This is a genomic window from Marinobacter sp. CP1 (assembly GCF_001266795.1).
In the GTDB taxonomy this organism is placed as follows: domain Bacteria; phylum Pseudomonadota; class Gammaproteobacteria; order Pseudomonadales; family Oleiphilaceae; genus Marinobacter; species Marinobacter flavimaris.
Genome location: NZ_CP011929.1, coordinates 229,394 through 287,064, shown reverse-complemented (window position 1 = coordinate 287,064; position 57,671 = coordinate 229,394). Strand labels below are relative to the sequence as shown.

Below are 57,671 nucleotides of genomic sequence, written 5' to 3'. Positions count from 1 at the left end.
TTCTTGCCGCTGGCGAAGACCTCTGCCCCGGTGCCATGGAAGGCGCCGTTGGAAAATTCGCCTTCGTAATGGCGACCGTCGGGGTAGGTTAGTGTGCCGGTGCCATGAAATTCGTCGTTCCGGAAGCCGCCGACGTAGAGCATGCCATCCGCGGTGGTCAGGGAACCGTGGCCATTAAGCTGTCCGTCCTTCCAGTGGCCGGTCAGTATGTCGCCGTTTGCCAGTGTAAGCGTGCCTTTGCCGTTAAACTGGTTGTCCCGGAATTCGCCGGAATAGCGCGAGCCGTCGGCACTGCGCCATTCACCGTCGCCCTCGCGGTTGCCTGCAGACCAGCCTCCCTCGTAACGGCCACCATCGGGATACCACGCGGTGCCCTGGCCGTGGAATTCACCATCCACGAAATGCCCCTCGTAGCGCAGTCCATCGTTGTCCTGGTAGGTGCCATCACCGGTCTTCACGCCACCGATCCAGATCCCGTCACGGAAATTCACCGTGGTCAGAGCCTCCAGTTCGCCCACCAGAGTCACCTCATTGCCGGCTTTCAGGGCAATGGAGCGGTTCCAGGGTTTGAAACCTGGCTTGGTGATGGTGACCTCGTAGCGGCCCGGGTCCAGCTCAAGATCCAGGCGGGTCGCGCCATATTTCTTGCCGTTGATGGTGACCTGATCGCCGACAACGTTTGAGCGTAGTACCAGCAGCGCCTGCGTCGGTGGCTGGGGTTCCTGCTGTTTTTCCGGTTGTTGCGGATTTGCCGGGGCGGTGTCTGTTTTCGTTGCCATTACCGATGGCGGTTCAGCTACCGCCAGAACCTCCGGGTTCTCCGGCATGGATGGCACGGTAAACGGAGTGGCTTCTACCACGGGTGGGCGCGACTCCCGGGCAGCCTGTTCGGTTCTGGCGGATGCCTCCGGAACAGGCTCGGGGGCCGGCTCGGGCTCGGTAGTGATAGAGGCAACAGCTTGATCCGTCGAGGGTGGTTCGAAGGCTTCTGTTATCTGAAGGTCATCCCGAACCGAGGCGAACCCGGCGGTTACCAGCAGCATGAGCGCCAGGGCATTGACGAACAGAAGCGGTCTGAAATCGACCATGACGGAACCTCTTGATCCTGCATTCTTGGAATTCTGTCTACCGGTTCATCTTACCCAGTGAGTGCAACGCTATGTAACAGAAAGTGACGTGGAGTTACCGAGAATGCAGGCCAAATCACACTTTATCCGGAAGCTGATCATGGTTGAGCTGCTCCCATGATCTCATGTACACGTCGGCTTCGTATTGATAAGGCGATTTGAAAGGGGTTAGCACGAAATCGAAGACGAGAAAGAAAAACCCGATGGAGGCCCACGCGATGGCCAGGGTGCTAATGGTCGTTGCCTGTACCTCCGGGTTCGAGTCGACGAAATTCTGTAACACCGGAATCAGATCCGATGCCATCGCTACCGGGTTGAAGCTGGCCATCACCAGTGGCACCCAGAAGGCGATGAAGATCGGGAAGAATCCGAATGACCAGAGCAATCGGCGGAGCAGATACAGGGCAACTTCCCGCCAGAAGCGCTGTCTGACTTCCGGTACTTTCCGGATCCGCTCGAGGTACCGCCGACGTTCTGCCCAATAGGCGGCTACTTCCGGGGCCTCAACGGCCTTTGATTGAGGTGCAGGTGTTGTCATGTACGGCGCGGTACCCTATAGCTTCTGGAGTGATGCATGATAAGCGATACTACGTGTTACCCTACAATTCTCCAATTGTTTAAAGACAGGATAGTTTGAATGGCTGCAGTGATCGACAACGCAACTCATCCGGCCTTTGAGAAACTTCGCAGTCACCGGATCGATACACTCAATCTCGAGGTCGAGGAGTATCGTCACAAGAAGACTGGCGCCCGCCATCTGCATCTGGCAGCCGACAACGACGAAAACGTGTTTTTCGTTGCCCTGCGTACCTTCCCGATGGATTCCACCGGGGTGGCGCATATTCTGGAACACACGGCATTGTGTGGCAGCGAGCGTTTCCCGGTTCGTGATCCGTTCTTCATGATGATTCGGCGGTCACTGAACACGTTCATGAACGCTTTCACCAGCAGCGACTGGACGGCCTATCCCTTCGCCAGCATGAACCGAAAGGATTTCGACAACCTTCTGTCGGTTTACCTGGATTGTGTATTTTTCTCCAAGCTCGATCCGCTGGATTTTGCGCAGGAAGGTCATCGCCTTGAGTTCGATAAGCCGGAAGATCCGTCCACCGACCTGGTTTATCGGGGTGTTGTCTACAACGAGATGAAAGGCGCCATGAGTTCGCCCACGTCCCAGCTGTGGCAGAACCTCAGCAGCCACCTGTTCCCGACCACGACCTATCACTACAACAGCGGTGGCGAGCCCGACCACATCGTGGATCTGAGCTACGACGACCTGCTGCAGTTCTACCGCCACCACTATCACCCCAGCAACGCGATATTTGCCACCTACGGCGATATCCCGGCTCATGAGCATCATGAGAAGTTTGAAGAGCTGGCGCTGAAACGGTTCGACCGGCTGGACATCGATCTTCCGGTTCGCGACGAGAAGCGCATGTTCGCCCCGGTCAGGGTAGAGCAGGGCTATGCGGTCAACGAAGGCGAGGGGACCGACAACAAGACTCACATCGTTGTGGGCTGGTTGCTGGGCCACAGTTTTGATTTGCAGGAGAACCTGGAGGGTCAACTGCTCTCTGCGGTACTGCTGGAAAACAGTGCCTCACCACTGATGCGAGCCCTGGAAACCACGGATCTTGGTCATGCACCTTCGCCCATGTGTGGTCTGGAAGACTCCAACCGTGAAATGACCTTTGTTTGCGGCATCGAAGGCAGCGAGCCGGACAAGCACAAGGATCTGGAAGCCCTGCTCGAGTCCACGCTGCTCAAGGTCGTGGAGGAGGGCGTAAGCCAGGAACGTCTGGAAGCCATCCTGCATCAGCTCGAACTGCACCAGCGGGAAATTGCTGGTGACCAGTTCCCGTACGGCCTGCAGCTGATCATGAGTGCCATTGCACCCATGGTGCACGGCGGTGATCCGGTTGAATTGCTGGATCTGGAGCCGGTCCTGGCAACGCTCCGGGAGAAAATTCGGGACCCGCAGTACGTGCCAGACCTGATCCGCCGCAAGCTTCTTGAGAACCCGCACCGGGTCACCCTGACCCTGCGGCCGGATGAAAAGCTCGAGTCCCGCCGGCAGGAAGCCATCCGTGAAGCGCTGGCCCGTCGCAAGGCCGAGCTTACCGATGACGAGGTCCGGATGATTGTCGACCGGGCCAGGGCGCTGGAAGAACGCCAGATGCAGAAGGACGATGACTCCATTCTGCCAAAGGTGGATCTGTCAGACGTGCCTCTGCAGATGCCAGAGCCGGAAGGGCGTTATGACGGCGACATTTCGGCAACCGTTTATGCCCGTGGTACCAACGGTCTGGTTTACGAGCAGATTGTTGTCCCGGTGCCGGCGCTGACCGAAGAGGAGCTGCTTCTGGTGCCTTACTACACCACGCTGATTTCCGAAGTGGGTTGTGGTGATCTGGACTACCTGCAAATGCAGGATCGTATCTCTGCGGAGTCTGGTGGTATCGGTGCAGCGTTCAGCGCCAAGGGCCGGATTGATGACGTTCAGGCGCTGTCCGGTTACATCATCTTCAACGGCAAGGCGCTGGCCCGTAATCGCAGTGAATTGACCCGTCTTCTGCGGGATGTCTACACCAGTGCCCGCTTCGATGAGAAAGAGCGAATCCGGGAGATCATTGCGCAGATCCGGGCCCGTCGCGAGCAGGCCGTAACCGGCAGTGGCCATGCACTGGCCATGGGCGCGGCTTCACAGGGAATGAGTCCGGGTGCCTGGCTATCTTTCCGGCTGGGTGGTCTTGCCGGTATTCGCGGCACTAAGCAGCTCGATCAGGCCCTGAAGGATCCAGAGGAATTGACGGCGCTCTGTGACAAGCTTTCTGCATTGCACGAGAAGATCGGCAAGCAGGGTCGGGAGTTCCTGGTGATTGGTGAAGAGGATCAGCTCCCGGCGATGGTTGATGATCTGAAATCCTGCTGGCGTGATGCCTCCGGGGCGGGCATTGCAGGCTGGAAAATGGAACCGGTCAATTACACCACCCGTGAGGCGTGGCTGACCTCTACCCAGGTTAACTTCTGTTCCAAGGCCTACAGCACTGTCGCTGTGGATCATCCCGATGCGGCGGCACTGACAGTGCTGGGTGGTTTCTTGCGTAACGGTTATCTGCACCGAGCCATTCGGGAGAAGGGTGGCGCTTACGGTGGCGGCGCCGGGCAGGACAGCGTGAATGGCACGTTCCGGTTCTTCTCCTACCGTGATCCGCGCCTGGAGGAAACGCTGGACGATTTCGACGCGGCCCTTGCGTGGCTTCAGGACAATGACCACGACTATCAGGAGCTTGAAGAGTCGATTCTTGGTGTAATTGGTCAACTCGACAGGCCCAGATCGCCCGCGGGCGCTGCTCGCCATGCTTTTCACAACAAGCTGTTTGGGCGAAGCCCGGAGCAGCGTGCCAGGTTCCGGGAGCGGGTGCTGTCCGTCACCCTGGATGACCTGAAGCGTGTGGCCAGAACCTGGCTGGTGCCGGAGAAAGCCAGTACGGCCGTGGTAACCAGTCCGGAAAACCGTGCTAGGGCCGAGAAGCTTGGCCTGAACATTCAGGAACTGTAAAGCCAAAACAAAAGAGGCCAGATGAAGTGTTCATCTGGCCTCTTCTTGGTCTGGCCCCTTTCTTATTCTGCCCCGATGAAGCCCTCCAGCCGTCCGTACCCCTAGCGTTGGCGCTTCAGACCGGTTGTCACCATGATTCGGGTGGAGATCTCCTCAACTGAATAGGCGGTGGTATTCAGGTACGGAATCCGCTCACGCCGATACATCAATTCAATTTCCTCGATCTCGTGCATGCACTGCTTGATGGATGAGTAGCGAGAGTTTGGCTTGCGTTCGTTGCGGATGGTTGCCAGCCGCTCCGGCTCGATAGTCAGCCCGAAAATTTTCTCTTTATAAGGTTTCAGGGCTTTCGGGATCTGCTGGTCTGCCAGGTCTTCTTCGGTAATCGGATAGTTCGCCGCTTTCACGCCATACTGCAGCGCCAGATAGAGGCAGGTGGGGGTTTTCCCGCTTCGGGAGGCGCCAACGAGGATCAGGTCTGCTTCGTCGTAATGCCGGGTGCGTGCGCCATCGTCATTATCCAGCGCGAAATTGACGGCATTGATCCGGCGTTCATAGCTGCCTTCATTGTTGATGGCATGGGATTTACCGACGGTATAGGAAGAGGAAGACTGGAGTTCCTGTTCCAGGGGGCTGAGAAACGTACCGAAGATGTCCACCATGAAACCCTCGGCGGTGGCGATGATTTCCCGGATATCGCTGTTTACAATGGTGTCGAACACCAGCGGCCGTGCGCCGTCTGTCTCGGCCGCCTTGTTGATCCGTTTGACCATTTCCCGGGCTTTTTCTTCGTCCGCAATGTAGGGAACAGTAACCCGTTCAAACTCGATCTTTTCGAACTGGGCCAGAAGGCTGTGCCCGAGAGCCTCGGCTGTCAGGCCGGTGCCATCAGAAATGAAAAAAGCAGTGCGTTTCATGCTGTATTGTCCGGTTCCTTGGTTCTTGATTCCTGGCTCGGTGGCCTAGGTAATTTCCGCAGGTTACAGTATCATACACGCCAAGTTCGAGACTCCGCAGTGGATATTGTCTGCTTTTACCGCTTGATACCGCTGGCCCGATTTTGCTCTTAGCTTCACAGACTCAAGGGAGACATGCTTTGGAAGATTACATTATCTGGTTTGATCACCTGGGAATGTCCGATGTCGATCGGGTAGGCGGCAAGAACGCCTCACTCGGCGAAATGATCAGTAATCTCGCCAACGCAGGTGTTACCGTTCCAGGTGGCTTTGCCACAACAGCGCACGCCTATCGCGAATTCCTCGCTACTGACGGACTGAAAGAGCGTATCGACAACGCTCTCGATGCCCTGGACATCAACGACGTTAACGAACTGGCCCGGGTTGGTGCCCAGATTCGTCAATGGATCATTGAAACGCCATTTCCGGATGTTCTGGAGAACGCCCTGAAGGAATCGTTCGCCACCCTGCAGGATGGCAACGAACACATGGCGGTTGCGGTACGTTCCTCTGCAACGGCGGAAGATCTCCCGGACGCCTCCTTCGCAGGCCAGCAGGAAACCTTCCTGAACGTGGTGGGGCTGCAACAGGTGCGCACCTCGGTCAAGGAAGTGTTTGCGTCGCTGTTCAATGACCGCGCTATTTCCTACCGCGTCCACCACGGCTTTGACCACAAGATGGTGGCGCTCTCGGCTGGTATCCAGAAAATGGTGCGCAGTGAGACGGCGGCCAGTGGCGTTATGTTCACCCTCGACACAGAATCCGGCTTCCGTGACGTGGTATTTGTAACTGCCTCTTACGGTCTGGGTGAGACCGTCGTTCAGGGTGCTGTAAACCCTGATGAATTCTACGTACACAAGCCTACTCTCGAAGCCAGTCGGCCGGCCGTCCTGCGTCGCAATCTGGGCAGCAAGGCCATCAAGATGGTCTACCACACCAAGCCCGGTGAAGGTGAATTCGTTGAAACAGTGAAGGTGGAGCAGGAAGACCGCAACCGCTTCTGCATCACTGACGCCGAGGTGGAAGACCTGGCACGTCAGGCGATGATTATCGAGAAGCACTACCAGCGACCGATGGACATCGAGTGGGCGAAGGACGGCGACGACGGCAAGATCTACATCGTTCAGGCGCGCCCTGAGACGGTGAAAAGCCGTGCGTCTGCCAATGTGATGGAGCGCTACCTGCTTAAAGAAACCGGCAAGGTGCTGGTGGAAGGCCGGAGCATCGGCCACAAGATCGGCAGTGGCCCGGTGAAGATCATCACCAGCATCAAGGAAATGGACCGGGTGCAGGCCGGCGATGTGTTGGTTACCGACATGACCGACCCGGATTGGGAGCCGGTGATGAAAAGGGCTTCCGCCATTGTTACCGACCGCGGTGGTCGTACCTGCCACGCGGCCATTATTGCCCGCGAGCTGGGCATTCCGGCCGTGGTCGGATGCGGCGATGCCACGGAGTTGCTGACCGACGCACAGGAAGTGACCGTCTCCTGCGCTGAGGGCGATACCGGCATGATCTACGAGGGCTCCCTGGATTTCGAGCTGCGGGAAAATACCGTGGACTCCATGCCGAACATCCCGTTCAAGATCATGATGAACGTCGGCAACCCAGACCGGGCTTTTGATTTCCAGGCGTTGCCGAATGAAGGTGTTGGTTTGGCACGGCTTGAGTTCATTATTAACCGGATGATCGGTGTTCATCCCAAGGCACTGCTGAACTTTGATGGACTGCCCCGGGATATCAAGCAGACCGTTGAGAAACGCATCTCCGGTTACAGCTCGCCGGTGGATTTCTATGTCGACAAGCTGGTTGAGGGCATCTCTACCCTGGCAGCGGCGTTCGCGCCCAAGAAAGTGATCGTGCGGTTGTCGGACTTCAAATCCAACGAATACGCCAACCTGATCGGCGGCACTCTGTACGAGCCGGATGAAGAAAACCCGATGCTCGGTTTCCGGGGTGCATCGCGCTATATCTCCGATACCTTCCGGGACTGCTTCGAGCTGGAATGCCGTGCCCTGAAAAAGGTGCGTAACGAGATGGGGCTGACCAATGTGGAAGTGATGGTTCCGTTCGTGCGTACCGTGGGTGAAGCGGAACAGGTAGTGAACCTGCTGGCGGAGAACGGACTCAAGCGTGGTGACAACGGTCTTCGGGTCATCATGATGTGTGAGCTGCCGGCCAATGCGCTGCTGGCGGATCAGTTCCTGGAGCACTTTGACGGCTTCTCCATCGGCTCCAACGATCTGACTCAGCTGACCCTGGGTCTGGACCGGGATTCGGGCATCATCGCGCACCTCTTCGATGAGCGGAACGATGCGGTCAAGGCGCTGCTTTCCAACGCCATTCAGGCGTGCAAGAAGGCCGGCAAATACATCGGTATCTGCGGGCAGGGGCCATCGGATCATCCGGATCTCGCCAAGTGGCTGATGGATCAGGGCATTGATACGGTGTCACTGAACCCCGATTCGGTACTGGACACCTGGTTCTTCCTGGCCGACGAAAAAATCGACTGAGTTTATTTCCAGGATAAGGAGAGCGACAACGTGACGACGATAATTACCCCGGACCTGTGTGACGAATTTCCGGAAGTGCTGGTTGTAGAGCCCGGCTTCAATAACTACGGTGGCAACAAGGCATTTGGCGGTGAGATTGTGACCGTGAAGTGTTTTGAAGATAACTCCGTGGTGAAAGAGCAGGTTGGCCAGCCAGGGAACGGTCGTGTGATGGTCGTGGATGGTGGCGCTTCAAAGCGCCATGCGCTATTGGGCGACATGCTCGCGGAGAAGGCTGCTAGCAACGGCTGGGCGGGCCTGATCATCTATGGTTGCGTGCGCGACGTGGATGAGATTGGCAACACCGCCCTGGGTGTGCAGGCCCTTGGCACCCATCCGAGAAAGAGTGAAAAGCGTGGCCTGGGCGACCTGAATGTGCCGGTCACCTTCCACGGCGTTACATTCCATCCCGGACACTACGTCTACGCCGACAACAACGGCATCATTGTTTCTGAGAAGCCTCTGGTTTGAGGCTTTTCGAGGCAGAGACAAAAACGGCGGCCAATGGCCGCCGTTTTTCGTTCAGCGAGTGACTTCGCTGATGTTCGTTCCAAGGAGGAACCCGTCTCCTTCCGGTTCGCAGCGAATGACTTCGCAGACAGTCTCCAGCGGCGGAAACTGATCACTGCTGGAGTGAAGCACCGTGTGAAGTTCCTCGCCAACGTTCACGGCCTGCTCAACGTAGAGTTGCATGCCGGTCGCGCTCAGATCACGGCAGATCCCTTTGAAGCGGTTGCCCTGGCTGTCGCTGATCTCAATCTCCGAGTTCACCTGCATACGGTGGAAATCGCGTTTCTCCGAATAATCCTTCATGGCATCAGGCCCAGTTGTCGGTTTTTCTTGTTGGTTTGAGCATTGGAATGATCAGTGCCAGCAAAACGCCACCGAGAACGAGGCCCGCGCCCAGCAACATGAAATCGTATTCCTTGCTGGCTTCGAGACGTTCGTTTTCAGCCGTGAGCACTTCAAGGTCGTTGCGAATCTTCTGGTTCTCTTCCCGCAGCTCGCGATTTCGACGTTCCAGATTGATGGAATCGGCGGCGATACTCTTGATCCGCTGAAGCTCTTCCTGGAGCTCCTGTGAACGGTCAGAAAGCGAGGCTTCGGAGCTTTCCAGCGCGTTGCGCTCAGTGACGACGTTAGACAGCTGCTCTTTTACCTGGGCGAGTTCAGCGCGCGTTTCTTCCAGCTGACGGTTGGCCGTACGCAGGCGATCTGCAGCAATGGGTGTCTCGCTCAGGTATTGACTGGAAACCCAGCCCTCGGTGCCCTTGGGAGTGCGAACGAGGGTGTATCCGGAATCGGAGGCCTCGATGACTTCCAGCGGCGTGCCACTGGGAACCGCGTTTTCAATGATGCGGAACTGGGAACCTGCGCCTGACCTCACTGGCAGGTACAACTGGTCGTCAACCCAGACAGTCTTTGCCTGGGCAACAGCAATGGAGGACACTGCGAACAACACACTGATTGCTAGACGAAAAAGCGTCACTGGTTACGTTCCCTGAAATTCTGCGGTTGAAATCTGAGTCTGATTAAAAGCGCAATTTTGTCACAGATGCCCCGCCGTGCAAGCGTGCCATCATTACAATAAACTCATGGGCCCCCAAGGCCCGCTCACGGGAGGACGGCTTTGAAAGGCTTTACCACAACCTTGTCATAAACGCCTGCCTCCACATAAGGGTCGGCATCCGCCCAGGCCTGGGCCGCTTCCAGAGAGTCAAATTCCGCGATTACCAGACTACCGGTAAAGCCGGCATCGCCGGGCTCTGGAGTATCCAGCGCCGGATGAGGGCCAGCGACAAGTAATCGGCCCTCGGCTTTCAGGGCCTGAAGCCGGTCGATGTGAGCCGGACGCGCAGACTGGCGCAACGGCAGGCTGTTCTCGACATCTTCACTGATAATGGCGTAGTACATTCAGCTCTCCGAACAGGTTTTCAAAGACAGGATAGTTGATCAGACAATCAGCGGTCGTGTCGTGCAAGGGTTGGCTGGTACACTGTTAAACCCTGGCAAGCCGCCAGTTATCTGAAGATTCAGGATATTTTGTGACTATACCGCAAGACCCGCATTTGTGCATTGATCTGCATTGCCACAGCACGGCTTCCGATGGCGCGCTATCACCGGCGGCACTGGTCGAGCGCGCTGCCGGTCGGGGGGTTACCCACCTGGCCCTTACTGACCACGACACGATCGCTGGCCTTGCCGAAGCCGAGGCGGCTGCGCAGGCGCAGGGTATCATCCTGATTCCCGGGGTTGAGCTTTCCTGCCTCTGGAAAAGCCGGACCATCCACATCGTCGGTCTGGATTTTGATCCCGGGCAGGCCGGTTTCAGGCAGGCGCTGGAGCAGCAGAACGAGAATCGCTGGGCTCGTGCCCGCATGATCGCGGACCGCCTGGGTAAGCTTGGTGTTGATGGCCTTCTCGATAAGGCCTCCGAGGCTGCCAGTGGCGACGTGCCTGGACGGCCACATTTTGCACAGGTTCTGACAGAGGCTGGCGTTGTTCGCAATGCTGCCCAGGCATTCAAGCGATATCTGGGTAACGGTAAGCCCGGTGATGTAAAAGCTTTCTGGCCGGAGCTTCCAGAAGTCGTGCGCTGGATCACCGAGGCAGGTGGCGTTGCGGTTCTTGCCCATCCCCGAAAATACCAGCTTACGGCAACCAAACTCAGGGAGCTGACCGCGAATTTCCGAAGGGCAGGGGGGCAGGCAATTGAAGTGTCTACTTCAGGCCAATCCAGTGGTGATCTGGGGTTTCTTGCAGAGCTTTGTCGGAAAGAGAAATTGCTGGCATCCCAGGGCAGTGATTTTCACTTTCCCGGCGCTCCCTGGTGTGAGCTTGGCCGCATCATGAAAATGCCAGACGGGCTTGAGCCGGTCTGGCATTCGTTCAGACAACCTGTTCCGGGTGCGGCGCCGGTTTAATCCGGTGCGTGGAACAGCAGGTACAGATCCGTCAGTGAGTCCGGGATGGCGTCGGCCATCTGCCGGGATAGCTTTTCACTGTTGCGAACCTTCTGGAAGTCCTCGTCATCGAACAGTCCTGAGAGTGTCAGCATAGGCACCATCAGGTCCGCCGCTTCTTCTTCGCTGGCTGCTTCGAGCCACTCTTCTTCGTGTTCCAGAAAGGTGTCCACGAACCCGGCGCACCAGTTTTCCAGTGCGTTCATGGGGTCGCCATCCTCCGGCTCCGGCAATTCCAGAGACTGCCCCATGTCCAGGGAATGGGCCATGTCATTGGCCAGCTGGGTCGAGCAGCGCCTGAACACCTCGGGAATCCCGGTGTCGGGCACCTGATCGGTGCCCGTGGCGAGGCGGAAGATTTCTTCCGCGCTCAGTTCAGCCGGGCCGACGACGCTGGCGCAGACCACCCCATGGAAACCGAAGAAATCCAGGGCTTCATCGCCCCAGGGCTCGGCAAAGAGGATGTCTTCCAGCGCTTCTATGTCGGAGTTCGATAGCATCAGTTAGTTACTCCCGGCCTTTTTGGCCTCTTCCGCGGCCTTCTGGCGCTTGCGGACTTCTCTTGGATCATTGTAAGCGCGGCCCGGTGTTACAGGAACGTCGACTGCCGGGGCATCGGCAGGCGTGTCCTTGGCTGTTGCCTCCGGAGCGGAAGGCGTCTCTTCCTTCACTGGCTCTGCGGTTTTGGCCTCAACTTTTTCGGGCTCGGCTTTCTTGGGCTCGGCCTTTTCGGGGCTGGCCTGGGCTGGTTCCGGCTGCTTTGGCTCCGGTTGAGCCTCGGGAGCCTTACGCTCTGGTGCTACCTTCTCCTCCGCTGGCTTTTCAGCCTTCTCGGGTTGTGGTGCCTCCTCCGGTTCTGCCTTGGCGGCTGGCGCTTCCTTGGGCTTCGCCGGCTGCTTCTTCGCCCGCGGCGCTTGTTCACCGTCGGCCGTGGCCCTGGACTCCGGCTTTGACCTCGGAGCTGCCTCTTTTTTCTCGGTAGCCTGGTCAGTCACCGGCTTTGGCTCATCAGTGGCCGCGGTGCTCTTGGCAGGCTCTTTGTCTGTGGCTGCGCCTTGCGCCTGCTCGGTAACGTTTTCGCTCTTTTCCTCAGGCTTCTCAAGGGGTTCGGAGCTTTGTTCAGCCTTGGCGGGCTCGGCTTTTTCAGGTTTCGCTTGAACAGCTTCCTGCTTTTCAACCGGGCTCTCTGCAACGGGTTTTGTTTCCGCTGCCGGTTTCGCTTCCGGCTTGCTCTCCGACGGCGCTTTGTCTGCGGATGCCTTCTCGGGCTTCTGCTCTTTCACTGGCTCTTTCTGAGCAGCTTCCGGTTTCGGTGTTTCGCTGGCCGCCGGCGCAGTCTCGGCCCTTGTTTCAGGCTTGTCAGACGCTTTGTTGACGGTTTCCTTTACCTGCTCGGTTTTCACCTCGGGCTTGGCATCGTCACGACCGTTTTCGGGCTGCGTGTCCTTCTGATGCTTCTCGCTACGAGCGGCTTTTCGATCAGCCGGAGCGGACGCCGGTGCTTCAGACGGAGAGCCGTCGCGGTTGCGCTGGCGACGTGGCTTTCTGCGTTTCTCTTCTGAACCGGTCTTGTCCGCTGGACCGGACTTGGCTGCATTATCCTGCTGGCCCTGATCCTTCTGGTCCTTCTGCTCGCGATTATCCTTCGGGTCGCGCTGGGGCCTGTTGCGGCCGCGGCCCTGGTTGTCGCGACGGTTGTCACGACGATTTTCAGAGCCTTTGTTGTCGGCGCTCTTGTTGTCGCCTCCGCGATTATCCTGGCCTTTGTTTTCGGATGCCTGGCGATTCTGGTTGCCACGGTTCTGGTCGTCGTTGCGGTTGCGGCCGCGGCCACGGTTGTCGTCACCACGGCCCTGCTGGCCGCCCTGGCGCCGTTCGTTGCCACTGCGGTTGCCACCTGCACGCTGGTCATCACCGCGGGCTACCCGGGATTTGCGACGGTCCTGACGGCCCTGGTTGCGACGATCTTCGCGCTGGCTCTGGCTCTGCTCGCGATTCTCGACTTTCTGTTCTTCCTCGCCACTAAAGAAGCCAGCGATCTTGCGTCCCAGCCGGCGGAAGAGGCCTTCTTCCTGCTCAGTGGTTTCATCAGCCTTCGGTGCGGCCGGGGCAGGCGCGGGTGCGGGTGCGCTCGGCCGGATTGCTTTTACCGCAGCCTGTTCGCGTACCGGCTTCTCAGGGGTGGGCGCCTCGAAGATTTCTTCTTCACGCTCGCTGTACTCCTGGGCCACCTGATGGCTGGAAATGTGCTCGGGCGTTGTTTCATCCTGGCGCATCCGGATGATTTCGAAATGCGGTGTCTCCATATGCGGAACCGGCACCACGACAACGCTCACTTCCTGGCGGGCTTCAATGTCGGCCAGCTGCTTGCGCTTCTCGTTGAGCAGGAAAGTGGCGACGGAAACCGGCACAACGGCTCGTACTTCGCCGGTCTTATCCTTTGACGATTCCTCGTAGATCAGGCGCATGATGCTCAGGGCGAGGGACTCGATGCCACGAATAGTGCCCTGACCTTCACATCGGGGGCACACTTCGCTGCGTGTCTCTCCCAGGGAAGGGCGCAGGCGCTGACGGGACATTTCCAGCAGGCCGAAGCGGGAGATTTTGCCCACCTGAACCCGGGCCCGGTCGATTTCCAGGGCCTCACGCATCTTCTGTTCAACTTCCCGCTGATGCTTCGCAGGCGTCATGTCGATAAAGTCGATGACAATCAGGCCGCCCATGTCACGCAGGCGCAGCTGGCGGGCGATTTCCTCTGCCGCTTCCAGGTTGGTCTGGAGCGCGGTTTCCTCGATATCCTGGCCTTTCGTGGCGCGGGAAGAGTTGATGTCGATGGAAACCAGGGCCTCGGTCGGGTCAATCACGATGGAGCCGCCGGAGGGCAGTTTCACTTCCCGCTGGAAGGCGGTCTCGATCTGGCCTTCGATCTGGTACCGGCTGAACAGCGGGATTTCATCCTTGTACAGCTTGATCTTGTTTTCGAAGGTGGGCATGACCGCACGAACGAAATTCAGGACGTCCTCATAGACGCCATTAGCGTCAATCAGAACCTCGCCGATGTCCTGGCGAAGGTAGTCACGGACCGCACGGATGATAACGTTGCTTTCCTGGTGAATCAGGAAGGGGGCCTTGCGCTCGCCGGCGGCCTGAGTGATGGCCTCCCAGAATTGCACCAGGTAGTCCAGATCCCACTGGAGTTCTTCAGTGGTACGGCCGATGCCGGCGGTACGAACGATGATGCCCATGGATTTCGGCACCTGAACATCGTTCATCGCTTCTTTGAGCTGCGCCCGCTCATCGCCCTCAATGCGACGGGAGATGCCGCCAGCACGGGGGTTGTTGGGCATGAGTACCAGATAGCGACCTGCCAGGGAGATAAACGTGGTCAGGGCTGCGCCCTTATTGCCACGCTCTTCCTTATCGACCTGCACGATGACTTCCTGGCCTTCGGAAACAACGTCCTTGATGTTGATTTTGCCTTCGATCTGGCCGGGCGACTTCTTGAAGTATTCCTTGGAAATTTCCTTCAACGGCAGAAAGCCGTGTCGCTCGGCGCCGAAATCCACAAATGCGGCCTCGAGACTGGGCTCGACCCGGGTAATGCGGCCCTTGTAGATATTGGCTTTCTTCTGCTCGCGGGAGCTGGATTCGATATCAAGGTCGAATAGACGCTGGCCGTCAACCAGGGCGACGCGCAACTCTTCGGGATGAGTTGCATTGATAAGCATTCTTTTCATGGAAAGAAAGAGTTCCTGTCGTTTAATTTGACAGAAAACCGGAGGGGATCGCATCAGCGAAGCAGGATGTGCGTGCCGCGGGCCCTGTTACATCAAGGGCGGACCGGCGGCCAGACGAATCAGACCCTTCTGGGGTTTGATCCTTTCGGTCTGAGACCAACGCCGACGATCCGGCTGCCTGTGGGCAGGGAGAGGTCGTGTAAGGTTCGTGTCTGTTGACGCATGTTATCCGTTTTCAGGTTCACTCAGGTGCCTGGGTCTCACGTCGTATTCGTATGCTGGACGGCCCGGCCCTGGGTGGCAGTGATTCTTCGCGATGTCGCCCGCGGTTTTCCGCGCGGTTTTTCTCTCTCCCGGGTACAGGATGCAGCCTTTCGAAGATCTGTCCTGGTCCTCCGGGAGCATTTCTCTCGCCGTTCCCGGTAGTGATTGGGTGCACGGCGTTCAAACTCTCGAATAGTGTCGGTATACTTCTGCCGCTCCGGCTTCTGACTTGAGTTGGTCAGGCCGTAGACAAACGGCAAAGCACGCCGGAATATAACAGTATTCATGCAGCCGTTCAATCCTGCAGTCACTCCAGTAGCCAAGGAACTTCATGTCTCGAAAGTCTGCGAGCAGAAAGCCAGCCCAACCGCGGCCCGAGAGGGCAAAAAAAGCCAGCAGTGCCGGCAGTGAGAGTCAGGCTGTTCGTGGAGAAGTCCGTCAGGGCGTCCAGTGGGTTACCGTGGACGAAGACAACGATGGTCAGAGGGTGGACAACTTCCTTCTTGCCCAGCTTCGCGGTGTGCCCAAGAGCATTATTTATCGTGTTATCCGCAAGGGCGAGGTTCGGGTCAATAAAGGGCGGGTCAAGCCGGATTCCCGTGTGAGAACCGGTGATCAGGTGCGTATCCCACCGATCACCCGAAAGGAGAAGCCTGATCAGGTGGCGCCCGGCTCCCGGGTGCAGGGCGTGATGGAATCCGCGGTTGTTTTCGAGAACGAGCAGATGCTGGTGGTCAACAAACCGTCCGGTATCGCCGTACACGGCGGCAGCGGCCTGAGTTTCGGGTTGATCGAGGTGCTTCGTTCCGCACGCCCGGCGGCAAAGTTTCTGGAGCTCGTTCACCGTCTGGATCGGGATACGTCCGGACTGATCATGGTGGCCAAGAAGCGGTCGGCGCTTCGGTACCTGCAGGATGAGCTGCGCCAGAAACGAATCCGCAAGCATTACCATGCGCTGGTCGCCGGCGACTGGCCGGCCAGCGTTGACCGGGTGGATGTGCCTCTGCTGCGCTACGAGATGCCCAATGGCGAGCGTCGGGTGAAGGTTGACGCTGCCGGCAAGGCCTCGCTGACGACATTCCGCTGCCTCGAGCATTACGCGGGCTACAGCCTTGTCGAGGCGTCGCCAATTACCGGTCGTACACACCAGATCCGCGTGCACAGCGCCTGGGCCGGTCATCCGATTGCGGGTGACGACAAGTATATGGATGATGTCAGCCTCAAGGCGTTCCGGTCCATTGGCGGGCAAAGGCTGATGCTGCATGCGCGGACCCTGGAGTTTACCTTGCCGGTCTCGGGTGAGGCTGTGCGCCTTGAGGCGCCTTACGACGATGCATTCAATGACGTGCTCAGGAAACTTTCCGGGCGTCTTAAAGGAAACGATCAATGAACGTCAGAGTAGTAATTTTTGACTGGGACGGGACCCTGGTGGACTCGGTTGAGCATATTGCTGACAGCCTGCATCAGGCGGCAACCGAGCTGGGCTTTCCGGCCCTGGAGCGTGAGGCGTACCGGGATATTATCGGGCTTGGCATGGTCGAGGCGTTGGAGAAGCTTTATCCCGGTATCAGTCGGGAAGAAATGAACAGGATTCGCGACGGATACGGACGCTATTTCTTCAGCAAGGTGACAACGCCGCAAAACGTGTTTGACGGTATGGCCGATGTGGTCGCAGATCTGCGAGGATCCGGTCGCAGTTGTTCTGTGGCAACCGGCAAGAGCCGGCGCGGCCTGGACTTTGCGCTGGCCTCCAGCGGTCTTGGCGACCACTTCGAGATCACCCGTTGTGCCGATGAGACACGCTCCAAGCCCGATCCCGCCATGCTTGAAGAGATTCTTCGTTTCTATCGCATTGAGCCCGAGGAAGCAGTGATGATTGGCGATACCCGATACGATCTTGATATGGCCCGGCGTATCGGCATGCCCTCCATCGGCGTTGAGTGGGGTGTGCACAAGCGGGATGTGTTGGGTGAATATTCGCCCCATGCCATTGTTGAATCCGTGCCAGACCTCCGGCGGGTGCTGGGGCTGTAAACAGACCGAATTCATTGACGTTGCTGACAGGATGCGCACATGAGTGACTGGGAATCTGACAAGTCTGCCGATTGGGGTGACAAACCGGTGGAGCCTGAAAAAGAAAGTAAGCCGTTTTTCGGGCGAAAGTCGCCGAAGCTTCCGCCCGAGTCCGGACGTGACTGGAAGCTCATCGAAAAACTCGTCATGTCACTTCAGTCTGAGCAGCGCAAGAGCCGGCGCTGGGGTATCTTTTTCAAGTTCCTGACGTTTGGTTACCTGATTGCCTTGCTGTTTTTGATCAAGTTTCCCCTGGGCGATTCACTGGAGGGTGTAACCGGCAAGCACACGGCTCTGGTAGAAATAAACGGTCCGATCGCTGCCGACGAACTGGCCAGTGCAGACAATATTGTAGGTTCTCTGCGAACAGCCTTCGAAGAGCCAAACTCGGTAGCAGTGATTCTGCGCATCAACAGCCCGGGGGGCAGCCCGGTGCAGTCCGGGTATGTCTACGATGAGATCAAGCGCCTGCGGGAGGAATATCCCGAGAAAAAGGTCTACGCCGTTATCTCGGACATCGGCGCTTCCGGAGCCTATTACATTGCTGCGGCAGCGGATGAGATCTATGCCAACCGGGCCAGCCTTGTGGGCTCGATTGGGGTGGTGGCTGGCGGTTTCGGCTTTACCGAGGTTATGGAGAAGATCGGCGTGGATCGCCGTCTCTACACGGCCGGTGAGAACAAGGCGTTCCTTGATCCGTTTTCGCCGGAGCAGGAAGAGGAAGTCACTTTCTGGCAGAGTGTCCTGGAAAACACCCACCAACAGTTTATCGAAGCGGTCAAGCAAGGGCGTGGTGATCGCCTGGCGGATGATGAGCGCCTGTTCAGCGGGCTGGTCTGGAGTGGCGAGCAGGCCGTTGAGCTTGGCCTGGCTGATGGGCTCGGCAGCGCATCACACGTTGCCCGGCAGATCATAGGTCAGGAGGAACTGGTGGACTACAGCCGTCGCAAATCGCCGTTCCAGGATATTGTTGATCAGCTTGGCGTCGCCTTTGGCGAGGGTTTTGCCAGTCAACTGGTCGAGTCCCGGCTCGAGCTTCGGTAATGCCTTATGAGGCAGGCCGGTTTTCCAGCAGGGGATTCCGGCCCCATTGCCTCAGCAGATCGTTCAGGGCAATAAGAGGGAGGCCCACCAGGCTGTTCGGGTCCCGGCCCTCAAGGGCCTCGAACAGAGTAATACCGAGGCCTTCCATCTTGAAGCTGCCGGCGCAGTCATAAGGTTTCTCCCGCAGTAGGTAGGCTTCTATCTCCTCATCAGCCAATTCCCGGAACTTGACGTTAAACGGCTCGCAAAGGCTGTCGATCTTGCCGGAATCGGAGTCGAGCAGCGACAGGCCTGTAAGAAACAGTACCCTGTGACCACTGCTCTGGCGTAACTGCTCTGTCGCCATTTCGTGGTTGCCGGGCTTGCTCAGTACCGAGCCGTCGGGCAGGCAGGCGACCTGGTCCGAGCCGATGATCCAGTGGCCGGGGAACCGGTCCGCCAATTCGCGGGCCTTGCTCTCGGCCAGACGTGTCGCCAGGGCCTCCCCGGTCTCGCCTTGATAGGGTGATTCGTCGATATCCGGGCTTGCGCAGGTGAACGGCAAGCCAAGCCGCTCCAGGAGCTCTCTCCGGTACGGTGATGAAGACGCCAGTAAAAGCGGTTTTGGAGGCATTGATAGAGTCCTTTAAGTACCTGGCCGGTGCATCTGTTGTGCGATTATCGTAAATTACACCTATCTGCACTGGAACCCCCGTGAAAAAGCAACGAAGTCTTTGACAGCGGCCGGCTGCGCCCCTAAAATTGCGCGCCTATGTCAAACGCGTCCAACGCCGAGTTGCCCAAATCTGTTGATCCTTACCGGTTAGCGGAACATAACAGCACACTGGAGGGAGTGATTCCCATCAGCGGGCTTGGCCGTTTTCGGGAATCCGTTCTCGGGTTTTCGGAAGGCGCTGCGTGCCGGGTCAAACTGTCTTTTTTTATGGATGGTGAGCGTCGTCGCGTTGTTTCGGGCGAGCTGGCGGCCCCGGTTGATCTGGAGTGTCAGCGGTGCATGGGCGCCATGAGCGTGACTCTGGTCTCCGAGTTCAAGCTGGGTCTTGTTACCAGTGACGAGCAGGCGCAACAGCTGCCGAAAGAACTCGAGCCGTTTTTGACCGATGATTTTACGGCGGACCTCTGGTCGATGGTGGAAGACGAGCTGTTGCTGGTTTTGCCGCCGTTTCCGCTGCACGAACGGGACCAGTGTCCTGCCCGGGAAGATCTGGAAGCCTACGAGCCTGACAGCTCCGGGGCAGAGCCGGTGAGAAAGTCGGGTGAGAATCCGTTCAGTGTCCTGGCGGATCTCAAGAAGACAAAGCATTAACCGGGCGTGGGTCGTCCCTCGGGAGACCGGCGCACATTTAACGAACAGACGTTACTTATTCAGCAATTCAAGTTTACGTTAACAGGTCAGGAGCATAATCATGGCTGTACAGCAAAACCGTAAGACCCGTTCCAAACGTGGCATGCGCCGTTCACACGACGCCCTGAGCGCCGCTGCTCTGAGCACCGATGCGACTACTGGTGAAGTTCATCGTCGTCACCACGTGTCTCCGGACGGCTTCTACCGCGGCAAGCAGGTAATCGAAGCACGCGACGAGTAATCTCGTTGCCGCTATGCACCGTCCCGAATCGGATGGCAGAACGGTGAAGCCGGTCACCATCACGATTGATGCAATGAGTGGCGACCGCGGCGCTGCCGTCGTGGTTGCCGCATCGCTGCGAGCGGTGCGTGAAAACGAAGCCTTGAGCATCGTTCTGGTGGGAATCCGGAGCGAGCTCGAGGCTTTGTTGCGTGAGGGGCACGCCCGAATTCGCATTGTCGAGGCGGCAGACGTTGTTCGGATGAACGAGCGCCCCTCCCACGCTCTCCGCCACAAGAAAAACTCTTCCATGGCCATCGCCCTGAGTCTTGTCCGCGATGGCGAGGCCCAGGGCTGCGTCAGTGCCGGTAACACCGGTGCATTGATGGCGTTCGGGCGCACCATTATCCGCATGTATCCGGGTATCGAGCGCCCGGCTATTGCCAAACTGATTCCCTCGCTCAGGGGGCGCTGTCACGTCCTTGATCTCGGCGCCAATGTCGACTCAACCGCCGAGAATCTCTATCAGTATGCCCTGATGGGGTCCCTGATGGCCTCTGCGATCTGCAGCCAGGCGGAACCAAGGGTCGCTCTTCTGAACGTCGGTGAGGAAGAGATAAAGGGCAATGAACAGGTGCGGCTGGCGTCTCATATGCTGGCCCAGTGCGATACCATCAACTACATCGGTTATGTGGAAGGTAGCGATCTGTTCCGGGACGTCGCCGATGTGCTCGTCTGTGATGGCTTTGTCGGCAATATAGCCCTGAAAACCGGCGAGGGTGTTGCCGGTCTCCTCATAGAGCTGATGGAACAGGCCTTCACACGAAATCTCTACGGCCGACTGGTCGGCCTGCTGGCCCGTCCGATTATCGGTCGGCTTCTGCAATTGATGGATCCTTCCCGACACAACGGTGCCAGTTTGCTCGGTCTCCAGGGCGTGGTGATCAAAAGTCATGGCAACGCCAATGAGCGGGCCATGTTGTCGGCCATTCGACAGGCCGTTCGGGAAGTTGAGCTGGAAGTACCCCGCCGTATCAACGAGCGTCTCGACGATCTCATGCTTTGAGTGCCTGAGACTAAAGTCTGTCCCGGTTTGGCCACGCATTCGCGGATAATTGGCCTAACTTGTACTATTGGCTAATCTCACGTAACCACCCAATGACGATAAGATCCCGCTTATGAAATCAGCCTTTATTTTTCCAGGACAAGGGTCGCAATCGGTGGGCATGCTTTCGGCTGCCGCTGAAGCCTGGCCCATCATCGACAGAACCTTTTCCGAAGCCTCCAATGTTCTCGGCTATGACCTCTGGGATCTCTGCCAGAAGGGGTCGGCGGAGGAATTGAATAAAACCATGGTGACGCAGCCTGCGCTCCTGACGGCCAGTATTGCCCTCTGGCGGCAGTGGTTTGTTGCCGGCGGTTCTTCTCCCGATTTTCTCGCCGGTCACAGTCTGGGAGAGTACAGCGCCCTGGTGGCGGCAGAGAGCCTCGATTTTGTTGAAGCGGTCAAGCTGGTTCGCCTGCGTGGTGAGCTCATGCAGGACGCTGTGCCGGCTGGAGAAGGGAAGATGGCAGCCATCCTTGGTCTTGAGGATGATGCCGTTGTGGCAGCCTGTCAGGATGCGGCACAGGGCGATGTGGTATCTGCGGTAAACTTCAATGCCCCTGGTCAGGTGGTTATTGCTGGCTCGGCAGCCGCAGTTGAACGGGCTATTGAAGCCTGCAAGGAAAAAGGCGCGAAGAAGGCCATGCCATTGCCTGTAAGCGTGCCATCCCATTGCGCACTTATGAAAGGCGCCGCGGAGGAACTGGCGAAAGCGTTGGAGGATGTTCGCTTTAATGATGCTGTCATCCCGGTTATACAAAATGTTAACGCTGCCGCCGAGACCGAATCCGCTACACTGAAGGCCAACCTTCTCAAGCAGCTTTATTCTCCGGTGCTCTGGACGGACTCTGTGCGTGCCCTCGTTTCCAATGATGTCGAAGTTGCAGTCGAGTGCGGCACTGGAAAAGTTTTGGCAGGGCTGGCCAAACGTATCGACCGGGCTTTGGCCGTTCACAGTATCGAAGACCCGGATTCGCTGGCGAAGGCGCTGGACGCTTTCGGTCAGTCCTGAAACGAAAGGGAGTTATTCATGTCTCTGGAAGGTAAAACCGCACTGGTCACCGGTGCTACCCGCGGTATTGGTCAGGCCATTGCCCGTGCGCTGGCCGCGCAGGGTGCCGAAGTTGTCGGAACAGCAACCAGTGAAGCCGGTGCAGAATCCATCACCAACGATCTCCAGTCGGCCGGTTACAAGGGTTACGGCATGGTCATGAACGTTGCAGACCCTGCCAGCATTGAAGCCGGTTTGAAGGAGCTGACGGAAAAATCGGGGGCGCCCCTGATTCTGGTCAACAATGCCGGCATTACCCGTGATAACCTCCTGATGCGGTTGAAAGATGATGACTGGGCCTCGGTTCTGGAAACCAATCTGTCCAGCGTCTATCGGACCAGCAAGGCCGTGCTTCGTGGGATGGCCAAGGCCAAATGGGGCCGGATTATCAATATCAGCTCCGTGGTTGCCGGTATGGGCAATGCGGGGCAGGGCAATTACTGCGCCGCCAAGGCCGGGGTTGAAGGGTTTACCCGAAGCCTGGCCAAGGAAATGTCGAACCGCGGTATCACTGCAAATTGCGTGGCTCCCGGATTTATTGACACGGATATGACAAAAAAACTGGACGACAAGCAGCGTGGGGCTATGCTGGAAATCATACCCGCGGGTCGTCTGGGTGAGCCGGAAGAAGTGGCAGCCGTGGTTGCCTTCCTGGCATCAGATGCAGCCGGATACGTGACGGGTGAAACCATCAACGTGAACGGCGGAATGTACATGGGATAAGCCCCTTTCGGGGTCTGTGCGCAACCCCTTGTCGCACAACATGTTTATCAGAATCCCTGCTTGTTTGCAGGTAGGGTTTAAACTAAACTGGCAGCACTAGAGTTGCTTGGTTGACACACAAAGTGAGGACATTATGAGTACAGTTGAAGAGCGCGTGAAGAAGATCGTTTGTGAACAGTTGGGCGTTAAAGAGTCCGAAGTTCAGAACTCATCTTCTTTTGTAGAGGATCTTGGCGCTGACTCACTGGACACCGTTGAGCTGGTTATGGCACTTGAAGAGGAGTTTGAAACCGAGATTCCTGACGAGGAAGCCGAGAAGCTGACAAGTGTTCAGGACGCGATCGACTACATCGTCGCGCACACCTGATACTCTGCATTTAAGAAAGCCAGGCAAAAAGCCGTCCTTGTGAAATAGCGAGGGACGGCTTTTTTATTGGCCGAAAATCAGGTTCAATCGGCGTTCAGATTCATTCGGACAAGATCAGGTGCAACAGGTTATGACTAAACGGCGAGTTGTCATCACAGGTATGGGCATGCTGTCGCCAGTCGGCAATAGCGTGGAGTCGTCCTGGGAAGCGATTCAGGCCGGGCGCAGCGGGATCGGTATGATCGACCGCTTTGACGCGTCTGCCTATAACACCAGAATTGGTGGGGCCATTCGGGATCTGGACATGGAGTCCTACCTGTCCCCGAAGGATGCCAGAAAGCTTGATGCCTTTATCCATTATGGCCTGATTGCTGCGCAGCAGGCAGTTGACAGCAGTGGGCTGGAGTCGTTTGAGAAGCTTGATCGGGAGCGAGTAGGTATTGCAATCGGCTCCGGGATTGGCGGCCTTGAGTACATAGAGAAGAGCGTCCTGACCATGGACAAGTCGGGGCCCCGAAAGGTTTCCCCGTTTTTCGTGCCTGCTTCTGTCATCAACATGATCTCCGGCAATGCCGCGATCCGTTTCGGATACCGTGGCCCCAACATTGCGATCGTGACAGCCTGCACTACCGGCACCCACAACATTGGTTACGCGGCCCGCACGATTGCCTATGGCGACGCCGATGTCATGCTGGCAGGTGGCTCGGAAATGGCGACGACGCGTACCGGTATGGCTGCGTTTTCGGCTGCGCGGGCTCTGTCTACCCGTAACGATGAACCGGAAAAGGCCAGCCGCCCCTGGGATAAAGACCGGGACGGCTTTGTGCTCAGCGATGGCGCCGGTGTCGTTGTGCTTGAAGAGCTTGAACACGCAAAGGAGCGGGGCGCCACCATATACGGTGAAGTTGTCGGTTTTGGTATGAGCGACGACGCCCACCACATTACAGCGCCGCCCGAAGATGGCGAGGGCGCCGCCCGATCCATGGCGAACGCAGTTCGTGATGCTGGCCTTGATCTGGAAGAAATCGACTACATCAACGCCCATGGAACCTCCACCCAGGTTGGTGACGTGGCCGAAGTGGCTGCAGTTCGTCGGGTGTTCGGCGCGCATGCCGAAAAGCTGGCCATGAGCAGCACCAAGTCCATGACAGGTCACCTGCTTGGAGCTGCTGGTGCTGTGGAAGCGATCTTCTCGGTTCTGGCCATTCGGGATGGGGTCCTGCCGCCCACCATCAATCTGGACAATCCGGATGAGGGTTGCGATCTGGACCTTGTGGCACACACGAGCCGTAAGGCGGATGTGCGGGTAGCCCTATCCAACTCCTTCGGGTTCGGTGGTACCAACGGCACCCTGATTTTCCGTCGCTACGAAGGCTGACCCCCGCCGTGTTTCGTCTTTTCTGGGCTGACGACGGTGGCTTGCCCGCCAATGACCGGGGTCTGGCCTATGGAGACGGGCTGTTTGAAACCATTCGGATGTCCGGTCAGAAGGGGGTTCTGCTATCCCGCCACCTGGAACGAATGGCGCGCGATGCCGGCCGATTGGGTATCGAGGTGTCGCGCAAAGAGCTCGCCAGCGTTTGCGTCGAGGCGGGGCAACGTTTTGCGGACCGCTTCAAGGGCGAAGGCTGGGTTCTGAAGCTGACCCTGACCCGCGGCAGTGGCGGTCGGGGGTATCGCCCTGATCCGGGGATGGAGCCCAATTTGCTGGTTTCGGCATCGGCTTTGCCGCCGACACCGGACCCTGATGGTGTCGCCGTTGATTTCTCCAAGGTAACTCTGGCGGTTAATCCGTTATTGGCCGGGGTCAAGTCGCTGAACCGGATGGAGCAGGTCCTGGCGGCCGCCGAGCTCAAGCCATCGCTGTTCGAGGTCATCATGGCCGATCGTGAGGGAAGCCTGGTTGAAGGCACTCGTACCAACATCCTGCTGCGGCACGCTGATGGATGGGTGACGCCGCCGGCGTCGAGTCTGGCGGTTGCCGGTGTTCTCAGGCAGTGGCTGCTGGAGCGTCTGAGGCAGAGAGGCGAACCGGTAACAGAGCGCCCCGTCACTGTGCCCGATGTACTGGGTCCCGATTGTCAGGGAATGTTTCTCCTGAACAGCGTTCTGGGCATTGTTCCGGTTCTCACTATTGCCGGCCATCATTTGCCTGTGGATAGCGGACTTGCGACAATCTTCAATCCTCTCGAAACACTGGAATAAATCGTTTGCTCAAGAAGTTATTGCTTGCGTGCGTTTGTGTCGCCGTCCTCGCGTCTGCGGGATCCGGGCTGTGGGTATGGCAGGGGCTACAAGGCTTGAAAAAGCCGGTGGTGCTTGAAGAACCTCTTCTGTTTGACGTTCCCCAGGGCAGTTCATTTATTGAAGTCGTTGGTCGACTCGAAGCTGAGGGGTTGGTTTCAGACCGGCTCTGGCTGAGGTTATACGGTCGGCTGGAGCCCGAGCAGACGCGGATCAAGGCCGGTCAGTACGAGTTTCTTGATGGCATGAGCCCCAGGGACATGATCGGTGTCATGGTGTCGGGAGACACCAAGCACTGGTACGTCCAGTTTATAGAAGGCTGGACCTTCAAGGATATGCGAGCCGCTCTGGCGCAGGCCGAGCGACTTCAGAAAATCACCGGCGAGTGGACCAGCGAGCAGGTCATGGCGGCAGTTGGAGCCGAGGGTGAGCATCCCGAAGGAAGATTCTTCCCCGATACCTACGCCTTTACCAGTAGCGAGACCGATCTGGATTTGTTGAAGCGTGCCTTCAACCGGATGGAGACAGTACTGGCCGAGGAATGGGCGGCTCGGGAAGAGGGGCTGCCCTATGACAATCCCTACGAAGCCCTGATCATGGCATCTATCGTAGAACGCGAAACCGGTGCGCCCCATGAGCGGGAGCAGGTGGCAGGGGTGTTCGTCCGCCGTTTGCAGAAGGGAATGCGACTGCAGACCGACCCCACGGTTATCTACGGTATGGGTGACAGCTATCAGGGCCGGATCGGGCGTAAGGACCTGCGCACGCACACGCCCTACAACACATACCGAATCAATGGCTTACCTCCGACTCCCATCGCCCTGCCTGGCCGCGAAGCTATTCATGCGGCCCTGCACCCGGATGACGGTGATGCCCTGTACTTTGTTGCCCGGGGAGATGGCACCCACAAATTCTCGCGCACGCTCGCAGAGCATCAGAAAGCCGTACGTGAGTTTCAGTTAAACAGGCGTGAAGACTACCGCTCTTCACCGGCGCCAAAAAACAGTGATTCTGATGAGGATGCCGGATGAGAGTACGAGGGCAGTTCATAACCTTCGAAGGCACGGAAGGGGTTGGCAAATCGACCCAGCTGACGAATGCAGCCGACACGCTCGCTGGACTGGGCGTCGATTATATCGTCACCCGTGAGCCGGGTGGCACGCCCATGGCTGAGGCTGTTCGCGAGCTTTTGCTGGCGCCCAGGGATGAACCGGTCAACGAAATCACCGAGTTGCTGCTGATGTTTGCCGCCAGGGCCCAGCATCTGCATACCCGAATCCTGCCTGCGCTTGAGCAGGGCCAGTGGGTCTTATGCGACCGTTTCACCGATGCGACCTTTGCCTACCAGGGCGGGGGGCGTGGTGTTCCGGAGGAGCGAATTGCGCTTCTTGAAACACTGGTTCAGGGTGATATCCGCCCAGACCATGTTATTGTCCTTGATGCCCCCGTGGACACCGGGATGGCCAGAGCCCGAAAGAGGGGCGACCTCGATCGTTTTGAACAGGAAGATCTGGAATTCTTTCAGCGAATCAGGGAGACCTATCTCGCTCGCGCCATGGCCCAGCCCTCCAGGTATCACGTGATTGACGCTGCACGCCCGCTGGCCGAGGTTTCCGGGCAGGTTTCGGGATTGTTGAATCACTGGTTAAGCCGTTCACAGGCTGACTGAAACCTGTGAGTTTTCTCTCGAGTTTCAGTTCCATTCGTGCACTTTCTGTAATGTTCTGCTTTAATTGAGGAACATTCTCAGTTAAACGCTGGCAGTTTTAATGGTTAACGCGAAACTTCTGAAGCTTCCCATGGCCGCGCACCAGCACCGGCATGAACACCACCAGATTGTCATCGGGGTGCGTGGCGAAGCCGAGTTGAGCGTCGATGGCGCCGGGGCTCAACTGGACACTTGGAGAGCTTATCTGGTGCCCACGGAAGCCCGCCACGATTATCGCGGTAACGACAAGAATCATGTTCTTGTGATCAATCTTGATCCGCTTACTCCGGCCGTCAACTCGCCAGCACACGCCGATTACGAGCGCATGATGCGGGTTTTTGAAAAGCCGCGGACCCTCCAAATGGACAGTCGTTTGCACGGGCTGGTTCAGTTTGCCGCCGGCGAGTTCGACCGGGCACCGGATCATATTACGCTCCAGCAACACCTTGCTTCGAGCATTCTGTACTGCATGGCCGATCGTATTACCGAAGGCCGTTCGTTCTCCTCAAACCGGAATGCCATCAGCCCTGAGGCAGTCCGTCGTTACATTCTCAAAAATCTCCACAAAAAGATCACCGTCGAAGATATGGCAGGAGAGGCTTGCCTGAGTGTTAGCCGTTTCCATGAGGTGTTCAAAGAGTTGGCAGGCATAACGCCCCACCAGTTCCTGTTACAGACACGCCTTGATCAGGCCGCTACCCTCCTTTCCAAAACGACCCTTACGGTGTCTGAAATCAGTTACCGAACCGGTTTCTCATCTCAAAGTGCACTGACAAATGCACTGCGTAAATACAAAGGGACTACGCCCTCACGACTGCAGGTTGGTGACCGAGTGGCCTGATTTGGCATGCCGGTTTCCCAGTCCCGTAGGATTGTGCAAAAGAATCGTAGGATTTCGTAAGCCCGGAATCCGTACTAATACTAAGTTATAGCGACTGAGCCCCGGTCTCATGCATGCGTGCGGGGCGCGAGTCGCAAATCTTCTTTGTGTGCTCAGGTTCAGGAAGTTGTTACAAGGAAAATTCCTGCTTCATTCGAGATGGAACTTGGAAAGAAAAGAAGAATAGTGCAGCGAGTTGGCGTCAGGTCAGCCATGTGCTTTGCGAGCGGACCTGGTCCGACTCATTAAACCGGAGGAGCCCCTATGGCTATTGGTGTTTGGATAAGTCTCTTTTTATATTTCGCGCTCATGATTGCCATTGGCGTTTTCGCAATGCGCAGAGCGACGTCTTCCTCTGAGGACTATATGTTGGGCGGTCGCGCCCTGAGTCCAAAGGTGGCAGCGCTTTCCGCTGGTGCTTCTGACATGAGTGGCTGGTTGCTCCTGGGTCTGCCCGGGGCGCTGTTTGCGTCGGGTTTGGGATCGGCCTGGATCGGTATTGGTTTGCTCGTGGGGGCATTCTTCAACTGGACACTGGTCGCCCCGCGTCTTCGTGAACAGACGGTTCACTATGGCAATGCGATTACTATCCCGTCTTTCCTGGCGAACCGTTTTCCGACACAGGCCCTGTCCCTGCGTACGGTGTCGGCCATCGTCATCGTGATCTTCTTCGCGGTTTATACGGCATCCGGCCTTGTCGCCGGTGGCAAGCTGTTCGAAAGCGCGTTTTCCGGCATTTTCAACTTTGGTGGTTTGAGCGATTACGCCGTAGGTATTGTGATCACCCTCGGTGTGGTTCTGGCATACACCGTGGTGGGCGGTTTCCTGGCGGTGAGTCTGACCGACTTTGTTCAGGGCTGTATCATGATGCTGGCGCTGGTCATCATGCCGGCGGTTGTGCTCTTTGGTGAAGGCGGCGGGGGTTTTGCCCAGGCGTCGCAAACACTGAATGAGGTCGATCCCACCTTGCTGTCCTGGACGGAAGGGCTGACCTTCATCGGCTGGCTCTCTGCGGTTACCTGGGGCCTGGGTTACTTTGGTCAGCCCCACATCATTGTGCGTTTCATGGCCATCCGCACTCTGAAAGATGTACCGGTTGCCCGGAACATCGGGATGAGCTGGATGCTGATTTCCCTGATCGGCGCGATTTCACTGGGTGTGTTCGGTCGCGCGTACGCCATCCGAAATGGCATGGACGTACAGGATCCGGAAACCATCTTTATTATCCTGTCAGACATGCTGTTCCATCCGCTGATTACAGGCTTCCTGTACGCGGCCCTGCTGGCGGCGGTGATGAGTACCATCTCCAGTCAGTTGCTTGTGTCGTCTTCGTCGCTTACAGAAGATTTCTATCGCCTGTTCCTGCGTAAGGAAGCAAGCGACAAGGAATGCGTGAATATTGGCCGTGTGTGCGTTGTCCTCGTCGGCCTTGTCGCTGCCGTCATCGCATCCGATCCGAACTCTCAGGTTCTGGCTCTGGTGGCTAACGCGTGGGCCGGCTTCGGTGCTGCATTTGGCCCGCTGATCATCCTTTCACTGATGTGGCCGCGCACCAACGGTGCCGGGGCCATCGCAGGTATGGTTGTCGGTGCAGCCACCGTTATGATCTGGATTTCACTGGGCTGGAACGGTTCGTTCATGGGTGGTCCAGGTGTTTACGAAATCATTCCCGGTTTCATTGCTGCCTTCATTGCCATCCTGGTAGTGAGCTCGGCAACCGCCGATGCCGGAGAATACCAACATATCGAACGGTAAACAGAGAACGCGCAAAACGCGTTGTCAGAAGTGAAAAGGACTCCTCCGGGAGTCCTTTTTTTGGTCATAATGATTCCGGATCGGGGGCTTCCTCCTTTCGAATCCTCCAATCTTCGATGGAGCGCACTGAGTGACTGTTCTGGAAATCGTGGCTTTACTGTCGATCGGGGGCATTGCCGGGTTTATAAACGTTCTCTCTGCCGGCGGTTCCATGCTGACCCTGCCCTTGTTGATGTTTCTGGGTCTGCCGCCCCAGGTCGCCAACGGCACGAACCGGGTGGCGATAACCCTGCAGAGTATCACTGCCGTAGGCAGCTTCTACCGAATGGGGCATGGCAACCTTGTTGTCAGTCTGCACCTGGCGATTCCGGCGGTTCTGGGCTCTCTGGTGGGTGCCTGGGTCGCTACCTGGGTCTCCGACACCGTGTTCGAATGGGTCCTGGTGTCGGCCATGATCGGCGCTTCCGTCTTCATGTTGTTGCCACAGCCGGTTCTCAATACCCGTCCATTGACGCCCGAGCGCCTTGGCCCGGCTGTCTACCTGGCGATGTTTGTTGTTGGCATGTACGGCGGATTCATCCAGGTTGGTGTCGGTGTGCTTTTCCTTGTGGTGCTATACCACATGCTCAAGATCGACTTGCGCCAGGTGAACGTGCTCAAGGTCTCGATCGTGTTGCCGTTTACCTTTGCTGCACTGGTGGTGTTTGCCCTCAACGATCAGGTGCGCTGGGGCGTGGGCCTGACCCTGGCACTGGGCAACGTTACCGGCGCTTTCATTGCTACCCGGGTCAATATGAGCAAACGCGGCGCACGCTGGATCAAGGGGATAACCCTTGTCATGGTGGCTGCGATTCTGGTGAGGCTGATTATCTACTGATTGGAGGGGCATCCCGGGTGGGTAATCAGGCATAAAAAACGCCAGCCCGGGGGCTGGCGTTTCCGTGGAGCTAAACCCTGAAGGTCAGTGCTCAGGCGACATTCGCCTCAGCAGCCTTCTTGGTGTAGTTCTCCATCTGGTCGAAGTTGAGATACTTGTAGATCTCTTTCGACATGCTGTTCAGGTCCTTCGCGTACTCCATGTACTCCGCAGGGGAGGGGAGTTTGCCCAGAACCGCACCCACAGCCGCCAGTTCCGCAGACGTCAGGTACACGTTGGCACCATCGCCGAGGCGGTTCGGGAAGTTACGGGTGGAAGTGGACAGTACCGTCGACTTCGGAGCTACGCGTGCCTGGTTACCCATGCACAGGGAGCAGCCCGGCATCTCGGTGCGAACACCGGCGGTGCCGTAGGTGTTGAAGTAACCTTCTTCCATCAGCTGCGCCTGATCCATCTTGGTCGGCGGCGACATCCACAGACGCGTGCTCAGCGGGCCTTTGTGCTGCTCAAGCAGTTTGCCGGCGGCGCGGAAGTGACCGATGTTGGTCATGCAGGAGCCAATGAATACTTCGTCAACCTTGTCGCCAGCCACTTCGGACAGGAACTTGGCATCGTCCGGATCATTCGGGCAGCATACGATCGGCTCTTTGATGTCAGCCAGATCGATTTCGATGACGTGTGCATACTCGGCATCTTTGTCGGCACGCATGAGCTTCGGATCAGCCAGCCACTCTTCCATCTGCTGGGCACGACGCTCCAGGGTACGCGGATCGCCGTAACCCTCGGCAATCATCCAGCGCAACATGGTGATGTTGGAACGCAGGTACTCGGCCACGGAGTCTTCAGACAGGTTGATGGTACAACCCGCGGCGGAACGCTCGGCGGAAGCGTCAGACAACTCGAACGCCTGCTCAACGGTCAGGTGCTCAAGGCCTTCAATTTCCAGGATGCGGCCGGAGAATTCGTTGATCTTGCCTTTCTTCTCAACGGTCAGCATGCCTTGCTTGATGCCGTACAGCGGGATGGCGTGTACCAGATCGCGCAGGGTGATGCCGGGCTGCATTTCGCCCTTGAAGCGAACCAGAACGGATTCCGGCATGTCCAGAGGCATAACGCCGGTCGCCGCGGCAAACGCTACCAGACCGGAACCGGCAGGGAAGGAGATGCCCATCGGGAAACGGGTGTGGGAGTCACCACCGGTGCCCACGGTGTCCGGCAGCAGCATGCGGTTCAGCCAGGAGTGGATGATGCCGTCGCCCGGGCGCAGTGAAACACCGCCGCGGGTACGGATAAAGTCCGGCATGGTGTGCTGCATTTCCACGTCAACCGGCTTCGGGTAGGCAGCGGTGTGGCAGAAAGACTGCATAACCAGGTCAGCCTGGAAGCCAAGACACGCCAAGTCTTTGAGTTCGTCCCGGGTCATCGGACCGGTGGTGTCCTGGGAGCCTACGGTGGTCATGTGCGGCTCGCAGTAGGTGTTCGGACGAACGCCTTTGCCTTCTTCCAGGCCACAGGCCTTGCCAACCATCTTCTGGGCCAGGGTGAAGCCTTTGGTGCCGGCTTCGGGATCTTTTGGCAGGCGGAACAGGTCGGTCGCGCCCATGCCCAGTGCTGTGCGGGCCTTGGCAGTCAGGCCACGACCGATGATCAGCGGGATACGGCCGCCGGCCTGAACTTCGTCCAGGATCACATCAGACTTGAACTTGAACTCGGAGATAGTCTCGCCGGCCTCGTTCAGGATCTTGCCGTCATACGGGCGGATCTCGATAACATCGCCCATGTTCATGTCGTCGACGGGGGCTTCGAACACCAGGGCACCGGCATCTTCCATGGTGTTGAAGAAGATGGGAGCGACCTTGTTACCGATGCAGACACCGCCGGCACGCTTGTTCGGCACGCCCGGAATGTCGTCACCGAAGAACCACAGAACGGAGTTGGTGGCCGACTTACGGGAGGAACCGGTACCGACAACATCACCCACGAAGGCTACAGGCAGGCCTTTGGACTTGATCTCGTCGATCTGGCTCATGGGACCGGTAACGCCGGGCTCTTCCGGCTTCAGGCCGTCGCGTTCCATTTTGTAGGCAGCGCGGGCATGCAGCGGGATGTCCGGACGGGACCAGGCATCCGGAGCCGGAGACAGGTCGTCGGTGTTGGTTTCGCCAGTGACCTTGAACACCACCATCTTGGTGCTCTCTGGTACCTTCTTCTTATTGGTGAACCACTCGCCGTTGGCCCAGGATTCGATAACTGCCTTGGCAACCGGATTGCCAGCGTCCATCTTTTCCTTCACGTCGTTGAAGGCGTCGAACATCAGCAGGGTGCGCTTCAGCTGCTCACCGGCCAGCTCAGCCAGCTCGGAGTCGTCCAGAAGATCAACCAGGGTCGCAATGTTATAGCCACCCTGCATCATGCCCAGCAGCTTGACTGCTGTCGGCTTGTCCAGCAGCGGAGAGGAGGCTTCGCCTTTTACGATAGCAGTCAGGAACGCGGCCTTTACGTAGGCGGCTTCGTCGACACCCGGCGGTACGCGGTTTTCCAGGAGATACACCAGGGTGTCTTCCTCGCCGGCCGGCGGGTTTTTCAGCAGATCGACCAGAGCAGCAGTCTGCTCGGCGTTCAGGGGCTTGGGAGGAATACCCAGGGCTTCACGTTCGGCAACGTGTTCACGATAGGCTTCTAACACGATATGGACCCTCATCAGTTGGAATGTCCCGCGCCGTTGGCTTCATGCCTTGGCGGGAGGTTTTGGCGGAAAGGCCGCAGGAGCCTCTGAATAATGCCTCAAATCACCGATGGGGTTTCAGGGTTTATTCAGAGACTCCTTTATCTGGCGCTGCATTCTATAGGAAACCCCTTATAAAGTTAAGTTGGACAGAGGTCGGAGGAATCTGTTAAGTGCGCTATACTCGCCGCCCGCAAATCAACAACTGTATTCAACCATGAACGACGCCCTGCAAGAGATTCACAACTTCCTGCCGTGCCGGACCCCTCAGCAATGGATCGACAATGCCCTGGCGAACCAGGACCTGATGCTGATCGATCACGCCCATTGCGAAAAGAAGGCCGCCTCCACCGCGCTCAGCCTGATGTACCGGTACGTTGACAACACCGACCTGCTGAACAAGATGTCCCGGCTGGCCCGTGAGGAGCTCCGGCATTTCGAGCAGGTGCTCGCGATTATGAAAAAGCGCGGCGTGGACTATTGCCATCTTACCCCGGCCCGATACGCGGCAGGATTAAGACAGGAAGTCCGGTCAGAAGATCCTGGCCGCCTGGTGGATGTGTTGATTGTGGGCGCCATTATCGAGGCGCGCTCCTGTGAACGGTTTGCCGCGCTCGCTCCGTTCCTGGATGAGAAGCTGGCGGATTTCTACACCAGTTTGCTGAAGTCCGAAGCCCGGCATTACCAGGACTACTTGACTCTGGCCGAGCAGGCCGCTGGTGAACCGATCGCGGCCCGTGCGGAGGATTTTCTGGCCCTGGAGCGGGCGTTGATTGAAGATCCGGATCAGGAGTTTCGCTTTCACAGCGGGCCCATCTCAGCGTAACTGCCGACAAAGCTCTATCCAGGCATCAATTCCGGCGCTACGGTATTTCTGCTTGTGCAGGATGAAATAGAACTGCCGATCGAACTGACGGTGTTCCGGTACCGTCAGTGGCACCAGACTTCCGCGCTTGAACGCGTCGGCCAGCACCACTTCCGAAAGGCAGCCAATGCCCAGGTCGGCTTCCACTGCCCGTTTTATGGCCTCGGTGTGTTCCAGCTCCAGCAGCACATTCAGATCCGGCAACAGGCCGTGCATGCCCCGCTCAAAACTCTGGCGGGTTCCTGACCCCTGCTCACGCATGATCCAGGTGGCGGTGCGCAGGTCTTCATCCGTCAGTGATGTTTTTTGGGCCAGTGGATGGGTGGGTGAACAGAACACCACCAACTCATCTCCCCGCCAGGGCAATACATCCAGTTCTGAAGACTGCAATTCCCCCTCGATCAAACCAATATCCAGCTCGAAGTCCCTCACTCGTCTTGCGATGGTGCTGGTATTGGCGACTTCGAGGGAGACTCTGGGATGGGTAGGGGTATTCATGTATTGGGCCATGACCCCCACGGCCAAATAGTTCCCGATAGTCAGGGTGGCCCCGACTTTCAGGGCGCCCACCTCCGTGTGTTTGCTGAAGGCCTGTTCCAGCTCATTGGCCTGGGCAAGGACGGCCTCCACCTTGGGGCGGTAAAGCCGCCCCAGCTCGTTTAACTGGAGCCGTTTGCCAACGCGGTCGAACAGCTGGATGTCGAACTGGTTTTCCAGTTCTTTCAGCGCACTGCTGGCTGCCGATTGCGACATGGCCAGCGATTCGGCAGCACGGGTAATGTTCTGGAAATGGGCGGCTGCCAGGAAAACTTCCAGCTGTCGAAAACTGTACTTCATAACTTTTCGCTCTTAATCGGCTCACTCGAATAAGGTTATGAGAATATCCCATTTTCCCGATAGGTTAGTGTCGGGTTAGACTTAGCGCAATCCAAAATTGAATCATTCGCCGTAAGAAAGCGTAACGAACAGGCAAGAGGTTTACATGAGCAACCTGATTAAAGAGAAAGTTACCAGCGTCCATCACTGGAACGATACCCTGTTCAGCTTTACCACAAGCCGTGATCCGGGCTTCCGTTTCAAGAACGGGCACTTTGTCATGATCGGCCTGGAGACCGAGGGTAAGCCTTTGATGCGCGCTTACAGTATCGCCAGTGCCAATTACGAGGAAGAGCTTGAGTTCTTCTCGATCAAGGTCCAGGACGGCCCACTGACCTCCCGCCTTCAGAAAATCCAGGTAGGTGACGAAATTCTGGTGAGCCGCAAGCCGACAGGGACGCTGATTCTGGACAACCTTCTGCCCGGAAAGAATCTGTGGCTGATCAGCACCGGCACCGGTTTGGCGCCCTTCATGAGCATCATCAAGGATCCGGAAGTTTACGAAGCGTTCGACAAGGTTATTCTGACCCATGGCGTGCGTTACGTCTCCGAGCTGGCTTATCAGAAGGAGATCGAAGAGCTGCCGGAGAACGAATACTTCGGCGAAATGGTCCAGGGCAAGCTGGTTTACTATCCGACTGTGACGCGGGAAGACTTCCGCAACCAGGGGAGGCTGACCGATGCCATGGAGACCGGCAAAATCACCCGTGATCTGGACCTGCCGGATTTTGACCCGGAGAATGACCGGTTCATGATCTGCGGCAGCCCAAGCATGCTGAAGGACACCTGCGCCATCCTGAACAACATGGGCTTCAAGGAAGCCCGGGGCGGCGATATGGGTCATTACGTGATTGAGCGGGCGTTCGTGGAGCAGTGAGCTCGCGGGCTGAATCCGCCTCGAAAAAAGCCGGAGCGTGATGCTCCGGCTTTTTTGTGTTTGTATCTGACAGAATGGGTCGTATAAACGGCAAAGGGCTTTGGAGGCGGAGCAATGGCAGGACGGCAGTTAACGAAGAGAAACGTCATCAGCTTTTTGGTGGCACTGGCGGTCGGGGTAATTCTTGGCACCGTGGTTCAGACCCAACTAAATCTGTGGGCCCTTCAGGCTATGGGTGTAGCGGTTGGGCTTGACGCCCGCATTTCTGCCACCGGGCATGATCTGGTCTCTTTTGCGCCGCTCTACCTGCTCCTCTTTGGACTCGGTTTCCTTTTTTCCCAGGGCGCTGCGGCGGTCGTTTCCCGTTTCGTGGGGCGCGGACTACGGGTGCCACTGTTCGCCCTGGCCGGGGCATCCGGGCTGTGGGTTGCACTAGTGTTGGTTAATGCCCTGGCTCCCATGCCAACCCTGATTGCGGCGACCCGAACCGGGGGAGGTCTGCTTGCCATGCTGTTAACCGCCGCATTTGCCGGAGCCCTGTTCGCCAGACTTACTGCCAGGCCTGCCACCGGGGTCAGTAGCCACGCCTCAGGAACCCTGCTGGCCATTTGCCTGGCGGTTGGCCTCGGGGCGCTGCCAGGTCCGACACAGGCCCAGTCCTTGAGCGACTACACCGTCGAGACGTTGACTTCCGGGCTGGAGCATCCCTGGTCCCTGGCGTTTCTTCCCGGTGGTGGCGCCCTTGTGACGGAGCGGGCAGGGCGGTTGCGGATGATTTCAGAGGAGTGGGAGCTCGGCCAGGCGCCGATTACCGGAGTTCCGCCGGTTTTCAATGATGCTCAGGCAGGTCTGTTCGGTGTGCTGTTGTCGCCGGACTTTGAGAATAACCAACTGGTCTTTCTCGCCTACGCTTGCGGGACGGCCTCTGCGAATCACCTGTGCGTGGCCCGTGGTCAGTTGCAGGCGGAGGCCTTGACGGAGGTTGTCGAGATATTCCGTGCCAAGCCGGCCAAGGAAGGCAGCGCCCACTACGGTGGCCGAATGGCCTGGCTTCCGGATGGTACGCTGATCGTGACGCTGGGAGACGGATTTGACTATCGGGAGCAGGCGCAGAACCTGTCCAGTCATCTGGGCAAGATCGTGAGGCTGAACCCGGATGGCAGTGTTCCCGCCGACAACCCCTTCGTTGGCAGGGAAGGCGCTCTGCCGGAAATATACAGTTACGGGCACCGGAACGTTCAGGGGCTGGTGTTTGATTCCGTCGAAAACGTCTTGATTGCCCATGAACACGGCCCCCGCGGCGGTGATGAGATAAATATTATCGAGCCGGGACACAACTATGGCTGGCCCGTGATCACGCACGGCATCGATTACACCGGCGCCATGATCACGCCCTTTGTTGAGCGGGAAGGTATGGAGCAACCGTTGTTGCACTGGACCCCTTCAATTGCCCCTTCAGGCATGACCCGCTATCGGGGTGTGCTGTTTCCGGACTGGCAGGGAAACCTCCTGGTCGGCGCCCTTGCCGATAAAAGCGTTCACCGCGTCACACTGGAAGCTGGCGATGCAAGCGACGTAGAGAGTCTGTTCGAAGCAATGGGCGAACGGATCCGGGACGTGGCTACCGGGCCTGATGGGGCGGTGTATCTGCTCACTGACAGTGCGGATGGACGGATTCTGCGTATCCTGCCTTAGTCTCGGCTCTGGGGTCTTTGGGCCCGGCCAGTGTATAGTAGGCGGTTTTCAGAAAGAGGGAAGCCGCTATGTTTCATCTGGAACTGGAACCACGTTTCAGCGATACCGATGCCCTCGGGCATATCAGCAATACCACTCTGCCGGTCTGGTTCGAGCAGGCCAGGACGCCGGTTTTCCGTATTTTTCACCCGACCCTAGAAGCCGAGACCTGGCCGCTGATCATTGCACGACTTGAGATTGATCTGATGGCACAGAGCTACTGGCATATTCCGGTCAAGATCAAAACAGGTATCGGTAAGATCGGCAATTCCTCATTTCATGTGATTCAGGAAGCCTGGCAGGGCGACAAGCAGATTGCCCGGGGTGTTGCAGTGTTAATTCACTTTGATTACGAAATCGAGAAGGCACTGCCGATTCCGGATGACATAAAAGCCAGGCTGGCAGAACATGCGGTAGCGTGATCGCGCACAATTCTGACTTTCCCGGAGGCGCTGGTGTTTGGTAAATACCTTGTATTGCTCTCTCTGATGAGTGTTTTGGTGGTCACTGGTTGTGATTCCACTAATGAGGATAACGCGCCCGAATCAGATGGCCCACAGCTTACTTCACTGACTGGCCCGGATGTCGATGTCTCCCTGGCACTGACCTCCGCTCAGCTGGACTGGGTAGGCCAACAGATTTTCCGGAACGAGTGCGCAGGGCGTTTTCAGTGTCTGGTCCACTGGAACGACGGCGAGGCGTTTCCGTCATTGGGTATTGGTCACTTCATCTGGTATCCGGAGGGCGTTGAAGGGCGATTCGTGGAAAGTTTTCCGGCCCTTATGGAATACATGGAACAGCGTCAGGTCAATATTCCCGAATGGTTGCGAGCGCTCGAGCCTTTTGACGCTCCCTGGCGCGAAAAAGCAGACTTTCTGGCTGTAGACGATTCGCCACGAGTAGCAGAGCTGCGAGAGTTTCTGGCGGGTACCCAGGGGATCCAGGCTGAATTCATATTCCGTCGCGCCAGGCAATCGCTTGCAAAGGTTATTGAGGCAGCCCCGGATAACCAAAAGCCAGAGATCGCTGCCCGGCTGGAGTCTCTGAGCCAGACGCCCGGTGGCGTTTACGCCATCATCGACTATGTGAATTTCAAGGGCGAGGGGCTTTCGCCTACGGAGCGCTACGAGGGCCAGGGCTGGGGGCTGCTTCAGGTGCTTTTGGAAATGTCTGAATCACCAGATCAGAGCGCCCTTGTTAAATTCAGGGAAGCAGCTGACACCGTTCTGACGCGACGGGCAGCAAACGCGGAGAATCCCATCGAGCGGGAGCGCTGGCTGCCGGGGTGGCGGAAGCGCCTCGAGACCTACGCAGAGCCCCCAGTCTTCAAAATTTCGAAATAATTTTGCATAAAAACTAGTTCATTTCCCGAACCTTGTTCTACTTTTAATAGGCGCGGCCCTTGGTCTGCCTTTTTTTGGCGCATGGGGTTGGAGCGAAAGCGCCGAACTGGTGCATGAAATGGTATTACTTCGTTCCAGATTCGCCTGAAACGCACCGGTGATTGATAAAAATAATATAAATCATCGGCTTACGCCGAGTGGCTTGCAAATTGCTGATTACACTCGTCGCGATAAAACCAACTGATGTTCGGAGAAAAGACAATGAGAAAGACGAAATCGATTGCCCTGGGGATTGCTCTGGCCGTAGGTACGTTCTCGGCCACTGGTGCCATGGCAGCTACAACTCTGGAGAACGTCAAGGAGAAAGGTCACCTCCAGTGCGGCGTGACCAGCGGTTTGCCTGGCTTCTCGCAGCCTGATGAAAAAGGTAACTGGACCGGTATCGACGTGGATACCTGCCGCGCGGTTGCTGCAGCCATCTTCGGTGACGCAAACGCGGTTGAGTTTACTCCACTGACTGCAAAGGAGCGTTTCACCGCCCTGCAGTCGGGTGAAATCGACATGCTCTCCCGTAACACCACCTGGACACTGACCCGCGATGCGTCCCTGGGCCTGAACTTTGCCGGCGTGAATTATTACGATGGTCAGGGCTTTTTGATCAACAAGGGTATCGGTGTGGACGATGCCACCCAGCTGGACGGTGCCACCATCTGTATCCAGGCCGGTACTACCACCGAGCTGAACCTGTCGGATTACTTCCGCGCCAAGGGCATGGAATTCAAGCCGATCGTGTTCGACACCTCTGAGCAAACCGTTCAGGGCTTTGCGGCGGGTCGTTGCGACGTTCTGACCTCCGACCGTTCGCAGCTGGCGGCGCTCCGCTCGAAGCTGTCCGATCCGAGTTCAGCCAAGATCCTGCCGAACACCATTTCCAAGGAGCCCCTGGGCCCGGTTGTTCGCCAGGGTGACGATCAGTGGTTCAACATCGTCAAGTGGGTGCTCTCCGTGCAGATCAACGCCGAAGAGTTGGGCGTGACCAGCGCCAATGCCGACGACATGCTGAAGTCCGACAACCCGAATATCCAGCGCCTGCTGGGTACCGATGGCGACATGGGTGCCAAGCTTGGACTGCCGGATGACTTCGGTTATCAGGCCGTGAAACTGGTTGGCAACTACGGTGAAATGTATGACCGCAACGTAGGACCGGATACCCCGCTGGGACTGGATCGCGGAATCAACGCGCTCTGGACTGAAGGCGGTATCATGTATGCGCCGCCGGTCCGTTAAGACCTGAAGGCATACGGCGAAGTCTCCTGTGGGAGGCTTCGCCGTTATCTCTGATGCTGTAAACCACAGGGAAGCTCTTCAGGACAATCCATGAAAAAACAAACAATCGATACCCGACCTGCAGGGCCCAAGCCCTGGTACGACCCCCGGGTCCGCTCACTCTTCTTTCAGGCGATAGCCATTGCCCTCGTGTTCTGGGGCGGATGGATTCTCGTCGATAACACGCTTTCCAACATGGAAAGCCGTGGCATCAGCACCGGTTTCGGTTTTCTCGGTGAAACCGCCGGGTTCGGCATCATCATGAATCTGGTGCCTTATGATGCAACCATGTCTTATGGCCGAACCTTCTGGGTTGGTCTAACCAATACATTGCTTGTTTCCGCGATGGGTGTCGTTGCCGCCACCATTCTCGGTTTCATCATTGGTGTTGCGCGACTCTCGAGTAACTGGCTTGTGGCCAAAATGGCGCTGGTTTACATCGAAGTGATCCGCAACATACCGCTGCTTCTGCAGATTTTCTTCTGGTACTTTGCCGTACTCAGCAATCTTCCGTCACCACGCCAGAGTGTTGATGTCGGTGGAGCGCTGTTCCTGAACAACCGGGGCCTTTACCTGCCAGATCCAGTGACCCAGGAGGGTTTCGGAATTGTCTGGGGCGGTATTCTGCTTGCCATCGCTGCCGTCGTCGGGATTCGGATATGGGCGAAAAAACGCCAGTTGGCGACCGGACAGATCTTCCCGACCTTCAAGGTCGGCGTGGCAATTCTGGTGCTGGTACCGATAATCTCTTATCTCGTGGCCGGTCGGCCTCTTGAGTGGGATTTGCCAGCGCTCAGGGGCTTCAACTTTGGCGGGGGAATTACCATCATTCCGGAGTTGGCGGCTCTGTGGATTGCACTGTCGCTGTACACCGCCAGCTTCATCGCTGAAATCGTGCGCTCCGGTATTCTGTCGGTCAGCAAGGGACAAACCGAGGCCTCCAAGGCTTTGGGGCTGCCCAATGGTCTTACCCTCAGGTTGGTGGTGATACCGCAGGCCATGCGGGTCATCATTCCGCCGCTCACCAGTCAGTATCTGAATCTGGTGAAAAACTCCTCCCTGGCAACGGCCATCGGTTACCCGGACCTCGTGGCGGTCTTCATGGGCACCACGCTGAATCAGACGGGGCAGGCCGTCGAGGTTGTCGCCATTACCATGGCGGTATATCTGACCATCAGTCTGCTGATCTCGTTGTTCATGAATATTTACAACCGGGCTGTGGCCATTAAGGAGCGATGATGACCGAGTCAACCATGAAAGCACCCAAGAAGGCGCTCCGTCCGGTCAAGTGGATGCGGGAGAACCTGTTCTCCGGCTGGTTCAACACGGTATTGACGCTGGGTGTGGCCTATCTGCTGGTGACCAGTGTAGGGCCTTTGCTCAACTGGTTTTTCCTCGACGCCAACTTTGTTGGCAGTGATCCGAGCGCCTGTACGGGAGCGGGTGCCTGCTGGCTGTTTATCAGCCAGCGTCTGAATTTCTTTATCTACGGATTCTACCCGGATGAACTGCAGTGGCGGGTCGACGTGATGTTCCTGCTGCTGGCGGTTTCCTTTGTACCCCAGTTCATCGAGCGGTTCCCCGGCCGCAAGTGGCTCGGGCTGTTCGGTATCTTTGGTTTGCCCATTGTTGGCTACTTCCTGATTCCCGGAGGCAGTTTCGGCCTGGAAGAAGTGCAGAGCTCGAAATGGGGCGGCCTGATGCTGACCCTGATCCTGGCTTACATCGGGATTATTGCGTCGTTGCCCATTGGCATATTGCTGGCGCTGGGTCGTCGCTCCGAGATGCCGATCATCCGCGGGATCTGTGTGGTCTTTATCGAGGTATGGCGGGCGGTTCCGTTGATCACGGTTCTGTTCATGGCTTCGGTGATGCTGCCGCTGTTTCTCCCGGAAGGTGTGAACTTCGAGAAACTGGCCCGGGCGCTGATTGGTATAACCCTGTGGCAGTCCGCTTACATGGCGGAAGTGATTCGCGGTGGCCTGCAGGCCATTCCCCGGGGCCAGTATGAGGCTGCCGATGCTCTGGGGCTGGGATACTGGCGCAAAATGGGGCTGGTCATCCTGCCGCAGGCTCTGAAGATGGTTATTCCGGGTATCGTGAACACCTTCATTTCCCTGTTCAAGGACACCACGCTGGTGTTGATTATCGGCCTCTTCGATATCCTCGGCACAGTCCAGTCCACGGTTACCGATCCGGCCTGGCAGAATGTTGCCATTGAGGGCTATGTATTTGTGGCGTTCTGTTTCTGGGTCTTCTGCTTCGGCATCTCCAGATACAGCCAGAACCTTGAACGAAAACTAGACACTGGTCATAAGACCTGACGGGTAATCCTATGACAGAACAAACACAAACCTCAGAAATGCAGACCCCGCCGAAGGACCAGCCGGGAAAAAAACCGGGGATTATCCGGGTTGAGGGCATGCACAAGTGGTACGGGGACTTCCATGTTCTCAAAGATCTCAACCTGACCGTTGATCAGGGCGAGAGAATTGTCATCTGTGGGCCATCCGGCTCGGGAAAATCCACCTTCATCCGTTGCATCAACCGGCTGGAGGAGCATCAGCAGGGCAAAATCATTGTTGATGGTATCGAGCTGACCGATGATGTCCGCCACATTGATACGGTTCGGCGGGAAGTCGGCATGGTGTTTCAGCACTTCAACCTCTTCCCGCACCTGACCGTCCTGGAAAACTGCTGCCTGTCGCCGATCTGGGTGCGAAAAACGCCCCGAAAGGAAGCGGAGGCATCTGCGATGGAGTACCTTGAGCGGGTCAAGATCCCGGATCAGGCTAACAAATTCCCGGGGCAGCTTTCGGGCGGCCAGCAACAGCGTGTGGCGATTGCCAGGGCCCTGTGCATGAAGCCCAAGATCATGCTGTTCGACGAGCCAACCTCGGCCTTGGATCCGGAGATGATCAAGGAAGTGCTGGACGTAATGATTGAATTGGCGGGAAGCGGTATGACCATGCTCTGCGTAACCCATGAGATGGGTTTTGCCAAGACGGTGGCGGACCGTGTGATTTTCATGGACGGTGGCGAGATTGTGGAGCAGGCACCTCCCCACGAGTTCTTTACCAACCCACAGGAAGCCAGAACTCAGAAGTTCCTCCAGCAGATACTCGCGCACTGAAACCAAGACTAAAAAAGCCGGGCATTTGCCCGGCTTTTTTACAACGGCTCCTTGAATAGCTCGGGCTCCTTGCCTGGCTCTGCCTCAAGCCACCAAACGTTCTTGTCCCAGTCTCCCAGTACAATACGCTTTGCCGGCGACCCGTTGGCCGTCAGTTCATGAACCGCGGGGCGATGGGTGTGGCCATGGATCATTCGCTGGACACCGTGCGTTTCCAAGTCCTTGACCACTTCCTCGGGCGTTACGTCCATGATGAACTCCTCCTTGCCCTGATTTTTCGCCATGCTGATTTCCCGTAGCTGGCGGGCCATTTGCTGGCGGTCTTTCAGGGGGCGCTGGAGTATCATCTGCTGCCACTGCGGGTTACGCATGTTGGCCCGGAACTTCTGGTATTCCACATCGGCGGTGCACAGGCTGTCGCCATGCATCAGCAGGGTAGGGGTACCGTACAGATCAATCACCGTCGGATCGTCCAGCAGCGTTGCGCCGGCCCGGTCGCAGAAGTCCTGGCCGATCAGAAAGTCCCGGTTGCCGTGCATCAGGAAAATCCTGGTGCCGCTGTCCCGCAGTTTTCGAAGGGCAGTCGCAATCTGCTCCTGGAGCGGCGTGCGTTCGTCATCTCCTATCCACGCCTCAAAGAAATCACCGAGAATATACAGCTGATCAACACCACTGGCTTTCCCGTCGAGAAAGCCCAGAAATGCCTCAGTAATATCCGGGCGGGATTCCTCGAGGTGAAGATCTGAAATAAACAGCGTGGTCACGCGTCCTCCAGAACCTCGGCTTTTTCGATTACCACGTCATCGGCAGGCACATCCTGGTGGCCTGCACGCATGGTGGTGCGCACTGCTCGAATCGCGTTTACCGTGTCCATGCCGTCGGCCACTTTGCCGAACACGCAGTAGCCCCAGCCTTCCGCGTTTTTGGCGGTGTGGTCCAGGAAGCCGTTATTCTCAACGTTAATAAAGAACTGGGCTGTGGCAGAGTGCGGGTCCATGGTGCGTGCCATGGCAATGGTTCCCTGCATGTTGCTCAGTCCGTTATCGGCTTCGTTCGGGATGGAATCGCGGGTTTTGCGCGGTGTCATGCCTGGCTCGAAACCGCCGCCCTGAATCATGAAATTGCTGATCACACGGTGAAAAATGAGGCCATCGTAAAAACCGTCGCGAACGTACTGTTCGAAGTTTTTGGCGGTTTCCGGTGCCTTGTCGTAGTCCAGTTCCAGCTTGATGTCACCGTAGTTGGTTGTCAGCAGAATCATCAGGTTTTCCTGTTCAGAAAGGTTAGGTACGTTACGGGGCCCATTGTACTCAAGACTTTCCCGCTATGCATGAGTCCGGAAAGGATTTGTGAGTATAATACGCGGTTTAAGATTCACTCCCCTTTTAACAGAGATTGTATGAGCGCCGAGTCGAAGAAAGCCCACAACTTTATCCAGAGCCTGATCGAAGACGCCATCGCCAGCGGAGAGCACACCGGCAAGGTGGTCACCCGATTCCCGCCGGAGCCCAATGGCTACCTGCATATTGGTCACGCCAAATCGATCTGCCTGAACTTTGGCATCGCCGAGACCTTTTCCGGCGACTGTAACCTTCGGTTTGACGACACCAACCCGGAAAAGGAAAACCAGGAATACATCGACGCCATCAAGCAGGATGTGGAATGGCTTGGTTACGAGTGGGCCGGGGACGTGCTTTATGCCTCGGATTACTTTGATGCGCTTTATGAATTTGCCGAGGAACTGATTACCCGGGACAAGGCCTACGTGTGCGCCCTGACGGCCGATGAAATGGCCGAGTACCGGGGCAGCCTGAAAGAGCCGGGCAGAAACAGCCCCTACCGGGATCGCCCCGTGGAGGAGAGCTTGCAGATGTTCCGCGACATGCGGGACGGCAAGTATCAGAACGGCGAACTGGTGCTGCGGGCCAAGATCGATATGTCTTCTCCGAACATCAACATGCGGGATCCGATTCTTTATCGCATCCGCTACGCCGAACATCACCAGACCGGGAACAAGTGGTGCATCTACCCGATGTATGACTTCACCCATCCCATTTCGGATGCCTTGGAGGGGATTACCCACTCCCTGTGCACGCTGGAATTCGAGGACCACCGGCCGCTGTATGACTGGGTTCTGGATAACATCTCCGGCCCCTGCCACCCGCGCCAGATCGAGTTTGCGCGGCTGAATCTGAACTACACCATCACCTCCAAGCGGAAGCTCAAGCGTCTGGTGGATGAGAATGTAGTTGATGGCTGGAACGATCCGCGTATGCCAACCATTTCCGGTATGCGCCGGCGTGGCTACACGCCGGAGTCCATCCGCACCTTCTGCGACATGATCGGGGTGAACAAGGCCGGCGGCACTGTGGATGTGGGTATGCTTGAACACGCCATTCGCGAAGACCTCAACATCCGGGCCCCGAGAGCCATGTGTGTGATGCGCCCGTTGAAAGTCACGCTGACCAATTACCCGGCGGATCAAAGCGAAACGCTCACCTTGCCAGTGCACCCGCAAAATCCGGATATGGGCGAGCGGGAAGTGCCCTGGACCCAGACTCTGTATATCGACCGGGAAGATTTCGAAATGGAGCCGCCGCGTAAATGGAAGCGGCTGGCCCCGGACCAGGCAGTACGCCTCCGTGGCGGCTATGTGATGACCTGCCGGGAAGTGATCCGTGACGACAGTGGCCAGATTGTCGAGCTCAAGTGTGAGTACGATCCCAACACCCTGGGTGTCAATCCCGAGGGCTATAAACCGAACGGCGTGATTCACTGGGTTTCAGCGAGTGACAGTGTAGAAGCAGACATCAATCTGTATGACCGCCTGTTTAACCACGAGTCGCCGGACAGTGACAAGGAAGGCGATTTGATGGATCACCTGAATCCGGAATCGCTGGTGGTTCTCAAAGGCGCGCGCGTCGAAAAGAGTCTTGTCGCGCCCCGTATGGATCTTCCATACCAGTTCGAGCGGGAAGGCTACTTCTTCTGTGATCAGGCCCATACCGAGGCTGCCGGTCGGCCGGTATTCAATCGCACTGTTACGCTCAGGGATTCCTGGGGCAAGGGGGGCAAGTGATCCGCATCTACAATACGCTGACCCAACAGAAGGAAGAGTTTCGGCCAATTGAGCCTGGCAAGGTCCGGATGTATGTCTGCGGTATGACAGTCTATGACTACTGCCACCTGGGGCATGCCCGGGTGCTGGTAGCCTTTGATGTGATTACCCGTTACCTGCGTCATCGCGGTTACGACGTGAACTATGTGCGCAATATCACCGATATTGACGACAAGATCCTGCGCCGTGCGGATGAAAACGGTGAGCCCTATGACGAGCTCACGGACCGGATGATCAAAGCCATGCACGAAGACGAAGCCCGTCTCGGCGTGCTGTCACCGGATGAAGAGCCCCGGGCCACCGCGTATATCGACGAAATTATCGCGATGATCCACAAACTGATTGCCGGCGGCCACGCCTACGCAGCGGACAATGGTGACGTCTACTTTGCGGTCGATTCCTTTGATGACTACGGCAAGCTCAGCAAGAAAAAGCTGGAGGATCTTCTGGCGGGCGCGCGGGTGGATGTTCAGGAAGCCAAGCGAAGCCCTGCAGATTTCGCGTTGTGGAAAGCGGCAAAGGCAGGGGAGGTCAGCTGGCCGTCGCCCTGGGGCGACGGTCGTCCCGGCTGGCACATTGAGTGCTCTGCGATGTCCACCTGCTGTCTCGGCGACACATTCGATATTCACGGCGGTGGCCCGGATCTGTTGTTCCCGCATCATGAGAACGAGATTGCCCAGTCAGAATGTGCCACTGGCCACAATTTTGTGAACACCTGGATGCACGCGGGTGCCATCCGGGTGAACAAAGAAAAGATGTCCAAGTCCCTGGGTAACTTCTTCACCATCCGCGAGATCATGGAGAAGTACCTCCCAGAAGTGGTCCGTTACTTCCTGGTTTCCAGCCACTACCGCAGCCAGGTGGATTACTCTGAGGAAAATCTGGCTGAGGCCGGCCGAACTCTGACCCGTTTGTACCATGCGCTTAGAGGCATCGTGCCCGCCAAGGCCGCCGATGTGCCGGAATCCGAGCACGACGAGCGGTTTGCCGAGGCGATGGACGATGACTTCAACACCGCGGGTGCCATTGCCGTCCTGCACGCTGTTGCCAACGAGATCAATCAGCATCGTCGCGATGGTCGTGAAGACGATGCCAAGCAAAGTGCGGCGATTCTGGTAAGGCTTGGTGGTGTTCTGGGGCTGCTGCAGCAGGATCCCGAGGCGTTCTTCCAGGCAGACACGGGTGGTGATCTTAGCGCCGAAGACATTGAAGCAATGATCCAGGCCAGGGCTGATGCCCGCAAGGCAAAGAATTTTGCCGAGGCCGACCGGATCCGCGACGAGCTCCTCGAGAAAGGTATTATTCTGGACGATTCCCGAGAGGGGACGACCTGGCGTAAAGCCTGAATTTCCGGGAGCTGCCGGTTGGTCAGACCAGTTTTGCGCCTGCAGGAATGATCTTGTAAGGATTTTCCCTTACAATGCGGCGCTCAAATTAGAATGCCCCCTCAAGATGAAGGGGGAGTCGGGAAACGTAACCCACTGAGGCAGACAACGATGACAGAACGCGTACAAGTCGGCGGCATTCAGGTCGCAAAGAATCTGTATGATTTCGTGAACAACGAAGCGATCCCGGGCACCGGGATCGATGCCGATAAATTCTGGGCAGAATTTGACAAGATCGTGAACGAGCTGGCGCCACGCAACCGTGAATTGCTGGCCAAGCGTGATGCTATCCAGGAAAAAATGGACAGCTGGAACCGGGATCACAAGGGCCAGAAGCTCGACATGGGCGAATACAAGTCTTTCCTGAAAGACATCGGTTACCTGGTTGACGAGCCTTCCGAGTTCAAGATCTCCACCTCCAATGTCGACCCGGAAGTGGCAACCATGGCCGGCCCTCAGCTGGTGGTGCCGATCATGAACGCCCGTTTTGCTCTGAACGCTGCGAACGCGCGTTGGGGTAGCCTGTACGATGCGCTGTACGGTACCGACGCGATTTCCGAGGAAGACGGCGCTGAAAAAGGCCGTGGTTACAATCCGGTTCGCGGTGCAAAAGTTATCGAGTGGGCCCGCAACCTGCTCGACAGCTCGGCACCGCTGGCCTCTGGCAGTCACAAAGATGCTGCCAAGTATGTGGTTGAAGGTGGCAAACTGGTCGTCAAGCTGCAGAACGGTGAGTCCACCGGCCTGAAAGACGAAGCCGGCTTTGTTGGCTACACCGGTGCCGCTGATGCGCCCACGGGCGTACTGCTGGTCAAGAACGGCATGCACTTCGAGATCCAGATCGATGCCACTCACCCGATTGGCAAAGACGACGGTGCCCACGTCAAAGACGTACTGATGGAGTCTGCACTGACAACCATCATGGACTGCGAAGACTCCGTGGCCGCTGTAGACGCCGACGACAAGGCGCTGGCCTATCGCAACTGGCTGGGCCTGATGAAGGGCGACCTGCAGGAAACCTTCGAGAAAGGTGGCGAGCAGTTGACCCGCAAGATGAACGCGGATCGCACCTACACCGCGGCAGACGGCAGCGAGCTGAGCCTGAAAGGCCGCAGCCTGATGTTTATCCGTAACGTCGGCCACCTGATGACCAACCCGGCCATCCTGCTGAAAGACGGTAACGAAGTGCCGGAAGGCCTGATGGACGGTCTGATCACCTCGCTGATCGCCATTCACGACATGAAGGGCAATGGCAAGTTCCAGAACAGCACCAAAGGCTCCATGTATATCGTGAAGCCTAAGATGCACGGGCCGGAAGAGGTGGCATTCACCAACGAATTTTTCGGTCGTGTAGAGGATGCATTGAGCCTGCCGCGCTTCAGCCTGAAGGTCGGCATCATGGACGAGGAGCGTCGCACCACAGTTAACCTGAAAGCCTGTATCCATGCCGCGAAAGAGCGGGCTGTGTTTATTAACACCGGTTTCCTGGATCGCACCGGGGACGAGATCCATACCTCAATGGAGCTGGGTCCGTTTATCCGCAAGGGTGCGATGAAGCAGGCGACCTGGATCAATGCCTACGAGCAGTGGAACGTGGACATCGGCCTGGAAACCGGTTTCCGTGGCGTTGCCCAAATTGGTAAGGGCATGTGGGCCATGCCTGACCTGATGGCCGGCATGCTGGAAGCGAAAATCGGGCATCCGAAGGCTGGTGCGAACACTGCCTGGGTTCCATCTCCCACGGCGGCTACACTGCACGCCACTCACTACCATCAGGTAAGTGTGGCTGATGTCCAGAAGCAGCTGGAAAGCCGCACACGCGCTGCGCTGGACGATATCCTGACAGTACCGGTGATGGATGATCCTGCTTCTTTGAGCGCCGAGGACATCCAGCAGGAGCTGGACAACAACGCCCAGGGTATCCTCGGTTACGTTGTGCGCTGGATTGACCAGGGCGTTGGCTGCTCCAAGGTGCCGGACATCAACGATGTCGGCCTGATGGAAGACCGTGCGACTCTGCGTATCGCCTCCCAGTTGCTGGCCAACTGGCTGCACCATGGTATCTGCTCTGAAGATCAGATCATGGAGACCATGAAGCGTATGGCAGCGGTGGTCGACAAGCAGAACGCCGGTGATTCGGCGTACCGCCCGATGGCCGGGAACTTCGATGACAGTGTCGCCTTCCAGGCAGCGCTGGATCTGGTTCTCAAGGGTCGCGAGCAGCCTAATGGCTACACCGAGCCGCTACTGCACGCTTACCGCCTGAAGGCGAAAGCCAAATACGGGCAGTAAGAGCTGCGAAATAAAAAACCCCGCTTCGGCGGGGTTTTTTGTGGCACGTCGGATCAGGCAGGGCCTGAACCCTGACTCCGGGCTCAGTCCCTGTGCAAGACATCAGCCGCATAGAGGGTGTTTTGCAGCAGGGTGGCGATGGTCATCGGCCCTACGCCGCCGGGAACCGGCGTTATATAGGCCGCGCGCTCCGAAGCGGCTGCGAAATCAACGTCGCCATGCAGTTTCCCGTCGTCCATCCGGTTGATGCCCACATCAATCACGGTTGCACCCGGTTTTACCCAATCGCCCTTGATCAGGCCTGGCTTGCCGACGGCTGCAACCAGGATGTCAGCCTCACGAACAAACTTCTCCAGATCCGGCGTGAATCGGTGACACACGGTTGTCGTGGCACCCTTCAATAGCAGCTCCATGCTCATGGGGCGGCCGACGATGTTGGAGGCGCCAACGATGACGGCGTGCTGGCCCTTGTAGGGCGTGTCGATGCTGTCGAGCAGGGTAATGATGCCGGCCGGTGTGCAGGGGCGCAGGGTGGGCTTACGCTGCATCAGGCGACCGATGTTGTATGGATGGAAGCCATCAACGTCTTTATCTGGCCGGATTTTTACCAGAATCGGATCTGCATCGAGATGCGAGGGCAGGGGGAGTTGCACCAGGATCCCGTCCACGGTGGGGTTCTCGTTCAGCTCATCAATCAGAGCTTCCAGTGCTTCCTGGGAAGTGTCTTCCGGCAGATCGTATGAGAGTGAGAGGATTCCCGCCTGGTCGCACGCCTTCCGTTTATTGCCCACGTAAACGTGGGATGCGGGATCGTTGCCGACCAGGACTACGGCCAGTCCGGGCGCCCTGAGCCCCTGTTGGGTTCTTGCTTCCACCCCTGCGGCGACTTGCTGTCTTACTTCGGCGGCAATCTCTTTTCCGTTGATCAGTTTGGCGGTCATGTCTCGTCTTGTCGGTTGGGCATCGGTAAATTGAAGGGTTCGCATTGTCTCATGCTTCCGCCGGAACTCCAATTGGACGGTTGTCTGGGCGGCGCGCGCCGGAACTTTTGTCAGGGCGCTTTGTCACTGAAGAGACTGTTGTTTCAGGGAATTTGGAAATACGTGTTGACGGCACCCTCCGGCGCCGGTAATATGCGCGCCAACTTTGCTGAGGCACTTGTTGTTCAGTTCAGACGGGGTATAGCGCAGTCTGGTAGCGCGCCTGCTTTGGGAGCAGGATGTCGGGAGTTCGAATCTCTCTACCCCGACCAAATTTCTGAATGTTCAGGTGGGCGAACGGTTAAGCGCCCGTAGCTCAGCTGGATAGAGCACCCGCCTTCTAAGCGGGTGGTCGCAGGTTCGAGTCCTGCCGGGCGCGCCATCAAGTCGTTGGCTTGGTCCGCGCCGGAGCGACCGTAACCAGCAAAGTTGAAAAGTAAAGGCATGTCCCGATGTGGTGGACGTAGCTCAGTTGGTAGAGCTCAGGATTGTGACTCCTGCGGTCGAGGGTTCGATCCCCTTCGTCCACCCCACTTTTCTTTCAGAGTAGATTCCGCGTTTGTTGAATAGATTGATGGCAGGCTTGCCATCGGGCATTCTTCATTCTGTTGTGCGCGAGTGGCGGAACTGGTAGACGCGCTGGATTTAGGTTCCAGTGGGGCAACCCGTGAGAGTTCGAGTCTCTCCTCGCGCACCACCCCTTTCTTTTTTCTCTTTCGTCCCCATCTCTGTCTTCAAGATTCGGCCGGTCCCGTGACTGCGCAGCATCAAACTGCATTGCAGGGTGATTCTCTCGGCGGTGCAAAGCATGATAAACTACCGGCTTTTAATTTTCGGTCCTTTTCCGGGAATCTCCCTTGGACCGGACTTTTAGGTTTAATTTCATTCACATACCGAACCTGTAATTTGAGGATCTTCCATGCAAGTGTCTGTTGAAACGACCTCCAACATCGAGCGTCGAATGACGATTGGTGTGCCCGCCCAGGAAATCGACCAGGCGGTCCAGAAACGCCTGCAGGAAACAGCGCGTACCGTGCGCCTGAACGGTTTCCGTCCGGGTAAGGTGCCCATGAGCGTCGTCAAGCGTCGTTTCGGTGACAGCGTCCGCCAGGAAATCGTTGGCGAGGTTATGCGCGACAACTACATCAAGGCACTGCAGGAACAGGATATCAACCCGGCAGGTTGGCCGAAGTTCGAGCCAAAGACCATGGAAGAGGGCAAAGACCTGGAATTTGTCGCCATCTTCGAAGTGCTGCCGGAAATCGAGCTGGGCGATCTCAGCAAGATTTCAGTCGAAAAGCTGACTTCCGAGATCACCGACAAAGATGTCGACAACATGATCGACAACCTGCGTCGTCAGCAGGCCACCATGAAAGAAGTCAAGCGCAAGTCCAAAAACAAGGACGTGCTGACCATTGACTTCAAAGGTTTTATCGACGGTGAAGAATTCGAAGGCGGAGCCGCTGAGGGCCATCGTCTGACTCTGGGCTCCGGCCAGATGATTCCGGGCTTTGAGAAGGCCATCGTTGGTGGTAAGGCCGGTGAAGACATGGAAATTGAGGTTACCTTCCCGGAGGATTACCACAACGAAGATCTGGCGGGTAAGCCGGCCAAGTTCGAGATCAAGATTCACAAGGTTGAAGAGCCGCAGTTGCCGGAACTCGACACCGAATTCTTCAAGAAGTTCGGTATTGATGCCGAAGACGAAGCGACTTTCCGCGAAGAAGTCAAAAAGAACATGGAGCGCGAGCTCAAGCAGGCGGTTTCCAACAAGGTCAAGAACGACGTTGTTGACGGTCTGCTGGAAACCACTGAGCTGGATATTCCGGCTGCCCTGGTTGATCAGGAAATCGATCGTCTCCGTCAGGACGCCGTCCAGCGTTTCGGCGGCCAGATTGATCCGCAGCAGCTGCCCAAGGAAATTTTCCAGGAGCAGGCTGAGCGCCGCGTGAAGACTGGCCTGCTGTTCCAGGAAGTGGTCAAGAAAAACGACCTGAAAGCCGACCCGGCCAAGGTAGACGAAAAGATCCAGGAGATCGCGTCTACGTATGAACAGCCAGAAGAAGTGGTTGCACACTTCAACAGCAACCCGGAGCAGAAGTCTCAGATCGAGTCTTCAGTCCTGGAAGATGCAGTTGTTGACCACGTGCTGGAGCAGGCTCAGGTCAAAGAAAAGAAAGTCAAATATGAAGAGGCCGTTCAGGCCGGTCAGCCCCAGCGCTGATTTTGCCCGGGATCGGAGTAGAAAGCCGGTCCCGAAGGCCGACCCCTGAGAACAGCCGGCATGCCCGGCTGTTTTCATCTGGGGCCGCTGCTGGCAAAGTATGGGGTGCAACTTTATTGAAACTGCCGTGGCGCGAGTCCACGACCCATTGTCCATAAGGAGTTCAGGCGCATCATGACGCAGAAACCAATTGATGGTCCCGCAATGGTTACCAATTCCGGACTGGTACCGATTGTTATCGAGCAGACAGCTCGCGGCGAGCGGTCGTTCGACATTTATTCCCGTCTGCTCAAGGAGCGGGTGATCTTCATGGTGGGTCCGGTTGAGGACCACATGGCGAATCTGATTGTGGCCCAGCTCCTGTTCCTCGAGTCTGAAAACCCGGACAAGGATATTCACCTCTATATCAACAGCCCCGGCGGCTCGGTAACTGCAGGTATGTCTATCTACGACACCATGCAGTTTATCAAGCCGGATGTAGCCACACTTTGTGTTGGCCAGGCGGCCAGCATGGGTGCCTTCCTTTTGGCGGGCGGTGCTGCCGGGAAGCGGGCGTGTCTGCCGAACTCCCGAGTGATGATCCACCAGCCGCTGGGTGGCTATCAGGGTCAGGCAACGGATATCGAGATTCACACCCGTGAAATCCTGAAGATTCGTCATACCCTGAATTCGATCCTGGCCCATCACACCGGTCAGGATCTGGAGACTATCGCCAAGGATACGGACCGTGACAACTTCATGGATCCGGCTCAGGCGAAAGAGTATGGGCTGATCGATTCAATACTTGATAAGCGCGTACCGAATAAATAATACTGGAAGTAATCGCATCATACTTGGCCGGCGTATCAGGCAGTGGCGCCGGCAAAACGAGATCAGAGGTATTTCAATGGCAGATGAAAGAAACGGCAGGGGCGACGATAACGGCAAGTTGCTCTACTGCTCGTTTTGTGGAAAGAGCCAGCATGAAGTCCGAAAGCTCATTGCAGGGCCCTCGGTGTTCATCTGCGACGAGTGTGTCGACCTGTGCAATGACATTATCCGGGAGGAAATCCAGGAGAATGCACAGGAAGAGCCGAGCGATCGCCTTCCTACACCGGCCGAGATCCGCAATACCCTTGATGAATACGTGATTGGTCAGGATCGGGCCAAGGTCGTCTTGTCGGTGGCGGTCTACAACCACTACAAGCGTTTGCGTTATGGCGAAGGCAAGGGTGATGTCGAGCTAGGCAAGAGTAACATTCTGCTGATTGGCCCAACCGGTAGTGGTAAAACTCTGCTGGCCGAGACTCTGGCGCGGATGCTGAACGTGCCCTTCACGATCGCCGACGCCACCACGCTGACTGAAGCCGGCTACGTTGGTGAGGATGTCGAGAACATCATCCAGAAGCTGCTGCAGAAATGCGATTACGATGTCGACAAGGCTCAGCGGGGCATAGTCTACATTGACGAGATCGACAAGATTTCCCGCAAGTCTGACAACCCTTCCATTACCCGGGATGTTTCCGGTGAGGGTGTTCAGCAGGCACTGTTGAAGCTGATCGAGGGTACCGTTGCATCGGTCCCGCCGCAGGGAGGTCGCAAGCATCCGCAGCAGGAATTCCTGCAGGTTGATACCGGCAATATGCTGTTTATCTGCGGTGGCGCCTTTGCCGGATTGGACAAGGTAATTCGCGAGCGTACCGAGAAGAACAGCATCGGTTTCTCTGCTTCGGTTGCCAGTCAGGACGATGCCAAGAACACCGGCGACGTTATCAAGGATGTGGAGACCGAGGACCTCGTGAAGTACGGCCTGATTCCGGAGTTTGTGGGTCGTTTGCCGGTAGTGGCAACCCTAAACGAACTTGATGAAGAAGCGCTGGTGCAGATTCTGACCGAGCCCAAGAACTCCCTGACCAAGCAGTACCAGAAGCTGTTTGATATGGAAGGGGTCGAGCTTGATTTTCGTGAAGATGCGCTTCGGGCTGTTGCCCGCAAGGCCATGGAGAGAAAGACAGGCGCCCGTGGTCTGCGTTCCATTATGGAAGCGACGCTTCTGGACACCATGTACCAGATTCCCTCTGAGCATGACGTGACCAAAGTGGTGATCGATGAGAGCGTGATCAGCGGGGACTCCGAGCCCTTCAAGATTTACGCCAGCAGTGATCACGCCAAGGCTGTGCCCGAGGATTGAGTCTAGGTTAGCGGTTGAAATGAAGAGGGGCGGCAACGCCCCTTTTCGCGTTTTTGTATCGCGATATTCCCGCCCTGTTTCGTTTAGTAAAAAGATTGCAATTTTTGCGGGCGCCCCAATGAAGGGTGATATGCTGAAGTAAATACCGTCAGAGGATTCCCAATGACCCGTATACCCGAAGATGCCGTGCAAGAGTACCCGCTGCTTCCGCTGCGTGACGTAGTGGTGTTTCCGCACATGGTGGTCCCACTGTTCGTGGGCCGAGAAAAATCCATTCAGGCTCTGGAAGCCGCGATGGAAGGAAGCAAGGAAATCCTCCTGGTAGCCCAGAAAGACGCCTCTACTGATGAGCCGGGTCCGAAGGATGTGTTCGAGATGGGCACGCTGGCAACGGTTCTGCAGATGCTTCGCCTGCCCGATGGCACCGTCAAGGTGTTGGTAGAAGGCAACGCCCGAGCCACCATCAGCGATATCTCCGAGGGTGAGTACCTGTCCGGTGGCGCTGTCCTGATGGATGAAGAAGGGCTGCCCGAGCGCGAGCAGGAGGTCCTGATAAAGACCCTGATGGACGAGTTCGAGAAGTACGTGAAACTCTCCAAAAAGGTCCCTTCCGAGGTCTCCAATGCTCTCACCGGTATTGAGGAGCTTGAACGCCTGGCCGACACCATGGCTGCTCACCTGGAAATGCGTATTCCGGAAAAGCAGGAACTGCTGGAAGCGCTGGATATCCGCAAGCGGGTGGACTTGCTGCTTGGTAAGCTGGATGGCGAAATCGACCTGATCGAGGTTGAAAAGCGCATCCGTGGCCGCGTGAAAAAGCAGATGGAGCGCAGCCAGCGCGAGTACTACCTGAACGAACAGATGAAGGCTATCCAGAAAGAGATGGGTAACCTGGGCGAAGGCAACAACGACTTCGAAGAGCTTGAGCAGAAGCTGGAAGAAGCCGGATTGCCGGAAGAGGCCCGCAAAAAGACTGAAACGGAGCTGAACAAGCTCAAGATGATGTCTCCGATGTCTGCGGAAGCGACCGTCGTCCGTGGCTATATTGACTGGATGCTGGCGATTCCCTGGAAGAAGCGCAGCCGTGTCCGTCACGACATCGAAAAAGCCCGTGAAATTCTCGATCGGGACCACTACGGCCTCGATGAAGTCAAAAAGCGCATTCTCGAATACCTTGCGGTTCAGAGCCGTGTGAAGAAGGTCAAGGGTCCTGTGCTGTGCCTGGTTGGTCCTCCCGGGGTGGGCAAGACTTCGCTCGGTCAGTCCATTGCACGTGCGACCAACCGGAAGTACACCCGGATGGCCCTCGGCGGCGTGCGTGATGAAGCTGAAATCCGCGGCCACCGGAAAACCTACATTGGTGCGTTGCCCGGTAAGCTTCTTCAGAAGCTGTCCAAGGTGGGCGTGAAGAATCCGCTGTTCCTGTTCGATGAAATCGACAAGATGGGCATGGATCATCGTGGTGATCCGGCCTCGGCGTTGCTGGAGGTTCTCGACCCGGAACAGAATCACACGTTCAACGATCACTATCTGGAAGTGGATTACGATCTCTCCGATGTGATGTTCGTGTGTACCTCCAACTCCATGGACATTCCTCCCGCCCTGCTGGACCGGATGGAAATCATCCGTATCCCGGGTTACACGGAGGACGAGAAGGTCAATATTGCGCTGCGTTATCTGTTGCCGAAGCAGATCAAGGCCAACGGCCTGCGCAAGGATGAGCTCAAGTTGCCAGAGGACACCCTTCGCGACCTGATCCGCTACTACACCCGTGAAGCCGGTGTACGTGGCCTGGAGCGCGAGATTGCCAAGATCTGCCGCAAGGTGGTGCGTGACCATGTGGAGAGCGGAGAGAAGGTCTCTGTCACTCTCACGCAGGACATGCTCGAAGATTACTCGGGGGTCAAGAAATTCAAGTACGGCCTCGCCGAGGAAAAGAACGAGATTGGTCAGGTGACCGGTCTGGCTTGGACCCAGGTGGGTGGCGAACTGCTGCATATTGAGTGCGCCCTCACCCCTGGCAAGGGCCGGGTCGTGAAAACGGGTTCCCTGGGTGATGTCATGCAGGAG

The 57,671-nt window shown here is 57.1% G+C and carries 50 protein-coding genes and 4 tRNA genes (2 of these 54 running past the window's edge); 40 read left to right on the top strand and 14 right to left on the bottom strand.

Translation table 11 applies throughout. The annotated features are described in order from the left end of the window. Both ACP86_RS01320 and ACP86_RS01315 read right to left on the bottom strand, forming a co-directional pair. Window positions 1-1,088: the 5' portion of an MORN repeat-containing protein gene (locus ACP86_RS01320; protein WP_053112409.1), read on the bottom strand. 226 nt of this gene lie to the left of the window's left edge; the window shows 1,088 of its 1,314 coding nt (coding positions 1-1,088); it begins with the start codon at window positions 1,086-1,088; its stop codon lies off the left edge, out of view. A gap of 115 nt (window positions 1,089-1,203) precedes the next feature. Further along, a complete protein-coding gene (locus tag ACP86_RS01315) occupies window positions 1,204-1,665 on the bottom strand; it encodes a hypothetical protein (RefSeq protein WP_008175027.1) in 462 nt (153 codons plus the stop codon). A gap of 99 nt (window positions 1,666-1,764) precedes the next feature. Between ACP86_RS01315 and ACP86_RS01310 the strand changes: the two genes are divergently transcribed. Then, a complete protein-coding gene (locus tag ACP86_RS01310; RefSeq protein WP_053112406.1) occupies window positions 1,765-4,689 on the top strand; it encodes an insulinase family protein in 2,925 nt (974 codons plus the stop codon). 101 nt (window positions 4,690-4,790) lie between these two features. On the opposite strand, the gene ACP86_RS01305 is transcribed toward ACP86_RS01310, so the two are convergent. After that, a complete protein-coding gene (locus ACP86_RS01305) occupies window positions 4,791-5,606 on the bottom strand; it encodes a pyruvate, water dikinase regulatory protein (RefSeq protein WP_008174940.1) in 816 nt (271 codons plus the stop codon). Window positions 5,607-5,821: 215 nt separating this feature from the next. On the opposite strand from ACP86_RS01305, the gene ppsA reads away from it, so the two are divergent. Together ppsA and rraA are read left to right on the top strand one after the other, a co-directional pair. Further along, complete coding sequence (gene ppsA, locus ACP86_RS01300) at window positions 5,822-8,158, top strand: phosphoenolpyruvate synthase (protein ID WP_410796000.1); 2,337 nt, start codon at window positions 5,822-5,824, stop codon at window positions 8,156-8,158. A gap of 30 nt (window positions 8,159-8,188) precedes the next feature. Continuing rightward, window positions 8,189-8,668: a ribonuclease E activity regulator RraA gene (gene rraA, locus ACP86_RS01295; RefSeq protein WP_008174943.1), complete on the top strand. Its 480-nt coding sequence runs from the start codon at window positions 8,189-8,191 to the stop codon at window positions 8,666-8,668. 51 nt (window positions 8,669-8,719) lie between these two features. Here the strand turns inward: rraA and ACP86_RS01290 are convergent, their stop codons facing one another. The 3 genes from ACP86_RS01290 to ACP86_RS01280 form a co-directional block, all read right to left on the bottom strand. Further along, window positions 8,720-9,010: a PilZ domain-containing protein gene (locus ACP86_RS01290; protein WP_008174945.1), complete on the bottom strand. Its 291-nt coding sequence runs from the start codon at window positions 9,008-9,010 to the stop codon at window positions 8,720-8,722. Between the two features lie 4 nt (window positions 9,011-9,014). Continuing rightward, complete coding sequence (locus ACP86_RS01285) at window positions 9,015-9,686, bottom strand: TIGR04211 family SH3 domain-containing protein (protein WP_039882073.1); 672 nt, start codon at window positions 9,684-9,686, stop codon at window positions 9,015-9,017. A gap of 125 nt (window positions 9,687-9,811) precedes the next feature. Next, window positions 9,812-10,111, bottom strand: a complete 300-nt coding sequence (locus tag ACP86_RS01280; protein ID WP_008174948.1) for a YciI family protein — start codon at window positions 10,109-10,111, stop codon at window positions 9,812-9,814. A 131-nt stretch (window positions 10,112-10,242) separates the two neighbouring features. Between ACP86_RS01280 and ACP86_RS01275 the strand changes: the two genes are divergently transcribed. Next, window positions 10,243-11,121, top strand: a complete 879-nt coding sequence (locus ACP86_RS01275; protein ID WP_053112404.1) for a PHP domain-containing protein — start codon at window positions 10,243-10,245, stop codon at window positions 11,119-11,121. Here the strand turns inward: ACP86_RS01275 and ACP86_RS01270 are convergent. Next, the gene (locus tag ACP86_RS01270) at window positions 11,118-11,660 is read right to left on the bottom strand and encodes a YecA family protein (protein ID WP_008174953.1); all 543 of its coding nucleotides are present in this window, start codon (window positions 11,658-11,660) and stop codon (window positions 11,118-11,120) included. The two genes, ACP86_RS01275 and ACP86_RS01270, sit on opposite strands and share 4 nt — an antisense overlap. Before the next feature lie 3 nt (window positions 11,661-11,663). Continuing rightward, complete coding sequence (rne, locus tag ACP86_RS01265) at window positions 11,664-14,897, bottom strand: ribonuclease E (protein WP_053112402.1); 3,234 nt, start codon at window positions 14,895-14,897, stop codon at window positions 11,664-11,666. Window positions 14,898-15,492: 595 nt separating this feature from the next. On the opposite strand from rne, the gene rluC reads away from it, so the two are divergent. Genes rluC through ACP86_RS01250 form a run of 3 tightly spaced genes read left to right on the top strand, consistent with a single transcriptional unit; the run spans window position 15,493 to window position 18,278 of the window. After that, complete coding sequence (gene rluC, locus ACP86_RS01260) at window positions 15,493-16,551, top strand: 23S rRNA pseudouridine(955/2504/2580) synthase RluC (protein WP_053112400.1); 1,059 nt, start codon at window positions 15,493-15,495, stop codon at window positions 16,549-16,551. After that, window positions 16,548-17,195, top strand: coding sequence for an HAD family hydrolase (locus tag ACP86_RS01255; RefSeq protein WP_053112398.1), 648 nt, complete (start codon window positions 16,548-16,550; stop codon window positions 17,193-17,195). The genes rluC and ACP86_RS01255 overlap by 4 nt, the downstream gene beginning before the upstream one ends. Before the next feature lie 39 nt (window positions 17,196-17,234). Beyond that, window positions 17,235-18,278 (top strand): S49 family peptidase, encoded by a 1,044-nt coding sequence (locus tag ACP86_RS01250; protein WP_014577547.1) that lies wholly within the window; start codon window positions 17,235-17,237, stop codon window positions 18,276-18,278. Window positions 18,279-18,282: 4 nt separating this feature from the next. On the opposite strand, the gene ACP86_RS01245 is transcribed toward ACP86_RS01250, so the two are convergent. Further along, window positions 18,283-18,891 (bottom strand): Maf family protein, encoded by a 609-nt coding sequence (locus tag ACP86_RS01245; RefSeq protein ID WP_053112397.1) that lies wholly within the window; start codon window positions 18,889-18,891, stop codon window positions 18,283-18,285. A gap of 138 nt (window positions 18,892-19,029) precedes the next feature. Here ACP86_RS01245 and ACP86_RS01240 point away from each other — a divergent pair, with 138 nt between their 5' ends. The 13 genes from ACP86_RS01240 (at window position 19,030) to ACP86_RS01180 (ending at window position 30,553) form a co-directional block, all read left to right on the top strand. Then, complete coding sequence (locus ACP86_RS01240; protein ID WP_008174965.1) at window positions 19,030-19,584, top strand: YceD family protein; 555 nt, start codon at window positions 19,030-19,032, stop codon at window positions 19,582-19,584. Between the two features lie 100 nt (window positions 19,585-19,684). After that, complete coding sequence (rpmF, locus tag ACP86_RS01235) at window positions 19,685-19,864, top strand: 50S ribosomal protein L32 (protein ID WP_008174968.1); 180 nt, start codon at window positions 19,685-19,687, stop codon at window positions 19,862-19,864. A gap of 43 nt (window positions 19,865-19,907) precedes the next feature. After that, window positions 19,908-20,909 carry a phosphate acyltransferase PlsX gene (gene plsX / locus ACP86_RS01230; RefSeq protein WP_053115433.1) on the top strand — a complete coding sequence of 334 codons (1,002 nt, stop codon included), beginning with the start codon at window positions 19,908-19,910 and terminating at the stop codon, window positions 20,907-20,909. A gap of 112 nt (window positions 20,910-21,021) precedes the next feature. After that, window positions 21,022-21,960, top strand: coding sequence for an ACP S-malonyltransferase (gene fabD, locus ACP86_RS01225; RefSeq protein WP_053112394.1), 939 nt, complete (start codon window positions 21,022-21,024; stop codon window positions 21,958-21,960). Between the two features lie 18 nt (window positions 21,961-21,978). Then, window positions 21,979-22,722, top strand: a complete 744-nt coding sequence (gene fabG, locus ACP86_RS01220) for a 3-oxoacyl-ACP reductase FabG (RefSeq protein ID WP_008174974.1) — start codon at window positions 21,979-21,981, stop codon at window positions 22,720-22,722. A 133-nt stretch (window positions 22,723-22,855) separates the two neighbouring features. Further along, window positions 22,856-23,089, top strand: a complete 234-nt coding sequence (gene acpP, locus ACP86_RS01215; protein ID WP_008174976.1) for an acyl carrier protein — start codon at window positions 22,856-22,858, stop codon at window positions 23,087-23,089. Window positions 23,090-23,219: 130 nt separating this feature from the next. Continuing rightward, complete coding sequence (gene fabF, locus ACP86_RS01210) at window positions 23,220-24,467, top strand: beta-ketoacyl-ACP synthase II (protein WP_008174978.1); 1,248 nt, start codon at window positions 23,220-23,222, stop codon at window positions 24,465-24,467. Between the two features lie 8 nt (window positions 24,468-24,475). Beyond that, the gene (gene pabC, locus ACP86_RS01205; protein WP_053112392.1) at window positions 24,476-25,294 is read left to right on the top strand and encodes an aminodeoxychorismate lyase; all 819 of its coding nucleotides are present in this window, start codon (window positions 24,476-24,478) and stop codon (window positions 25,292-25,294) included. Window positions 25,295-25,299: 5 nt separating this feature from the next. After that, window positions 25,300-26,364, top strand: a complete 1,065-nt coding sequence (gene mltG, locus ACP86_RS01200) for an endolytic transglycosylase MltG (protein WP_053112390.1) — start codon at window positions 25,300-25,302, stop codon at window positions 26,362-26,364. Next, the gene (tmk, locus tag ACP86_RS01195; protein WP_053112388.1) at window positions 26,361-27,002 is read left to right on the top strand and encodes a dTMP kinase; all 642 of its coding nucleotides are present in this window, start codon (window positions 26,361-26,363) and stop codon (window positions 27,000-27,002) included. The genes mltG and tmk overlap by 4 nt, the downstream gene beginning before the upstream one ends. A gap of 100 nt (window positions 27,003-27,102) precedes the next feature. Continuing rightward, on the top strand, window positions 27,103-27,882 hold the full coding sequence (locus ACP86_RS01190) for an AraC family transcriptional regulator (RefSeq protein WP_053112386.1): 780 nt from the start codon (window positions 27,103-27,105) through the stop codon (window positions 27,880-27,882). A 303-nt stretch (window positions 27,883-28,185) separates the two neighbouring features. Further along, complete coding sequence (putP, locus tag ACP86_RS01185) at window positions 28,186-29,676, top strand: sodium/proline symporter PutP (RefSeq protein WP_053112384.1); 1,491 nt, start codon at window positions 28,186-28,188, stop codon at window positions 29,674-29,676. 130 nt (window positions 29,677-29,806) lie between these two features. Further along, window positions 29,807-30,553 (top strand): sulfite exporter TauE/SafE family protein, encoded by a 747-nt coding sequence (locus tag ACP86_RS01180; protein ID WP_053112382.1) that lies wholly within the window; start codon window positions 29,807-29,809, stop codon window positions 30,551-30,553. 91 nt (window positions 30,554-30,644) lie between these two features. Here the strand turns inward: ACP86_RS01180 and ACP86_RS01175 are convergent, their stop codons facing one another. After that, window positions 30,645-33,239, bottom strand: coding sequence for a bifunctional aconitate hydratase 2/2-methylisocitrate dehydratase (locus tag ACP86_RS01175; RefSeq protein ID WP_008174993.1), 2,595 nt, complete (start codon window positions 33,237-33,239; stop codon window positions 30,645-30,647). Between the two features lie 256 nt (window positions 33,240-33,495). On the opposite strand from ACP86_RS01175, the gene ACP86_RS01170 reads away from it, so the two are divergent. Continuing rightward, window positions 33,496-34,104 carry a tRNA-(ms[2]io[6]A)-hydroxylase gene (locus ACP86_RS01170; RefSeq protein WP_008174995.1) on the top strand — a complete coding sequence of 203 codons (609 nt, stop codon included), beginning with the start codon at window positions 33,496-33,498 and terminating at the stop codon, window positions 34,102-34,104. Here ACP86_RS01170 and ACP86_RS01165 read toward each other — a convergent pair. After that, window positions 34,096-34,980, bottom strand: a complete 885-nt coding sequence (locus tag ACP86_RS01165; RefSeq protein ID WP_008174997.1) for a LysR family transcriptional regulator — start codon at window positions 34,978-34,980, stop codon at window positions 34,096-34,098. The two genes, ACP86_RS01170 and ACP86_RS01165, sit on opposite strands and share 9 nt — an antisense overlap. A gap of 145 nt (window positions 34,981-35,125) precedes the next feature. Here ACP86_RS01165 and ACP86_RS01160 point away from each other — a divergent pair, with 145 nt between their 5' ends. From ACP86_RS01160 to ACP86_RS01125, 8 genes are all read left to right on the top strand, one after another. Continuing rightward, window positions 35,126-35,896 (top strand): ferredoxin--NADP reductase, encoded by a 771-nt coding sequence (locus tag ACP86_RS01160; protein WP_008174999.1) that lies wholly within the window; start codon window positions 35,126-35,128, stop codon window positions 35,894-35,896. Window positions 35,897-36,010: 114 nt separating this feature from the next. After that, complete coding sequence (locus tag ACP86_RS01155) at window positions 36,011-37,591, top strand: PQQ-dependent sugar dehydrogenase (RefSeq protein WP_082220531.1); 1,581 nt, start codon at window positions 36,011-36,013, stop codon at window positions 37,589-37,591. A 68-nt stretch (window positions 37,592-37,659) separates the two neighbouring features. Continuing rightward, a complete protein-coding gene (locus tag ACP86_RS01150) occupies window positions 37,660-38,052 on the top strand; it encodes an acyl-CoA thioesterase (RefSeq protein ID WP_053112380.1) in 393 nt (130 codons plus the stop codon). 33 nt (window positions 38,053-38,085) lie between these two features. After that, entirely contained in the window at window positions 38,086-38,973 is an 888-nt protein-coding gene (locus ACP86_RS01145; protein ID WP_053112377.1) for a hypothetical protein, read from the top strand. Between the two features lie 261 nt (window positions 38,974-39,234). Beyond that, the gene (locus ACP86_RS01140; protein WP_008175006.1) at window positions 39,235-40,260 is read left to right on the top strand and encodes an amino acid ABC transporter substrate-binding protein; all 1,026 of its coding nucleotides are present in this window, start codon (window positions 39,235-39,237) and stop codon (window positions 40,258-40,260) included. A gap of 90 nt (window positions 40,261-40,350) precedes the next feature. Next, window positions 40,351-41,538 carry an amino acid ABC transporter permease gene (locus ACP86_RS01135; RefSeq protein WP_008175007.1) on the top strand — a complete coding sequence of 396 codons (1,188 nt, stop codon included), beginning with the start codon at window positions 40,351-40,353 and terminating at the stop codon, window positions 41,536-41,538. After that, window positions 41,538-42,623, top strand: coding sequence for an amino acid ABC transporter permease (locus tag ACP86_RS01130; RefSeq protein WP_053112375.1), 1,086 nt, complete (start codon window positions 41,538-41,540; stop codon window positions 42,621-42,623). Before ACP86_RS01135 ends, ACP86_RS01130 begins: the two co-directional genes overlap by 1 nt. Window positions 42,624-42,661: 38 nt before the next feature. After that, window positions 42,662-43,432 (top strand): amino acid ABC transporter ATP-binding protein, encoded by a 771-nt coding sequence (locus ACP86_RS01125; protein WP_014577526.1) that lies wholly within the window; start codon window positions 42,662-42,664, stop codon window positions 43,430-43,432. Between the two features lie 38 nt (window positions 43,433-43,470). Here the strand turns inward: ACP86_RS01125 and ACP86_RS01120 are convergent, their stop codons facing one another. After that, window positions 43,471-44,196, bottom strand: a complete 726-nt coding sequence (locus ACP86_RS01120; protein WP_008175010.1) for a UDP-2,3-diacylglucosamine diphosphatase — start codon at window positions 44,194-44,196, stop codon at window positions 43,471-43,473. Continuing rightward, entirely contained in the window at window positions 44,193-44,693 is a 501-nt protein-coding gene (locus ACP86_RS01115; RefSeq protein WP_053112374.1) for a peptidylprolyl isomerase, read from the bottom strand. The genes ACP86_RS01120 and ACP86_RS01115 overlap by 4 nt, the downstream gene beginning before the upstream one ends. Window positions 44,694-44,831: 138 nt before the next feature. On the opposite strand from ACP86_RS01115, the gene ACP86_RS01110 reads away from it, so the two are divergent. The 3 genes from ACP86_RS01110 (at window position 44,832) to ACP86_RS01100 (ending at window position 50,227) form a co-directional block, all read left to right on the top strand. After that, a complete protein-coding gene (locus tag ACP86_RS01110) occupies window positions 44,832-46,511 on the top strand; it encodes a glutamine--tRNA ligase/YqeY domain fusion protein (RefSeq protein ID WP_053112372.1) in 1,680 nt (559 codons plus the stop codon). Beyond that, entirely contained in the window at window positions 46,508-47,896 is a 1,389-nt protein-coding gene (gene cysS / locus ACP86_RS01105; RefSeq protein WP_053112370.1) for a cysteine--tRNA ligase, read from the top strand. Before ACP86_RS01110 ends, cysS begins: the two co-directional genes overlap by 4 nt. A gap of 150 nt (window positions 47,897-48,046) precedes the next feature. Continuing rightward, complete coding sequence (locus ACP86_RS01100; RefSeq protein WP_053112367.1) at window positions 48,047-50,227, top strand: malate synthase G; 2,181 nt, start codon at window positions 48,047-48,049, stop codon at window positions 50,225-50,227. An 83-nt stretch (window positions 50,228-50,310) separates the two neighbouring features. Here ACP86_RS01100 and folD read toward each other — a convergent pair whose 3' ends face one another. Next, window positions 50,311-51,168 (bottom strand): bifunctional methylenetetrahydrofolate dehydrogenase/methenyltetrahydrofolate cyclohydrolase FolD, encoded by an 858-nt coding sequence (gene folD, locus ACP86_RS01095; protein ID WP_041645301.1) that lies wholly within the window; start codon window positions 51,166-51,168, stop codon window positions 50,311-50,313. A 234-nt stretch (window positions 51,169-51,402) separates the two neighbouring features. Between folD and ACP86_RS01090 the strand changes: the two genes are divergently transcribed. The 8 genes from ACP86_RS01090 to lon all read left to right on the top strand — a co-directional run. Then, a tRNA-Pro gene (locus ACP86_RS01090) sits at window positions 51,403-51,479 on the top strand. A gap of 33 nt (window positions 51,480-51,512) precedes the next feature. Beyond that, a tRNA-Arg gene (locus ACP86_RS01085) sits at window positions 51,513-51,589 on the top strand. A gap of 75 nt (window positions 51,590-51,664) precedes the next feature. Next, window positions 51,665-51,740, top strand: a tRNA-His gene (locus ACP86_RS01080). Between the two features lie 79 nt (window positions 51,741-51,819). Beyond that, window positions 51,820-51,904: transfer RNA gene (locus ACP86_RS01075), tRNA-Leu, on the top strand. A gap of 222 nt (window positions 51,905-52,126) precedes the next feature. Then, a complete protein-coding gene (gene tig / locus ACP86_RS01070) occupies window positions 52,127-53,431 on the top strand; it encodes a trigger factor (protein ID WP_008174593.1) in 1,305 nt (434 codons plus the stop codon). Between the two features lie 174 nt (window positions 53,432-53,605). Continuing rightward, complete coding sequence (clpP, locus tag ACP86_RS01065) at window positions 53,606-54,241, top strand: ATP-dependent Clp endopeptidase proteolytic subunit ClpP (protein ID WP_039882061.1); 636 nt, start codon at window positions 53,606-53,608, stop codon at window positions 54,239-54,241. A gap of 76 nt (window positions 54,242-54,317) precedes the next feature. Beyond that, entirely contained in the window at window positions 54,318-55,601 is a 1,284-nt protein-coding gene (clpX, locus tag ACP86_RS01060) for an ATP-dependent Clp protease ATP-binding subunit ClpX (protein WP_008174598.1), read from the top strand. A 162-nt stretch (window positions 55,602-55,763) separates the two neighbouring features. Further along, on the top strand, window positions 55,764-57,671 hold the 5' portion of the coding sequence (gene lon, locus ACP86_RS01055) for an endopeptidase La (protein ID WP_008174599.1). It continues 510 nt past the right edge of the window; only the first 1,908 of its 2,418 coding nucleotides appear in the window; the start codon lies at window positions 55,764-55,766; its stop codon lies beyond the right edge, outside the window.

What these genes read in the sequence shown, in the direction of transcription:
- ACP86_RS01270 (WP_008174953.1), bottom strand. Translation starts at nt 11,660, where the DNA reads ATGCTATCGAACTCCGACATAGAAGCGCTGGAAGACATCCTCTTTGCC.
- ACP86_RS01290 (WP_008174945.1), bottom strand. Translation starts at nt 9,010, where the DNA reads ATGAAGGATTATTCGGAGAAACGCGATTTCCACCGTATGCAGGTGAAC.
- fabF (WP_008174978.1), top strand. Translation starts at nt 23,220, where the DNA reads ATGACTAAACGGCGAGTTGTCATCACAGGTATGGGCATGCTGTCGCCA.
- fabD (WP_053112394.1), top strand. Translation starts at nt 21,022, where the DNA reads ATGAAATCAGCCTTTATTTTTCCAGGACAAGGGTCGCAATCGGTGGGC.
- rne (WP_053112402.1), bottom strand. Translation starts at nt 14,897, where the DNA reads ATGAAAAGAATGCTTATCAATGCAACTCATCCCGAAGAGTTGCGCGTC.
- rpmF (WP_008174968.1), top strand. Translation starts at nt 19,685, where the DNA reads ATGGCTGTACAGCAAAACCGTAAGACCCGTTCCAAACGTGGCATGCGC.
- ACP86_RS01310 (WP_053112406.1), top strand. Translation starts at nt 1,765, where the DNA reads ATGGCTGCAGTGATCGACAACGCAACTCATCCGGCCTTTGAGAAACTT.
- ACP86_RS01245 (WP_053112397.1), bottom strand. Translation starts at nt 18,891, where the DNA reads ATGCCTCCAAAACCGCTTTTACTGGCGTCTTCATCACCGTACCGGAGA.
- ACP86_RS01190 (WP_053112386.1), top strand. Translation starts at nt 27,103, where the DNA reads ATGGTTAACGCGAAACTTCTGAAGCTTCCCATGGCCGCGCACCAGCAC.
- ppsA (WP_410796000.1), top strand. Translation starts at nt 5,822, where the DNA reads ATGTCCGATGTCGATCGGGTAGGCGGCAAGAACGCCTCACTCGGCGAA.
- folD (WP_041645301.1), bottom strand. Translation starts at nt 51,168, where the DNA reads ATGACCGCCAAACTGATCAACGGAAAAGAGATTGCCGCCGAAGTAAGA.
- ACP86_RS01100 (WP_053112367.1), top strand. Translation starts at nt 48,047, where the DNA reads ATGACAGAACGCGTACAAGTCGGCGGCATTCAGGTCGCAAAGAATCTG.
- ACP86_RS01110 (WP_053112372.1), top strand. Translation starts at nt 44,832, where the DNA reads ATGAGCGCCGAGTCGAAGAAAGCCCACAACTTTATCCAGAGCCTGATC.
- ACP86_RS01160 (WP_008174999.1), top strand. Translation starts at nt 35,126, where the DNA reads ATGAGCAACCTGATTAAAGAGAAAGTTACCAGCGTCCATCACTGGAAC.
- ACP86_RS01165 (WP_008174997.1), bottom strand. Translation starts at nt 34,980, where the DNA reads ATGAAGTACAGTTTTCGACAGCTGGAAGTTTTCCTGGCAGCCGCCCAT.
- clpX (WP_008174598.1), top strand. Translation starts at nt 54,318, where the DNA reads ATGGCAGATGAAAGAAACGGCAGGGGCGACGATAACGGCAAGTTGCTC.
- putP (WP_053112384.1), top strand. Translation starts at nt 28,186, where the DNA reads ATGGCTATTGGTGTTTGGATAAGTCTCTTTTTATATTTCGCGCTCATG.
- acpP (WP_008174976.1), top strand. Translation starts at nt 22,856, where the DNA reads ATGAGTACAGTTGAAGAGCGCGTGAAGAAGATCGTTTGTGAACAGTTG.
- ACP86_RS01170 (WP_008174995.1), top strand. Translation starts at nt 33,496, where the DNA reads ATGAACGACGCCCTGCAAGAGATTCACAACTTCCTGCCGTGCCGGACC.
- ACP86_RS01255 (WP_053112398.1), top strand. Translation starts at nt 16,548, where the DNA reads ATGAACGTCAGAGTAGTAATTTTTGACTGGGACGGGACCCTGGTGGAC.
- ACP86_RS01125 (WP_014577526.1), top strand. Translation starts at nt 42,662, where the DNA reads ATGCAGACCCCGCCGAAGGACCAGCCGGGAAAAAAACCGGGGATTATC.
- ACP86_RS01250 (WP_014577547.1), top strand. Translation starts at nt 17,235, where the DNA reads ATGAGTGACTGGGAATCTGACAAGTCTGCCGATTGGGGTGACAAACCG.
- fabG (WP_008174974.1), top strand. Translation starts at nt 21,979, where the DNA reads ATGTCTCTGGAAGGTAAAACCGCACTGGTCACCGGTGCTACCCGCGGT.
- rluC (WP_053112400.1), top strand. Translation starts at nt 15,493, where the DNA reads ATGTCTCGAAAGTCTGCGAGCAGAAAGCCAGCCCAACCGCGGCCCGAG.
- tig (WP_008174593.1), top strand. Translation starts at nt 52,127, where the DNA reads ATGCAAGTGTCTGTTGAAACGACCTCCAACATCGAGCGTCGAATGACG.
- clpP (WP_039882061.1), top strand. Translation starts at nt 53,606, where the DNA reads ATGACGCAGAAACCAATTGATGGTCCCGCAATGGTTACCAATTCCGGA.
- ACP86_RS01315 (WP_008175027.1), bottom strand. Translation starts at nt 1,665, where the DNA reads ATGACAACACCTGCACCTCAATCAAAGGCCGTTGAGGCCCCGGAAGTA.
- ACP86_RS01155 (WP_082220531.1), top strand. Translation starts at nt 36,011, where the DNA reads ATGGCAGGACGGCAGTTAACGAAGAGAAACGTCATCAGCTTTTTGGTG.
- ACP86_RS01135 (WP_008175007.1), top strand. Translation starts at nt 40,351, where the DNA reads ATGAAAAAACAAACAATCGATACCCGACCTGCAGGGCCCAAGCCCTGG.
- tmk (WP_053112388.1), top strand. Translation starts at nt 26,361, where the DNA reads ATGAGAGTACGAGGGCAGTTCATAACCTTCGAAGGCACGGAAGGGGTT.
- ACP86_RS01130 (WP_053112375.1), top strand. Translation starts at nt 41,538, where the DNA reads ATGACCGAGTCAACCATGAAAGCACCCAAGAAGGCGCTCCGTCCGGTC.
- ACP86_RS01115 (WP_053112374.1), bottom strand. Translation starts at nt 44,693, where the DNA reads ATGATTCTGCTGACAACCAACTACGGTGACATCAAGCTGGAACTGGAC.
- ACP86_RS01305 (WP_008174940.1), bottom strand. Translation starts at nt 5,606, where the DNA reads ATGAAACGCACTGCTTTTTTCATTTCTGATGGCACCGGCCTGACAGCC.
- ACP86_RS01150 (WP_053112380.1), top strand. Translation starts at nt 37,660, where the DNA reads ATGTTTCATCTGGAACTGGAACCACGTTTCAGCGATACCGATGCCCTC.
- ACP86_RS01240 (WP_008174965.1), top strand. Translation starts at nt 19,030, where the DNA reads ATGTCAAACGCGTCCAACGCCGAGTTGCCCAAATCTGTTGATCCTTAC.
- ACP86_RS01280 (WP_008174948.1), bottom strand. Translation starts at nt 10,111, where the DNA reads ATGTACTACGCCATTATCAGTGAAGATGTCGAGAACAGCCTGCCGTTG.
- ACP86_RS01140 (WP_008175006.1), top strand. Translation starts at nt 39,235, where the DNA reads ATGAGAAAGACGAAATCGATTGCCCTGGGGATTGCTCTGGCCGTAGGT.